At 72.6% G+C, this 55,586-nt stretch carries 54 protein-coding genes (2 of these 54 running past the window's edge); 30 read left to right on the forward strand and 24 right to left on the reverse strand.

Features of this window, described 5'->3' with window-relative positions; all coding sequences use genetic code 11:
* Positions 1-325: the beginning of a GNAT family N-acetyltransferase gene (locus AB0F56_RS19730; RefSeq protein ID WP_362011149.1), read on the reverse strand. It extends 689 nt beyond the left edge of the window; the window shows 325 of its 1,014 coding nt (coding positions 1-325); it begins with the start codon at positions 323-325; its stop codon lies beyond the left edge, outside the window.
* Between the two features lie 112 nt (positions 326-437).
* Here AB0F56_RS19730 and fdxA point away from each other — a divergent pair, with 112 nt between their 5' ends.
* A complete protein-coding gene (gene fdxA, locus AB0F56_RS19735) occupies positions 438-758 on the forward strand; it encodes a ferredoxin (RefSeq protein WP_003985062.1) in 321 nt (106 codons plus the stop codon).
* A 109-nt stretch (positions 759-867) separates the two neighbouring features.
* Entirely contained in the window at positions 868-1,980 is a 1,113-nt protein-coding gene (locus AB0F56_RS19740) for a bifunctional succinyldiaminopimelate transaminase/glutamate-prephenate aminotransferase (protein WP_362011152.1), read from the forward strand.
* A 67-nt stretch (positions 1,981-2,047) separates the two neighbouring features.
* On the opposite strand, the gene AB0F56_RS19745 is transcribed toward AB0F56_RS19740, so the two are convergent.
* Both AB0F56_RS19745 and AB0F56_RS19750 read right to left on the reverse strand, forming a co-directional pair.
* Entirely contained in the window at positions 2,048-2,464 is a 417-nt protein-coding gene (locus AB0F56_RS19745) for an ATP-binding protein (RefSeq protein WP_362011154.1), read from the reverse strand.
* 342 nt (positions 2,465-2,806) lie between these two features.
* Positions 2,807-3,772: a hypothetical protein gene (locus AB0F56_RS19750; protein ID WP_362011157.1), complete on the reverse strand. Its 966-nt coding sequence runs from the start codon at positions 3,770-3,772 to the stop codon at positions 2,807-2,809.
* Positions 3,773-3,810: 38 nt separating this feature from the next.
* On the opposite strand from AB0F56_RS19750, the gene dapE reads away from it, so the two are divergent.
* Together dapE and AB0F56_RS19760 are read left to right on the forward strand one after the other, a co-directional pair.
* Positions 3,811-4,893 carry a succinyl-diaminopimelate desuccinylase gene (dapE, locus tag AB0F56_RS19755; protein WP_362011160.1) on the forward strand — a complete coding sequence of 361 codons (1,083 nt, stop codon included), beginning with the start codon at positions 3,811-3,813 and terminating at the stop codon, positions 4,891-4,893.
* 84 nt (positions 4,894-4,977) lie between these two features.
* On the forward strand, positions 4,978-5,727 hold the full coding sequence (locus tag AB0F56_RS19760; protein ID WP_362011163.1) for a TIGR00730 family Rossman fold protein: 750 nt from the start codon (positions 4,978-4,980) through the stop codon (positions 5,725-5,727).
* A 135-nt stretch (positions 5,728-5,862) separates the two neighbouring features.
* Here AB0F56_RS19760 and folP read toward each other — a convergent pair whose 3' ends face one another.
* Entirely contained in the window at positions 5,863-6,723 is an 861-nt protein-coding gene (gene folP, locus AB0F56_RS19765; protein WP_362011166.1) for a dihydropteroate synthase, read from the reverse strand.
* Positions 6,724-6,826: 103 nt separating this feature from the next.
* Between folP and AB0F56_RS19770 the strand changes: the two genes are divergently transcribed.
* Both AB0F56_RS19770 and AB0F56_RS19775 read left to right on the forward strand, forming a co-directional pair.
* A complete protein-coding gene (locus tag AB0F56_RS19770; protein ID WP_362011169.1) occupies positions 6,827-7,180 on the forward strand; it encodes a DivIVA domain-containing protein in 354 nt (117 codons plus the stop codon).
* On the forward strand, positions 7,177-7,761 hold the full coding sequence (locus tag AB0F56_RS19775) for a DNA-3-methyladenine glycosylase I (protein ID WP_362011172.1): 585 nt from the start codon (positions 7,177-7,179) through the stop codon (positions 7,759-7,761). Before AB0F56_RS19770 ends, AB0F56_RS19775 begins: the two co-directional genes overlap by 4 nt.
* 227 nt (positions 7,762-7,988) lie before the next feature.
* On the opposite strand, the gene AB0F56_RS19780 is transcribed toward AB0F56_RS19775, so the two are convergent.
* Positions 7,989-8,792 carry an enoyl-CoA hydratase-related protein gene (locus AB0F56_RS19780; protein WP_362011174.1) on the reverse strand — a complete coding sequence of 268 codons (804 nt, stop codon included), beginning with the start codon at positions 8,790-8,792 and terminating at the stop codon, positions 7,989-7,991.
* Positions 8,793-9,106: 314 nt separating this feature from the next.
* On the opposite strand from AB0F56_RS19780, the gene AB0F56_RS19785 reads away from it, so the two are divergent.
* Positions 9,107-9,274: a DUF3117 domain-containing protein gene (locus AB0F56_RS19785; protein WP_006346801.1), complete on the forward strand. Its 168-nt coding sequence runs from the start codon at positions 9,107-9,109 to the stop codon at positions 9,272-9,274.
* Between the two features lie 162 nt (positions 9,275-9,436).
* Here AB0F56_RS19785 and AB0F56_RS19790 read toward each other — a convergent pair whose 3' ends face one another.
* Complete coding sequence (locus tag AB0F56_RS19790; RefSeq protein WP_362011176.1) at positions 9,437-10,102, reverse strand: O-methyltransferase; 666 nt, start codon at positions 10,100-10,102, stop codon at positions 9,437-9,439.
* A gap of 153 nt (positions 10,103-10,255) precedes the next feature.
* Here AB0F56_RS19790 and sigE point away from each other — a divergent pair, with 153 nt between their 5' ends.
* From sigE to AB0F56_RS19815, 5 genes are all read left to right on the forward strand, one after another.
* The gene (sigE, locus tag AB0F56_RS19795; RefSeq protein WP_352191173.1) at positions 10,256-11,014 is read left to right on the forward strand and encodes an RNA polymerase sigma factor SigE; all 759 of its coding nucleotides are present in this window, start codon (positions 10,256-10,258) and stop codon (positions 11,012-11,014) included.
* Positions 11,015-11,016: 2 nt separating this feature from the next.
* A complete protein-coding gene (locus tag AB0F56_RS19800; protein ID WP_362011460.1) occupies positions 11,017-12,018 on the forward strand; it encodes a zf-HC2 domain-containing protein in 1,002 nt (333 codons plus the stop codon).
* A gap of 78 nt (positions 12,019-12,096) precedes the next feature.
* Positions 12,097-13,857, forward strand: a complete 1,761-nt coding sequence (locus AB0F56_RS19805) for a trypsin-like peptidase domain-containing protein (RefSeq protein WP_362011180.1) — start codon at positions 12,097-12,099, stop codon at positions 13,855-13,857.
* A 90-nt stretch (positions 13,858-13,947) separates the two neighbouring features.
* Positions 13,948-14,400 carry a sec-independent translocase gene (locus AB0F56_RS19810; RefSeq protein ID WP_362011183.1) on the forward strand — a complete coding sequence of 151 codons (453 nt, stop codon included), beginning with the start codon at positions 13,948-13,950 and terminating at the stop codon, positions 14,398-14,400.
* A 124-nt stretch (positions 14,401-14,524) separates the two neighbouring features.
* Positions 14,525-15,151, forward strand: coding sequence for a hypothetical protein (locus tag AB0F56_RS19815; RefSeq protein WP_362011186.1), 627 nt, complete (start codon positions 14,525-14,527; stop codon positions 15,149-15,151).
* A gap of 71 nt (positions 15,152-15,222) precedes the next feature.
* Here the strand turns inward: AB0F56_RS19815 and AB0F56_RS19820 are convergent, their stop codons facing one another.
* The 3 genes from AB0F56_RS19820 to AB0F56_RS19830 all read right to left on the reverse strand — a co-directional run bounded on the left by AB0F56_RS19820 (position 15,223) and on the right by AB0F56_RS19830 (position 18,260).
* Positions 15,223-16,356, reverse strand: coding sequence for an Mrp/NBP35 family ATP-binding protein (locus tag AB0F56_RS19820; protein WP_362011189.1), 1,134 nt, complete (start codon positions 16,354-16,356; stop codon positions 15,223-15,225).
* Between the two features lie 43 nt (positions 16,357-16,399).
* Positions 16,400-16,915, reverse strand: a complete 516-nt coding sequence (locus AB0F56_RS19825; RefSeq protein WP_362011462.1) for a DUF1003 domain-containing protein — start codon at positions 16,913-16,915, stop codon at positions 16,400-16,402.
* A 73-nt stretch (positions 16,916-16,988) separates the two neighbouring features.
* Positions 16,989-18,260 (reverse strand): CBS domain-containing protein, encoded by a 1,272-nt coding sequence (locus AB0F56_RS19830; protein ID WP_362011191.1) that lies wholly within the window; start codon positions 18,258-18,260, stop codon positions 16,989-16,991.
* A 220-nt stretch (positions 18,261-18,480) separates the two neighbouring features.
* Between AB0F56_RS19830 and AB0F56_RS19835 the strand changes: the two genes are divergently transcribed.
* The gene (locus tag AB0F56_RS19835; RefSeq protein WP_362011193.1) at positions 18,481-19,284 is read left to right on the forward strand and encodes a hypothetical protein; all 804 of its coding nucleotides are present in this window, start codon (positions 18,481-18,483) and stop codon (positions 19,282-19,284) included.
* A 7-nt stretch (positions 19,285-19,291) separates the two neighbouring features.
* Here the strand turns inward: AB0F56_RS19835 and AB0F56_RS19840 are convergent, their stop codons facing one another.
* From AB0F56_RS19840 to AB0F56_RS19850, 3 genes are all read right to left on the reverse strand, one after another.
* Complete coding sequence (locus AB0F56_RS19840; protein ID WP_362011195.1) at positions 19,292-20,533, reverse strand: CapA family protein; 1,242 nt, start codon at positions 20,531-20,533, stop codon at positions 19,292-19,294.
* A gap of 116 nt (positions 20,534-20,649) precedes the next feature.
* Entirely contained in the window at positions 20,650-21,159 is a 510-nt protein-coding gene (locus AB0F56_RS19845; protein WP_362011198.1) for a hypothetical protein, read from the reverse strand.
* Positions 21,160-21,199: 40 nt separating this feature from the next.
* The gene (locus AB0F56_RS19850) at positions 21,200-22,339 is read right to left on the reverse strand and encodes a magnesium and cobalt transport protein CorA (RefSeq protein WP_362011200.1); all 1,140 of its coding nucleotides are present in this window, start codon (positions 22,337-22,339) and stop codon (positions 21,200-21,202) included.
* 414 nt (positions 22,340-22,753) lie between these two features.
* Here AB0F56_RS19850 and AB0F56_RS19855 point away from each other — a divergent pair, with 414 nt between their 5' ends.
* The 4 genes from AB0F56_RS19855 (at position 22,754) to AB0F56_RS19870 (ending at position 25,991) form a co-directional block, all read left to right on the forward strand.
* Complete coding sequence (locus tag AB0F56_RS19855; protein WP_362011203.1) at positions 22,754-23,338, forward strand: suppressor of fused domain protein; 585 nt, start codon at positions 22,754-22,756, stop codon at positions 23,336-23,338.
* A gap of 121 nt (positions 23,339-23,459) precedes the next feature.
* The gene (locus AB0F56_RS19860) at positions 23,460-24,098 is read left to right on the forward strand and encodes a DUF6758 family protein (RefSeq protein ID WP_362011206.1); all 639 of its coding nucleotides are present in this window, start codon (positions 23,460-23,462) and stop codon (positions 24,096-24,098) included.
* A 224-nt stretch (positions 24,099-24,322) separates the two neighbouring features.
* Complete coding sequence (locus AB0F56_RS19865; RefSeq protein WP_362011209.1) at positions 24,323-25,183, forward strand: PHP domain-containing protein; 861 nt, start codon at positions 24,323-24,325, stop codon at positions 25,181-25,183.
* Positions 25,184-25,385: 202 nt separating this feature from the next.
* The gene (locus tag AB0F56_RS19870) at positions 25,386-25,991 is read left to right on the forward strand and encodes a MarC family protein (protein WP_362011212.1); all 606 of its coding nucleotides are present in this window, start codon (positions 25,386-25,388) and stop codon (positions 25,989-25,991) included.
* Positions 25,992-26,158: 167 nt separating this feature from the next.
* Here AB0F56_RS19870 and AB0F56_RS19875 read toward each other — a convergent pair whose 3' ends face one another.
* A complete protein-coding gene (locus AB0F56_RS19875; protein ID WP_362011214.1) occupies positions 26,159-26,311 on the reverse strand; it encodes a hypothetical protein in 153 nt (50 codons plus the stop codon).
* Between the two features lie 186 nt (positions 26,312-26,497).
* On the opposite strand from AB0F56_RS19875, the gene AB0F56_RS19880 reads away from it, so the two are divergent.
* On the forward strand, positions 26,498-27,424 hold the full coding sequence (locus tag AB0F56_RS19880; protein ID WP_362011216.1) for an NYN domain-containing protein: 927 nt from the start codon (positions 26,498-26,500) through the stop codon (positions 27,422-27,424).
* Between the two features lie 4 nt (positions 27,425-27,428).
* Here the strand turns inward: AB0F56_RS19880 and AB0F56_RS19885 are convergent, their stop codons facing one another.
* Positions 27,429-28,295, reverse strand: a complete 867-nt coding sequence (locus AB0F56_RS19885; protein WP_362011219.1) for an alpha/beta hydrolase — start codon at positions 28,293-28,295, stop codon at positions 27,429-27,431.
* Positions 28,296-28,397: 102 nt separating this feature from the next.
* Positions 28,398-30,533 carry a DEAD/DEAH box helicase gene (locus AB0F56_RS19890; RefSeq protein ID WP_362011222.1) on the reverse strand — a complete coding sequence of 712 codons (2,136 nt, stop codon included), beginning with the start codon at positions 30,531-30,533 and terminating at the stop codon, positions 28,398-28,400.
* A 488-nt stretch (positions 30,534-31,021) separates the two neighbouring features.
* On the opposite strand from AB0F56_RS19890, the gene AB0F56_RS19895 reads away from it, so the two are divergent.
* Positions 31,022-31,768, forward strand: a complete 747-nt coding sequence (locus AB0F56_RS19895; protein ID WP_362011224.1) for a ferritin-like fold-containing protein — start codon at positions 31,022-31,024, stop codon at positions 31,766-31,768.
* Between the two features lie 62 nt (positions 31,769-31,830).
* Here the strand turns inward: AB0F56_RS19895 and AB0F56_RS19900 are convergent, their stop codons facing one another.
* The 4 genes from AB0F56_RS19900 to AB0F56_RS19915 all read right to left on the reverse strand — a co-directional run bounded on the left by AB0F56_RS19900 (position 31,831) and on the right by AB0F56_RS19915 (position 33,679).
* Positions 31,831-32,100, reverse strand: a complete 270-nt coding sequence (locus AB0F56_RS19900; protein WP_362011227.1) for a hypothetical protein — start codon at positions 32,098-32,100, stop codon at positions 31,831-31,833.
* Between the two features lie 200 nt (positions 32,101-32,300).
* A complete protein-coding gene (locus tag AB0F56_RS19905) occupies positions 32,301-32,528 on the reverse strand; it encodes a DUF3107 domain-containing protein (protein ID WP_260229006.1) in 228 nt (75 codons plus the stop codon).
* A 128-nt stretch (positions 32,529-32,656) separates the two neighbouring features.
* Positions 32,657-33,316, reverse strand: coding sequence for a TetR/AcrR family transcriptional regulator (locus tag AB0F56_RS19910; protein WP_362011229.1), 660 nt, complete (start codon positions 33,314-33,316; stop codon positions 32,657-32,659).
* Positions 33,317-33,463: 147 nt separating this feature from the next.
* Complete coding sequence (locus AB0F56_RS19915; RefSeq protein WP_362011232.1) at positions 33,464-33,679, reverse strand: hypothetical protein; 216 nt, start codon at positions 33,677-33,679, stop codon at positions 33,464-33,466.
* 134 nt (positions 33,680-33,813) lie between these two features.
* On the opposite strand from AB0F56_RS19915, the gene AB0F56_RS19920 reads away from it, so the two are divergent.
* The 7 genes from AB0F56_RS19920 to moeZ all read left to right on the forward strand — a co-directional run bounded on the left by AB0F56_RS19920 (position 33,814) and on the right by moeZ (position 42,829).
* A complete protein-coding gene (locus AB0F56_RS19920; RefSeq protein ID WP_362011233.1) occupies positions 33,814-34,809 on the forward strand; it encodes an alpha/beta hydrolase in 996 nt (331 codons plus the stop codon).
* Positions 34,810-34,817: 8 nt separating this feature from the next.
* Entirely contained in the window at positions 34,818-36,224 is a 1,407-nt protein-coding gene (locus AB0F56_RS19925) for a DUF3152 domain-containing protein (protein WP_362011234.1), read from the forward strand.
* 338 nt (positions 36,225-36,562) lie between these two features.
* Positions 36,563-38,188 carry a DUF3492 domain-containing protein gene (locus AB0F56_RS19930; RefSeq protein ID WP_362011237.1) on the forward strand — a complete coding sequence of 542 codons (1,626 nt, stop codon included), beginning with the start codon at positions 36,563-36,565 and terminating at the stop codon, positions 38,186-38,188.
* Between the two features lie 13 nt (positions 38,189-38,201).
* A complete protein-coding gene (locus tag AB0F56_RS19935) occupies positions 38,202-39,584 on the forward strand; it encodes a hypothetical protein (protein ID WP_362011240.1) in 1,383 nt (460 codons plus the stop codon).
* Positions 39,585-39,884: 300 nt separating this feature from the next.
* Entirely contained in the window at positions 39,885-40,844 is a 960-nt protein-coding gene (locus tag AB0F56_RS19940; protein ID WP_362011242.1) for an NAD-dependent epimerase/dehydratase family protein, read from the forward strand.
* Positions 40,832-41,587, forward strand: coding sequence for a spherulation-specific family 4 protein (locus AB0F56_RS19945; RefSeq protein WP_362011244.1), 756 nt, complete (start codon positions 40,832-40,834; stop codon positions 41,585-41,587). Before AB0F56_RS19940 ends, AB0F56_RS19945 begins: the two co-directional genes overlap by 13 nt.
* Before the next feature lie 63 nt (positions 41,588-41,650).
* A complete protein-coding gene (gene moeZ / locus AB0F56_RS19950) occupies positions 41,651-42,829 on the forward strand; it encodes an adenylyltransferase/sulfurtransferase MoeZ (protein ID WP_362011247.1) in 1,179 nt (392 codons plus the stop codon).
* A 60-nt stretch (positions 42,830-42,889) separates the two neighbouring features.
* Here the strand turns inward: moeZ and AB0F56_RS19955 are convergent, their stop codons facing one another.
* The 5 genes from AB0F56_RS19955 to AB0F56_RS19975 form a co-directional block, all read right to left on the reverse strand.
* Positions 42,890-44,410 (reverse strand): alpha/beta hydrolase, encoded by a 1,521-nt coding sequence (locus AB0F56_RS19955; RefSeq protein WP_362011250.1) that lies wholly within the window; start codon positions 44,408-44,410, stop codon positions 42,890-42,892.
* A gap of 89 nt (positions 44,411-44,499) precedes the next feature.
* Complete coding sequence (locus AB0F56_RS19960) at positions 44,500-46,077, reverse strand: alpha/beta hydrolase (RefSeq protein ID WP_362011253.1); 1,578 nt, start codon at positions 46,075-46,077, stop codon at positions 44,500-44,502.
* Positions 46,078-46,147: 70 nt separating this feature from the next.
* On the reverse strand, positions 46,148-46,537 hold the full coding sequence (locus tag AB0F56_RS19965; protein ID WP_362011255.1) for a VOC family protein: 390 nt from the start codon (positions 46,535-46,537) through the stop codon (positions 46,148-46,150).
* Positions 46,534-46,839: a metalloregulator ArsR/SmtB family transcription factor gene (locus tag AB0F56_RS19970; RefSeq protein WP_362011258.1), complete on the reverse strand. Its 306-nt coding sequence runs from the start codon at positions 46,837-46,839 to the stop codon at positions 46,534-46,536. Before AB0F56_RS19970 ends, AB0F56_RS19965 begins: the two co-directional genes overlap by 4 nt.
* 70 nt (positions 46,840-46,909) lie before the next feature.
* Positions 46,910-49,699 carry a lysylphosphatidylglycerol synthase domain-containing protein gene (locus AB0F56_RS19975; RefSeq protein WP_362011260.1) on the reverse strand — a complete coding sequence of 930 codons (2,790 nt, stop codon included), beginning with the start codon at positions 49,697-49,699 and terminating at the stop codon, positions 46,910-46,912.
* Positions 49,700-49,888: 189 nt separating this feature from the next.
* Here AB0F56_RS19975 and AB0F56_RS19980 point away from each other — a divergent pair, with 189 nt between their 5' ends.
* From AB0F56_RS19980 to AB0F56_RS19995, 4 genes are all read left to right on the forward strand, one after another.
* Positions 49,889-50,320: an MGMT family protein gene (locus AB0F56_RS19980; protein ID WP_362011263.1), complete on the forward strand. Its 432-nt coding sequence runs from the start codon at positions 49,889-49,891 to the stop codon at positions 50,318-50,320.
* A gap of 157 nt (positions 50,321-50,477) precedes the next feature.
* Positions 50,478-53,873: an ATP-dependent DNA helicase gene (locus AB0F56_RS19985; RefSeq protein WP_362011265.1), complete on the forward strand. Its 3,396-nt coding sequence runs from the start codon at positions 50,478-50,480 to the stop codon at positions 53,871-53,873.
* A gap of 91 nt (positions 53,874-53,964) precedes the next feature.
* Complete coding sequence (locus tag AB0F56_RS19990; protein WP_362011268.1) at positions 53,965-54,789, forward strand: hypothetical protein; 825 nt, start codon at positions 53,965-53,967, stop codon at positions 54,787-54,789.
* Positions 54,790-54,840: 51 nt separating this feature from the next.
* On the forward strand, positions 54,841-55,586 hold the beginning of the coding sequence (locus AB0F56_RS19995; protein ID WP_362011270.1) for an ATP-dependent DNA helicase. The gene runs 2,710 nt beyond the window's last position; the window shows 746 of its 3,456 coding nt (coding positions 1-746); the start codon lies at positions 54,841-54,843; its stop codon lies beyond the right edge, outside the window.

The raw sequence follows: 55,586 nt of genomic DNA on the forward strand, positions 1-55,586 counted from the left end.
CGAGCGCCTCGCTCTCCACCGGCGGCCAGCCGCGCGCCATCGCCCGCGCCAGCTCCTCGAAGGAGGCCGCGGGACCGCGCCTGCGGGCCGGGGCGGCGGGGACGACCTTGCCCGCGACCAGGGCGGAATCCAGGATTCGGACGGTCTCACCCGTCCTCCGTGTGATCAAGAGCACACCGCTGTCCCAGGATGTGAGAACTCCGACCGCGTCGGTGAATTTCCCCCCAAGGTCACCCGCCTCCGTCACATACCGAACTGAGACACGTTTTCCCACGTCAGCGTGGGTAATACGCACCTCAAGGCGCCCTCCAGCGGTGAATTCCACAGGTTCTCCGCCCCTCCTGTTCGGATCGTCCCCAAGAACGGAGATACTAGGGGCGGGCATCGACGACGCCGCGCTCCCGCGCAGACCAGCCCTACCGAGGAGGAACGACAGCGTGACCTACGTCATCGCGCAGCCTTGTGTCGACGTCAAGGACAAGGCATGCATCGAGGAGTGCCCCGTCGACTGCATCTACGAGGGCTCCCGGTCCTTGTACATCCACCCGGACGAATGCGTCGACTGTGGTGCTTGTGAGCCGGTGTGCCCGGTCGAGGCCATCTTCTACGAGGACGACACCCCCGAGGAGTGGAAGGACTACTACAAGGCGAACGTCGAGTTCTTCGACGAGCTCGGTTCGCCCGGTGGTGCCTCCAAGCTCGGCCTGATCGAGCGCGACCACCCCTTCATCGCCGCCCTGCCGCCGCAGAACGGCTGATCGAACCGTCCTCGGTCCCGTGCAGCCTCGCCCGCCGGCGCGCTGTACGGGACCGACGCGTTTTCCGTACGTACGAAGTACTACGAAGTACGAGGAAGTGAGCCAACTCGTGAGCGCAGTCTCCGGCGCCGTCTCTTCGCGCCTCCCCGTCTTCCCCTGGGACAAGCTGGAGCCGTACAAGAAGACGGCGGTCGCCCACCCGGACGGCATCGTGGACCTGTCCGTGGGCACCCCGGTCGACCCCGTCCCCGAGCTGATCCGGCGGGCGCTCGTGGCGGCGGCCGACTCGCCCGGCTATCCCACGGTCTGGGGCACCACCGAGCTGCGGGACGCGCTCACCGGCTGGTGCGGGCGGCGCCTCGGCGCGGTCGCCTTCACCCACCACAACGTGCTGCCGGTCGTCGGCTCCAAGGAGCTGGTCGCCTGGCTGCCGACGCAGCTCGGCCTCGGGGCCGGTGACCAGGTCGCGTACCCGCGCCTCGCCTACCCGACGTACGAGGTCGGCGCCCGGCTCTGCGGCGCGGAGCCCGTCGTCTACGACGACCCGACCGCCGACCTGGACCCGGCGCGGGTCAAGCTCCTGTGGCTCAACTCGCCCTCCAACCCGACCGGCAAGGTCCTCGGCAAGGACGAGCTGACCCGGATCGTGGCCTGGGCGCGCGAGCACGGCGTCCTCGTCTTCTCCGACGAGTGCTACCTGGAGCTGGGCTGGGAGGCCGACCCGGTCTCGGTCCTGCACCCGGACGTCTGCGGCGGTACGTACGAGGGCATCGTCGCCGTCCACTCGCTCTCCAAGCGCTCGAACCTGGCCGGCTACCGGGCCGCGTTCATCGCGGGCGACGCGGCCGTCCTCGGCGAGCTGCTCCTGATCCGCAAGCACGGCGGCATGATGACGGCCGCGCCCGTGCAGGCGGCGACGGTCGCCGCGCTCGGCGACGACGCGCACGTGGCCGAGCAGCGCGAGCGGTACGCGGCCCGGCGCGCGGCGCTGCGGACGGCGCTGGAGGCGCACGGCTTCCGCATCGAGCACAGCGAGGCGAGTCTCTACCTGTGGGCGACCCGCGACGAGCCGTGCTGGGAGACGGTGGCGTACCTGGCCGACAAGGGCATCCTGGTCGCGCCCGGCGACTTCTACGGGACGGCGGGGGAGCGGTTCGTCCGGGTCGCCTTCACGGCGACGGACGAGCGGGTCGAGGCGGCGGTCAAGCGGCTGGCGTCCTGACGGACGGCGTGACGCGGAAGGGCCCGGGGAGCACACGCTCCCCGGGCCCTTCCCGTACGTCCGGGGGTCAGCCGCCGAGCGGCAGGCCGCCCAGGGACGGGACGCCGCCGCCGAGGCCGCCGGCGGACGGGGCGGTCTCGCCGACGACCGTGCCCGCGTTGCCCGCGGTGTCGCCCGCGATCTGCTGCGCGGCCGGGGTGGCGGTCTTGGTGGCCGAGCCCACGGTCTTGCCGGCCGCCGGGACGGCCTTGCCCACGGCCTTGCTGCCGGTGTCGCCGACGACACCGGTGGCGGTCTGCGAGGCACCGTCGACCGTGCTGCCGGCCCCGGCGGCGTCGAGCGAGCTGATGCCGGAGAGGGCGCCCGTGGGGGCGATGTTGTGGTCCATGGCGCTCGCGGAGCCGGCCGCACCGACCACGGGGGCTGCTCCGGCCGCGACGAGGAGGGCGGCGCGGGCGATCCGACGGGTCAGGGGGAGGGACATGGTGCTCCTTCGACGGGAGAGGACGTTCTGACGCCGTGCTCAACCGAGGCGGGGGAGGGGGAGGTTTCGGCGTTCGAAGGTAAAGCCCGCGCGATGGATCGCATTATCGGGTGGGGAGGAAAGCGGACGAACGCCCAGAAGATCCAAGTGCTGCGGAACCGTCACTCCCCTTGCGGCACAAGGGGAGTACGGGGTCGGGAGTGACGAGCCCCCGGGCGAGGCCGCCGCATACCCGCCGAATACACGGTCGGGTGACACCCCGCACGGCTGCCCGAGGGGCGAACGGCTACGGCGGCGGCTACGGCGGAGGCTAGGGCGACCGGCTAGGGCGACCGGCTCTGGCTACGGCTCGAGCCGGATGCGGACCTCTTCCGCGGCCGTGCCCTCCGGGGCCCTCGACTTGGCCCACTTCCCCGACGCGTCGCTCGCGCGCCAGACCATGCCGCCGTACGAGACCTCCGCGATCCGGAGGTCGTCCGCGCGGGCCACCGCCCAGTGGGCCAGCTCCCAGCCGTGCCGGGCGCCCGTGTCCGGGGTGCGAACGACGGGGACGGAGAGCACGGCCGTGCCGGGCTTCGCGTCCGTGCCGCCGCCCGCGTTCCGGCCGGCGCCCGTGCCCGTGCTGCCGGCCGCCGTCGTCCTCGGGGCGGCCTTCTTGCCGAAGGCCCGTACCAGTTCCGCCCGTACCTGCGCCGGGTCGCCCGGCAGCCTGGCCTCCGGCGCGCTCGTCGTACAGGTGAGGGCGGCCGCCGAGCGGCCCGTCAGCGCGGCCGCGAGCAGCGCCGCGTCCGGCTCGTGCTTCGCGTACGCCTGCGGGAAGCCGCTCTTCTGGACCTTCTGCGCCGCCACCGTCAGCGGCAGCCGCGAGTACCCCGGAACCTTCGCGAGGCCGTCGTAGAACTTCCCCGAGGAGTACACCGGGTCCATGATCTGCTTCGCCGTCCCCCAGCCCATCGACGGCCGCTGCTGGAACAGGCCGAGGGAGTCCCGGTCGCCGTGCTCGATGTTCCGCAGCGCGGACTCCTGGAGGGCCGTCGCGAGCGCGATCGTGACCGCCCGCTCCGGCATCCGGCGCGTCGTGCCGACCGCCGAGATGGTCGCCGCGTTCGCCGCCTGGTCCGGGGTGAACTCGTATGTGTTCTCGCCACTGCCCACGGTGCACATGGGCGCACCCTTGGAGCCGGTGACATGGTGCACGCCCACATAGCCGATCAGTCCGCACAGCACGGCGAGGCCCGCCGTGTACCTGGCAAGACGGCCGGTTCGGGCGGGTCGGGCAGTGCGGGGGTTACGGCTGCGCTCGGACACGGGGCCCACCGTACTGGAGGCCGGGTTAGGGTCGGCACATGGCTGACAACGCTCCCCTCGACCTCACGCTGGACGGCCCCGCGCTCACCGCCGCGCTCGTCGACTTCCCCTCGGTCAGCGGGACCGAGAAGCCGCTCGCCGACGCGATCGAGCTGGCCCTGCGGACCCTGCCGCACCTCACCGTCGACCGGTACGGCAACAACGTCGTCGCCCGGACCCACCTCGGGCACGAGGAGCGGGTGATCCTCGCCGGCCACATCGACACCGTGCCGATCGCCGACAACGTGCCGTCGCGGCTCGACGAGAACGGCATCCTGTGGGGCTGCGGCACCTCCGACATGAAGTCGGGCGTCGCCGTCCAGCTCAAGATCGCCGCCACCGTCCCCGCGCCCAACCGCGACCTCACCTTCGTCTTCTACGACCAGGAGGAGGTCGCCGCGCACCTCAACGGCCTCGGGAAGGTCGCGGAGGCCCACCCGGACTGGCTGGAGGGCGACTTCGCGGTCCTCCTCGAAGGCTCCAACGCCGAGGTCGAGGGCGGCTGCCAGGGCACCCTGCGCGTCCTCCTGCGCACGGAGGGCGAGCGCGCCCACTCCGCGCGCTCCTGGATGGGCTCCAACGCCATCCACACCGCGGCCCCGATCCTCGCCCGCCTCGCCGCCTACGAGCCGCGCAAGCCGGTCATCGACGGCCTGGAGTACCACGAGGGCCTCAACGCCGTCCGGATCGAGGGCGGCGTCGCCAACAACGTCATCCCCGACGCCTGCACGGTCACCGTCAACTACCGCTACGCCCCCGACCTCACCCCCGCCGAGGCAGAGGCGCACGTGCGCGAGGTCTTCGCCGACTGCGGAGTCGCCGAGTTCGTCGTCGACGACCACAGCGGAGGCGCCCTGCCCGGCCTCTCCCACCCGGCGGCCGAGGCGTTCATGAAGGCGGTCGGCGGCACGGCCCACCCCAAGTTCGGCTGGACCGACGTGGCCCGCTTCAGCTCCCTCGGCGTCCCCGCGGTCAACTACGGCCCCGGCGACCCGATCTACGCGCACAAGGTGGACGAGCACGTCGTAGTGGAACGGATCGTTCACTGCGAGGCACGGCTCCGCGACTGGCTCACTGCCTGACAGCCGAAATTCTGCTTTTTGTCACGTCTGTGGACCTACCCTGACCGAATCAGAAGATCAGTGGATCGGTGGAGGGAGCAGGCCATGGGTATCCCCGAGGGAGCGTCGAAGCCGGAGGAGCAGCGGCTGGGACCGGTGTTGAGGCGCCGGGACCAGGTCCAGCCGGGCACCACGGATCAGCGTCTGCTGGACACCGAGGGCGACTCGGAGTGGGTGCACACCGACCCGTGGCGGGTCATGCGCATCCAGTCCGAGTTCGTCGAGGGCTTCGGCGCCCTCGCCGAACTGCCGAGCGCGATCAGCGTCTTCGGCTCGGCGCGTACGAAGCCGGACTCGCCGGAGTACGAAGCGGGCGTGCGGCTCGGCCGCGCGCTGGTGGACGCCGGCTTCGCCGTCATCACGGGCGGCGGCCCGGGCGCGATGGAGGCGGCGAACAAGGGGGCGCGGGAGGCCAAGGGCATCTCGGTCGGCCTCGGCATCGAGCTCCCCTTCGAGCAGGGGCTCAACCCGCACGTCGACATCGGCGTGAACTTCCGCTACTTCTTCGTCCGCAAGACGATGTTCGTGAAGTACGCCCAGGGCTTCGTCGTCCTCCCTGGCGGCCTCGGCACCCTGGACGAGCTCTTCGAGGCGCTCACCCTGGTCCAGACCCGCAAGGTGACCCGCTTCCCGATCGTCCTCTTCGGTACGGAGTACTGGAAGGGCCTCGTCGACTGGCTCCGCGACTCGGTCGTCGCGGGCGGCAAGGCCTCGGAGCGGGACCTCCTCCTCTTCCACGTGACGGACGACGTGGACGAGGCGGTCGCCTTGGTGACGAAGGAGACGGGCAGGTAGGGCACATCTAGCCCCGCCGGCGTTTGAGGCGCGGGGGTCCGGGGGCAGAGCCCCCGGTTATGGGAAGGGGCGGGGTGGGGAATGAGCCCGCCGCAGGCGCCCGCCCCTCCCGCCCCCGCCCCTTCCGCTTCCGCGCTACGCCAGCCCGCGCCGAGCCACGGCAGGCTCACGATGCCCGGCGATCGTCGCCACCATGTCCAAGACCTGCCGCGTCTCCGCCACCTCATGCACCCGATACACGCGCGCCCCCAACCACGCGGAAACCGCCGTCGTCGCCAGCGTCCCCAGCACCCGCTCCTTGACCGGCCGGTCGAGCGTCTCTCCGACGAAGTCCTTGTTGGACAGGGACACGAGCACGGGCCAGCCCGTCTCCGTCATCTCGCCGAGCCGCCGGGTCGCCTCCAGGCTGTGGCGGGTGTTCTTCCCGAAGTCGTGGCCCGGGTCGATCATGATCCCGTCCCGCCGCACGCCCAGCTCGACGGCCCGCTCGGCCAGTCCCACGGTGACCCGCAGGATGTCGGCCATGACGTCCTCGTACGCGATCCGGTGCGGCCGGGTCCTCGGCTCCGCGCCGCCCGCGTGGGTGCAGACGAGACCGGCGCCGAAGCGGGCGGCGACCTCGGCGAGCCGGGGGTCGACCCCGCCCCACGCGTCGTTGAGGACGTCCGCGCCGGCCTCGCAGACCGCCTCGCCGACGTCCGCGCGCCAGGTGTCGACGCTGATGACGACGTCCGGGTGCCGGCGCCGTACCTCCGCGACGAAACCGACCGTGCGGCGCGCCTCCTCCTCGGCCGTGACCTCCTCGCCGGGGCCCGCCTTGACCCCGCCGATGTCGATGATGGCGGCTCCCTCGGCGACGGCCTGCTCGACGCGGGCGAGGGCGGGCTCGTCGCGGAAGGTGGCGCCCTGGTCGTAGAAGGAATCCGGGGTCCGGTTCACGATCGCCATGATCACCGGCTCGTGCGGCCCGAATTCACGCCGTCCCAAGCGCAGCATCCCTTTTGTCCTCCCTCGCGTCCGTTCGCCTGCGACCCTAACTGTCAGTGGCGCATGGCACGATCGGCACGGGACGATTTCCACTCCGGGGAGAGGCGCGCTGGTGTTCTGGTTTTTGCTGATCGCGATGGTCGTGGTTGTCGCCGCAGTCACCCTCGCGGTGATCGGCGGGGGCGACAGCGAGGTGCTGCCCGAGGTCGCGCCCGAGCAGCTGGTGGACCCGCTGCCGCGGACCCGCCCGGTGCACCGCGAGGACATCGAGGCGCTCCGGCTGCCGGTGACGGCGCGGGGCTACCGCATGGCGGACGTGGACGACGTCCTCGGGCGCCTGGGCGCCGAGCTCGCGGAGCGGGACGCCCGGATCGCGGAGCTGGAGGCGGCGCTCGCGGGCGGGCACGGCGGCCCGGGCCCGTCGGCCGGCCCGAACCTCCGCAAGGACGAGGGGCCGCAGCGGTGACCGGTGAGGCCGTCCCGGGTCCGGACGGGCGGCTCCGCTGCCCCTGGGGCCTGTCGACCGAGGACTACGTGACGTACCACGACGAGGAGTGGGGCCGTCCGGTCCACGGGGACGACGCGCTGTTCGAGCGGCTCTGCCTGGAGGCCTTCCAGTCCGGCCTGTCGTGGATCACGATCCTGCGCCGCCGCGAGGGCTTCCGCCGAGCCTTCGCCGACTTCGAGATCGCCTCGGTCGCCCGCTTCGGCGAGACCGACCGGGAGCGGCTCCTCGTGGACGAGGGCATCATCCGCAACCGCGCGAAGATCGACGCGACCATGGCCAACGCCAAGGTGCTCGCGGAGTGGGCCCCCGGTGAGCTGGACGCCCTGATCTGGTCCCACGCCCCGGACCCGAAGATCCGCCCGGCCCCCCTGACGACGGCCGACGTCCCGGCCGTGACGGACGAGTCGACGGCCCTCTCCAAGGCGCTGAAGAAGCGCGGCCTCCGCTTCATCGGCCCGACGACGGCCTACGCCCTGATGCAGGCCTGCGGCCTGGTCGACGACCACCTCAAGACCTGCGTGGTCCGGGGCGCCCACTAGGGCCTGTCCGGCGGATCATGGCCGGGGCCGTGGCGCCTGGCACGGCACTCCCCCAAGCTCTTCGAGCAGGGGGGACCCCCACGCCGCGTTGCCGAAACGCCCCGATAGCTCCGCTATCGAGACGCTCCGGCGCCTTGCGATGCACCGCACCAGACGCCGCGGCCTATCCGACCCTGATCCGCCGGACAGGCCCTAGGGGCGCCCCGGACCCGCCGGGCAAAGGACGGTCAGCGGCCGACGTACTTCGGCTTCTCCTTGGCCAGGAAGGCCTGGACCGCGATCGTGTGGTCCTCCGAGGCGCCCGCCGCCGTCTGGAGTTCGTCCTCCTTCTCCAGGGCCTCCGTGAGGGAGTGGTCGGCGCCGTACGCCAGGGACTCCTTCAGGGCCGCGTACGCCACCGTCGGGCCCTGGGCCAGGGTGCGGGCGAGCTTCAGGGCCTCCTCGGCCAGGTCGGCGGCCGGGACCAGCTTGTTCGCGATGCCCAGTTCGTACGCCTCCTGCGCGGTGATCGAGCGCGGGAAGAGCAGCAGGTCGGAGGCGCGGCTCGCGCCGATCAGGCGGGGCAGCGTCCAGGACATCCCGGAGTCGGCGGTGAGCGCCACGCCCGCGAAGGAGGTGTTGAAGGAGGCGGTCTCGGCCACCACCCGGTAGTCCGCCGCGAGGGCGAAGCCGAAGCCGGCCCCGGCCGCGACGCCGTTCACGCCCGCCACCACCGGCTTCTTCATGCCGGTCAGCGCCCTGACGATGGGGTTGTAGTGGTCCCGGACCGTGTTCATCGTCGCCTGCGAACCGGTCTCCTTGTCCTGGAGCAGCAGGCCCACGTGCTCCTTCAGGTCCTGGCCCACACAGAACGCCCGCTCGCCCGCCGCCGTCAGCAGGACCGCCCGTACGGCCGTGTCCGCGCCCGCCGCCTCGACGGCGTCCCGCAGGGCGAGCTTCGCCTCGACGTTCATCGCGTTCATGGCCTCGGGCCGATTGAGCGTGATCGTGGCGAGTCCGTCGGTCACTTCGTACAGCACGGTGTCGGCCATCGCGGCTTCCCTTCGCGTCCTTGCGGGTCCCTGACTGGCCCAGCATGGCGGAGATCACCCCCCTCGCACATGTGACCTGCGTCAAAGAGCTACGGGGTGGCGGCGGGGCGATGGCGGCGAAGTATCGCAGGCCGATCGCCGAAATGGACGGTTTTGCGGAAGCGCGTTGCGCAAGCGATGCACTCCGATGTTGGTCATCGGGTCCTGTGATGCGGGATAATGACCTGGAAGCAATGTGTTCGATGCCGGTGACGTGTGCTCCCGATCAGGGGCCGTCGGCTGACGAAGAGCTGGTTTCAGGAAGGGGAACGAGCATGGCGGCCATGAAGCCGCGGACGGGCGACGGCCCGCTCGAGGTGACAAAGGAGGGGCGGGGCATCGTCATGCGCGTTCCGCTCGAAGGCGGCGGTCGGCTTGTCGTCGAGCTGACCCCGGACGAGGCCGAAGCCCTCGGCGACGCCCTGAAGCAGGTAGTCGGCTGACGCGACAAGCACAGGATTGTCCACCCCTGCCCCGGCACGGTACCCACCGCGCCGGGGCAGGGGTGTTTCGGGGGTCGGGTGTGGTCGGTACGGTGCGAACGTGCGGTCCTGGGCCCGCACGTACGGCCCTGAGGGCCTTGGAGGGCCTTGGGGAGGGCGTCGTCAGCCCCGGCGCACCGCGCACAGCAGGCCGTCGCCGACCGGCAGCAGCGAGGGCAGCAGCTCCTGGCTCTCCCGGACCGCCCGCAGCAGCTCCCGTATCCGCAGCACCTCGGGCGGCTGGGCCCCCGAGTCGACCGTACGGCCGTCCGCGAAGACGCCCTCGAAGCAGACCAGACCCCCCGGTCGCAGCAGGCGCAACGATTCAGCGAGGTAGTCCAGGCACTCGAGCCGGTCGCCGTCGCAGAACACGAGGTCGTACCCGCCGTCCGCGAGCCGGGGCAGGACGTCCAGGGCGCGGCCCGGGATGAACCGCGCCCGGTTCCCCGCGAAGCCCGCCGCCCGGAAGGCCGTCTTGGCGAACTGCTGGCGCTCCGGCTCCAGGTCCACGGTCGTCAGGACCCCGTCCGGCCGCATCCCCTGCAACAGATAGATCCCGGACACGCCCGTGCCCGTACCGATTTCGGCCACCGCTTTCGCGTCCGTGGACGCGGCCAGCAGACGCAGGGCGGCGCCGGTGCCCGGTGACACCGAGGGCAGCGCTGCCTCCCGGGCCCGGTCACGGGCCCAGCGCAGCGCTTCGTCCTCGGCGACAAAGGCGTCGGCGAACGCCCAGCTCGTCGGCCGGTTGGCGGTAATGGCCCTCTCCTGTCCCCGTAGTTGGCGCAACGGTGACTGTATCCGCTGGACCCGGGAACCCGCAGATGGGACCGCGCGTTCACAGGGGGAAGAACGCGCACGAGGGGTGGCCGGTCGAAGCGGACGGCCCGGTCCCCAAATTCGCGTAAAGATTCTTATCCGGAGCTAACGGGCGAGGTGGCTATGGTAGGGGCTCCACTGGACACCACCAGAGCCGACAGGGGAGGTGCGGCTGCGCCTGTGGACCGGGGAGGAGTGCTTCGGCGTCTTCTCAGGTCGGCGGGTGAGCCGAAATCCGTGACCGACACCGCTGACCGAATCCACACCGCCGACTCCGCTCCCACCACCGCGACCTTCGCATCGGATGCGGAATCGCAGGCGTGGACTCCGCCCACCTGGGAGGAGATCGTCAGCACGCACAGTGGCCGGGTCTACCGCCTCGCCTACCGGCTGACCGGCAACCAGCACGACGCCGAGGACCTCACGCAGGAGGTCTTCGTCCGCGTCTTCCGCTCGCTGTCGACGTACACGCCGGGCACCTTCGAGGGCTGGCTGCACCGCATCACCACCAACCTCTTCCTCGACATGGTCCGCCGCAAGCAGCGGATCCGGTTCGACGCGCTCGGCGACGACGCGGCCGAGCGGCTGCCCAGCCGCGAGCCCTCCCCGCAGCAGGCGTTCAACGACACGCACTTCGACGCGGACGTGCAGCAGGCCCTCGACACCCTCGCGCCCGAGTTCCGGGCCGCGGTCGTCCTCTGTGACATCGAGGGACTGTCGTACGAGGAGATCGCCGCCACGCTCGGCGTCAAGCTCGGCACGGTCCGCAGCCGCATCCACCGCGGCCGCTCGCACCTGCGCAAGGCCCTCAAGCACCGTTCCCCCGAAGCCCGGGCGGAGCGCGCGCTTGCCACCGTCGGCTGGGAGGGCGGAACGGCGTGAGCATCAGTCCTGCCGGCCCGACCCCCGCGGAGCAGCACCTCGGGGACCGACTCGCCGCGCTGGTCGACGGGGAGCTCGGCCACGACGCCCGCGAGCGGGTCCTCGCGCACCTCGCGACCTGTGCCAAATGCAAGGCGGAGGCCGACGCCCAGCGCCGGCTGAAGAGCGTCTTCGCGTCCACCGCGCCACCACCGCCCTCCGAAGGGCTCCTCGCACGCCTTCAGGGGTTGCCCGGGGGCCCTGGCGGACCGGGGGGTGACGACCGAGGGGGACCCTTCGACGAACTCCTCTCCCTCGGTGGGGGCGGCGGCGCCCTCGGAGGCGGCGGCGTCGGAGGAGGCCTCGGCGGATTGAGGTCGGACGGCTTCGCGACGGCCGCGCCGGTCTCCCCGCACCACTCCGGTTTCCGTATCCACGCGGTCGGCACCCGGCCCGAGAACGACCGCTCGTCCTGGCGCACCCGGCGCTTCGGCATCGCGGCCGCCAGCGCGGTCTCCTTCGCCGCGATCGCGCTCGGCGGCGCCCTGCCGCTGGAGTCGACGGTCAACGTCGGCGCGCGCGGCGAGGGCACGGGCACGAACGTCACCCCGCTCCGGTCCGCCGGCCCGGGCAGCGGCACGGGCTCGGTCACCGGCACGGGCACCGGTTCCGGTACGGGCACGGCGGCGAGCGCGGGCGCGACCTTCGGACGCGGCGGGCGCACGGAGGAGCGGACGTCCATCGGCTCCACGGCGAGCCCGATCGGCGTCGGCTCGACCACCGGCACAGTGGCCGCCGGACCCCTGGTCCCGGGCGAGCCGGCCCACGCCGTCTCCCTGCGGCTCCAGGGCACAACCGCCCAGTCGGTCTTCGAGCTGTCCCCGTTCATACGCCCCACGGGCCCGGCCCTGCGCCTGGCGTTCACGAGCGGGTACAACCCGTTGAGCGCCCCGGCGGCGACCCCGTCCCCGAGCCTGCTCGCGGACGCCAACCCGACGACGACCCCGCTCACCTCCCACCGCTGAGCCCGGACCTGGTTGAATCCTCGGCACGGGCGCCCGCCGTGAGGCGGGCGCGGACAGGTCAGCTGTTGCGGGGAGAGCATGAACGACGGGAAGCCGACCGGCCAGAAGCCGAAGTGGTGGAGTCGGCCGACGAGTACGCCGCCGGCGGCCGAGATACCGGCGCCGCCGGCAGCGGAGGCGCCGGTCGCGGACGAGGGTGACTTCACCCTCGCCGCCCCCGCGACCCCGGACGCGCCACCGGCGCCGGTAGCGCAGCAGGTGCCGGCGGAGGCACCGATCGAGGCTCCGGCGGCGGTGCCGGTAACGGCGTCCGCGGAGCCCGAGGTCCTGCCCGAGCCGCAGGACCAGGTGCCCCCGCAGCCGGAGCCCCGGCCGGAACCTCGGCCCGAGCCGTCGGCGCAGGCCCAGCCGCTGCACGAGCCCGACGAGTACCGGACCCCGCCCTACGGGGAGCCCGGGCCCTGGGCGCCCGCGCCGCCCGTCCAGAGACCGGTCGCGACCCCGGCCCATGGCGTACCCGTACCGCAGCAGTCCGCCCCACCCCAGGCTGTGCAGCCGCAGGCCGCCCCACCACAGGCCGTACCGCAGCAGCCCGTCCCCGTCCCGCAGCCGGTCGCGCCGCAGCCCACGCCGTGGGTGCAGTACGACCCCTGGGGCGCGCCCGGGGCCCCCGGCGCGCCCGCCGCGCCGCTGAGCGTCGGGACGGAGCCGCTCGGCAGGCCCCGCCGCTCCCGCCGCGGCCTCGCGCTCGTCGGGGCGCTGGTCTTCGCCCTGATCACCGGCGTCGTCGGCGGCGCCATCGGCGCGTACGTCGAGCGCAACGGCGGCATCACCACCGTCGAGCTGCCCCAGGCGGACGTCGAGGGCGGCGACCGTGCCCCGGACTCCGTCGCCGGGATCGCCGCCAGCGCCCTGCCGAGCGTGGTCACCCTGCACGTCAGCGGCGCCGGTTCCTCCGGCACCGGTACGGGCTTCGTCCTGGACACCCAGGGCCACATCCTGACCAACAACCACGTGGTCGACGCGGCCGCCTCCTCCGGCGAGATCAGCGTCACCTTCAGCAGCGGCGAGACCGCGAGCGCCAAGCTCGTCGGCAAGGACAGCGGCTACGACCTCGCCGTCGTCAAGGTCACCGGCGTCTCGGGCCTCAAGCCCCTCCCGCTCGGCAACTCGGACAACGTCCGCGTCGGCGACCCGGTCGTCGCCATCGGCGCCCCCTTCGACCTCCAGAACACGGTCACCTCCGGCATCATCAGCGCCAAGGAGCGCCCCATCACGGCCGGCGGCGAGAAGGGCGACGGCAGCGACGTCAGCTATGTCGACGCCCTCCAGACCGACGCCCCGATAAACCCCGGCAATTCGGGCGGCCCGCTGGTCGACTCCAAGGCCCGGGTCATCGGCATCAACAGCGCGATCCGCGCGGCCGGTGACGGTTCGAGCGGGGAGGGCGGCGGCCAGTCCGGCTCCATCGGCCTCGGCTTCGCCATCCCGATCAACCAGGGCAAGCGGGTCGCCGAGGAGCTGATCAACACCGGCAAGGCCACCCACCCCGTCATCGGTGTGAGCCTCGACATGCAGTACAACGGCGACGGCGCCCGGGTCGGCGACAAGGGCAAGGACGGCACCGCCTCGGTCACCCCGGACGGCCCGGCGGCCAAGGCCGGCATCCGGCCCGGCGACGTGATCACCAAGGTCGACGGCCAGCGCGTGCACAGCGGCGAGGAGTTGATCGTGAAGATCCGCGCCCACCGCCCCGGCGATCAGCTGGAGCTGACCCTCAAGCGCGGCGGCAAGGAACAGACCAAGACGTTGACGCTCGGTTCCTCGCAGGGCGACTGAGCGCCATGTGAGCGACACCGGAAGGTACCCGCCCGGCTGTTTCGGCGGGTACCGTGGACCGGGCCCGGACCCGTGTAAGGAGCAGCCAAGGTGTTCAACGACATCGGCATACTCGAGCTCGTGACGCTCGTGGTCCTCGCCGTGCTCATCTTCGGCCCGGACAAGCTGCCGAAGGTCATCCAGGACGCCTCGCGTTTCATCCGCAAGGTGCGCGAGTTCTCCGAGAGTGCCAAGCAGGACATCCGTACCGAGCTGGGCCCGGAGTTCAAGGACTTCGAGTTCGAGGACCTCAACCCCAAGACCTTCCTGCGCAAGCAGCTGGACGGGAACGAGGACCTCAAGGAGCTGAAGGAGCTGCGCAGCAGCTTCGACCTCAAGAAGGAGATGAACGAGGTCGCGGACGCGGTCAACGGCCGCGAGCCGGAGCCGGCCACCGAGCCCGCTTCCGTCCCGGCGACCGTCAACGGCTCCCCCGACCTGCTGAAGAAGCAGGACAAGCCGGACGCCGGCGAGCGACCGCCGTACGACTCCGACGCGACCTGACCGCGCACGAGCCGCGCCTGGCCACACCCGGCCACCTGGGCTGACGCACCGTGGCGTCAGCCGGTGGCTATCCTCCATCTGTTGTCCGCCGCCGCGGACACGACGGATCGAGGAGGCGGCCGAGATGGAGACGACGAGTCGGGTGGAGGGAGTGCCCGCAGCCCGGCGCACGGCCGAAGGCTATCTGCGCGCACCCTTCACCTGGTACGGACTTGACGACGCGTTCACCGGAGCGCGCTGGCTGATGCAGGTCGGGACGGCCGCGGACGGGACCGTCCAGCACGGGTCGATGGGCCACGGGGACGAGCCGTCGATAAAGTCCGACGCGAGCGCGGTCGAGAAGGAGCGCTTCGCCGTCGTCGTGACGGTCGCGGCGACCCCGGAGCGCAGGTCGGGTGACGGTACGGGCGTCCTGGACGCCACCACGGTCTCCTCCGCGGCCTGGCTGGCCGGCTCCGGGCTCCTGGCGTACACCTGGCCCGCCCAGCTGGACCACGTGCTGCGGGACGACTGGCTGGACCAGCAGACGGAGACCGCGTTCGAGCTCGCGGACGACCTGACGGGCCCGGAGTGGTCCACGCTGTCGCTCCCCGTGGACGGGGTGCCGATGCCGTTCCACTACCGCGAGTCCGAGTTCGGCTGGGTCCTGGCCGGGTCCGCGGGGGCGGTGCACATCGGGGCGTACGGGCGGGGCATGAGCGCGTACGGCTTGGGGTTCGCGGGGGTCGAGGACCTCGGCGTGTACGCGTAGCAACGACGGACGCGTACGCCTGGCAACGACGAAGGGGCACCCCGCTCGGGGTGCCCCTTCGTCATGCCGTCCTAGAACTTGTTCCTCGGCGTGATGCCCAGGCTCATGCCCGAGAGGCCCCTCGCGCGGCCGCCGAGCTTGGAGGCGATGGCGCGGAGGGCGGAGCCCGCCGGGGAGTCCGGGTCGGTGATGACGACCGGCTTGCCCTCGTCGCCGCCCTCGCGCAGGCGCACGTCGATCGGGATGGAGCCGAGGACCGGGACCGTCGCGCCCGTGGTCTTCGTCAGCCCCTCCGCGACCCGCTGGCCGCCGCCCGTGCCGAACACGTCGACCATCTCGTCGCAGTGCGGGCACGGCAGACCGGCCATGTTCTCGACGACGCCGACGATCTTCTGGTGCGTCTGGACGGCGATCGAGCCGGCCCGCTCGGCGACCTCGGCCGCCGCCTGCTGCGGGGTCGTGACGACGAGGATCTCGGCGTTCGGCACGAGCTGCGCGACCGAGATCGCGATGTCGCCCGTGCCCGGGGGCAGGTCGAGCAGGAGGACGTCCAGGTCGCCCCAGTACACGTCCGCGAGGAACTGCTGCAGCGCGCGGTGGAGCATCGGGCCGCGCCACACCACCGGCGCGTTGCCCGGGGTGAACATGCCGATGGAGATGACCTTCACGCCGTTCGCCGACGGCGGCATGATCATGTTCTCGACCTGGGTCGGACGGCCGTCCGCGCCCAGCATGCGGGGCACCGAGTGACCGTAGATGTCGGCGTCGACGACACCGACCTTCAGACCGTCGGCGGCCATCGCCGCCGCCAGGTTGACGGTCACGGAGGACTTGCCGACGCCACCCTTGCCGGAGGCGACCGCGTACACCCGGGTCAGCGAGCCGGGCTTGGCGAACGGCACCTCGCGCTCCGCCGTCGTGCCCCGCAGGGCCGAGGCCAGCTCCTTGCGCTGCTCGTCGCTCATCACGTCGAGCGTGACGTCGACGCCGGTGACGCCCTCCACCCCCGCGACCGCGTCCGTGACGCGCTGGGTGATCGTCTCCCGCATCGGGCAGCCGGAGACGGTGAGGTAGACCGTGACGGCGACCCTGCCGTCGGATCCGATCTCCACCGACTTCACCATGCCGAGCTCGGTGATCGGTTTGTTGATCTCGGGGTCGTTCACCGTCGCCAGTGCTTCGCGCACCGCGTCTTCCGTAGCCATATGGAGATGGTACGGCGCCGACCACGGGCACCGGAAAGACCTGTCAGCGGTCGGTTACGTCACGTCCCTGTCCGCCGCCCCGAGGGAATAGATCGCGGCGCTCGTCCATCTCCTTGATCAGGTCCTGGAGCTCCGAGCGGATCCAGTCGCGGGTGGCCACCTCGCCCAGGCCCATCCGCAGCGCCGCGATCTCCCGCGTCAGGTACTCGGTGTCGGCGATGGACCGCTCGTTCTGCTTGCGGTCCTGCTCCAGATTGACCCGGTCGCGGTCGTCCTGCCGGTTCTGCGCGAGGAGGATCAGCGGGGCCGCGTACGAGGCCTGGAGGGACAGGGCGAGCGTCAGGAAGATGAAGGGGTACTCGTCGAACTTCAGCGACGACGGCGCGAAGATGTTCCACAGCACCCAGAGGACGATGGTGATCGTCATCCAGACGATGAACCGCCCGGTGCCGAGGAAGCGCGCGATCCGCTCCGAGAACCGGCCGAAGGCCTCCGGGTCGTACTCCGGCAGCAGCCGCGCCCGCCGCTCGCGCGGCAGGTCGAGCCGGATCCGGGACATGGACCGCTCCCGCTCCCGCTCCCGTTCGTGCTCCCGCTCCCGCTCCCGCTCCCGATCCCTCTCCCGCGCGCGCTCAGACGTCATGCGTCACCCCCTCCCCGTGGAACTCGGTCTCGCGCCAGTCCTCCGGCAGCAGATGGTCGAGCACGTCGTCCACGGTGACCGCGCCGAGCAGCGACCCGCTCTCGTCCACCACCGGCGCCGCGACCATGTTGTACGCGGCGAGGTAGCTGGTGACCGCGGGCAGCGGGGTGTCCGGGGCGAGCGGCGGCAGGTCGCTGTCGGCCAGCGAACTCACCAGCGTGAACGGCGGATCCCGCAGCAGCCGCTGGAAGTGCACCGTGCCCAGGTACTTGCCCGTCGGCGTCTCGTCCGGCGGCCGGCACACGTACACCTGCGCGGCGAGCGCGGGGGAGAGGTCCTGCTGCCGTACGCGGGCCAGCGCGTCCGCGACCGTGGCGTCCGGCCGCAGCACGATCGGCTCGGTCGTCATCAGACCGCCCGCGGTCCGCTCCTCGTAGGCGAGGAGCCGGCGGACGTCGGCGGCGTCGTCGGGCCGCATCAGGGTGAGCAGCCGCTCCTTGTCCTCCTCCGGCAGCTCGGAGAGCAGGTCGGCCGCGTCGTCCGGGTCCATCGCCTCCAGGACGTCCGCCGCCCGCTCCTCCTTCAGCTTGCCGAGGATCTCGACCTGGTCGTCGTCCGGCAGCTCCTCCAGGACGTCGGCGAGCCGGTCGTCGTCAAGGGCGGCGGCGACCTCGGCGCGCCGCTTGGGGGAGAGGTGGTGCAGCACGTTGGCCAGGTCGGCGGGGCGCAGCCGCTCGAAGGTGGCGACCAGGCTCTCCGCTCCCTGGCCCTCCTCCTCAAGGGAGAAGCCGGTGACGGCCGACCACTCGACGGTCAGCGTCTCGCCCTTGCGGCGCAGCGCGCCGGGCTTGCCGCGCCGGACGAAGACCCGGTCGATCTCCCACTCGCGGCGGGCGGGGAGCTGCGTGATCGCGATGTCGAGGACGGTGACCTCCTCGTCGGTCCCGGCCAGCTGGACGCGGCGGTCGAGGAGTTCGCCGAGGACGAGCCGCTCGGTGGGGCGCGACTCGAAGCGCCGCATGTTGACCACGCCGGTCGTGATGACCTGGCCGGACTCGACGCCCGTGATCCGGGTCATCGGCACGAAGATCCGGCGGCGGCTGAGCACCTCCACGACCATGCCGAGCAGCCGGGGCGGGCGCCGGCCCACCCGCAGCATGGCGACGAGGTCGCTGACCCGGCCGACCTGGTCGCCGTTGGGGTCGAAGACGGGGACACCGGCGAGGTGCGAGACGAAGATCCGGGGGGCGCCTGCCACCATGCCACGCGCCTCCTCGGTGCCGCACGATTCGGGTCGATGCTGGTCAATGCTGGGGTATGCCGGATTCAGGCTAGCCCGTGCCCATCCGTGGCGCCCTGGCGAAAGCACCCGTACGGCTGCCTGCGGCGACGCCACCCGGCCCGGGTACGCTGCGTGCTGCCGTCCCCCCACCATCGACGCCACCATCGACGACGTCGACGACAGACGAGAGGCCGCGCCGGTGACCGCACTCCTCACTGCATCGCGCATCCGCAGGGTCGTCCTGCCGCTGGCGCTGTGCGCCGGTCTCGCGGCGGGACTCAGCGCCTGCGCGGACGACCCGGACGAGGGGACCAACGGGGTCGGGAAGCTGGCCCCGGACGCCATCGAGGAGAAGGCGCAGGCGGCGGCCGACAGCGCGAAGGCGGTCCGGCTCGCCGGGACGCTCGTCAGCAAGGGCGGCACGTTCAAGCTGAACATGCGGCTCAAGGACGACGGCGCGACCGGTTCGGTCGCGACGAAGAACAGCACCTTCGAGCTGCTGCGGATCGGTGACGCGCTCTACATGAAGGCCGACGCCGCGTTCTGGACGCACGGCGAGGGCGGCAGCCAGAGCTCCGCCAAGCCTTCCTCGACCTCCGGCTCGTCCGACTCCTCCGACGCCTCGGAGGCCGACAGCGAGGCCGCCGACAAGCTCGACGACAAGTACGTGAAGGTCCCGCAGGACGACCCCTCGTACAAGCAGCTGCGCGGCTTCACCGACATGGACCTGCTCCTGGACGGGCTCATCGGTCTGCACGGCGATGTCGTGAAGGGCGACCGCGACAAGATCGGCGGCATCCGTACGGTCAAGGTCAAGGGCGGCGAGGACGGCGAGGGCGGCACGCTCGACGTCGCCCTCGAAGGCACCCCGTTCCCGCTCCAGTTCGCGCGCGGCGGCGGGGCGGGCGTGGTCGTGCTCTCCGAGTGGGACAAGGACTTCGCGCTGGAGGCCCCGGCGCCGGGGGAGACGCTCGACTACGGCAAGCAGCTCCCGCGCACCTGACCGCCGCTCAGCGCGTGGCGCGGGTCAGCCCCTGGTCCCCCGCGCCCCGGGACATCACGGCCTCGGTGACGCGGGCGTCGACCGCCGGGTAGCGGGTGTCGCACGAGGCGCACACCACCCGGAACGGCGGGCCCATGTCGGAGTACTGCGTGAGGTACTCGGCCTTCGTCACCGTCCACCTCCCCGGGTGCTCCGCGGAGGGCCCGAAGGTGAAGCGCGGGATCGAGGACATGTTGCCGCGCGCCTTGTCGGCGGTGTAGAAGCTGGCGACCTGGTCGCCCATGCCGTAGACCACCCAGACGCCGTTGACCTTCTCGTACGGCTGCGGCACGTGGTTGTGCGTCCCGAGGACGAGGTCGATGTCGGGGAGGCCGTCCGTGGTGGAGGCCGTCAGTGCCCGCGCGAGCTCCTGCTGCGCCTCGTCGGGGGCCTCCTGCCACTCGGTGCCCCAGTGGATGCTCAGGAGGACGACCTGGGCGCCCGCTCGCCGGGCGGCCCGCGCGTCGTCGACGATCCGCTGCCGGTCGGTCAGGTTGACCGCCCAGGGCTTGTCTTCGGGAAGCGGTATGCCGTTCGTCCCGTACGTGTACGAGAGCTGGGCCACCTTCGCTCCGCCGGCCGTGTACCAGGCGGGGGCCTTGGCCTCCTCGGCGTCGCGCGCCGAGCCGACGTGCTTCAGGCCCACCCGGTCGAGCCCGTCGAGGGTCCGCTTCAGGCCCTCGAAGCCGGCGTCGAGGGTGTGGTTCGAGGCGGTCGAGCAGCCTTCGTAACCGGTCTCCTTCAGGGCGTCCGCGAGCTGGTGGGGCGCCTTGAAGGTGGGGTAGCCGGTGTAGGGGCCGCCGGGCTGCCCGTAGGGGATCTCGTGGTGGCACAGCGCGAGGTCGGCGCCGGAGACTATGGGCTCGACGCCCGCGAGTATCTTCCGGAAGTCGTGCCCGCCGCCCTCCGCGTCGGCGGCGGCCCGCTGGATGATCGAGGGGTACGGGATGATGTCGCCGGTCGCGACCAGGGTGAACGGGCGGGCGTCCTGACCGGGGGCGGGCTTCGCCGGCGTGCCGGATGCGTCGGGCTGGAGCGGGGCGACGGGCGCGGTGGGGGCAGGGGCGCCGGTGTCGCGCGAGGAGCTGCGCGGGTCGTCGCCGCTGGCCGACCAGACGGTGGCCGCGCCGACGACGGCCAGACAGACGGCCGCCGCCACGATCGCGGCGGACTTCCCTCGCCTGCGCGGTTCCTCGTGGTCGCTCGTCATGTGGTGCCCCGACTCCTGGAGTTCGCCGCCACCTGAAGAGATGCGGCTGTTCCTCGTCAGGTTCCACGAGGATCAGGGATCGCGCACGACGAGATCGCGCCGGGCCGGCGCCGCGCTCAGCGCCCCCGGCGCCCCAGCAGCAGGCGCGGGAGGGCCGCCGGGATCGGGCGGCGGGTGATCGCGTCGGAGGCCTGCGGCGCTGCCGCGAGGGACCCGGTCGGCAGGTCGGTCGTGGAGTCGAGCGGGGTCAGCCGGAGCACCCGGCACTCGCGCGCCCACCGGTCCGGCATGGCCTCGCCGTCCGTCGCGTTGAGGCGCTTGCCCTTCAGCTCGGCGACCGCCGCGTCCCACTCCTCCGTGCCGGGAGCGAGTTCGGAGACCGCCGCCGTCCAGGCGACGATCCGGCCGCCCTTGTCCTTGCTGCGGACCGTGACCTCGGCCGTCGCGCCCACGACGAGCCCCGGGAGGGGCTGCTCGCCCGGACCGTCGCCGACGACGTGCGCCGCGCCCTCGTGCCAGACGTGCCACAGCGCCCGGGCCGCCGGGGCGTCGCCCCGGACCCAGATGAGGCCGGACTTCTTCGTGGCCTCCTCGACGAGGGCGGGCCCGAGCAGCGTGTCTGTCATGCCCGCAGCCTATCGAGAGCCGGCCGCGCTTCCAGAGCCTCTACAGCCAGCCGTTGCGCTTCAGGGTGCGGTGGATGGCGAAACAGATCGCCGCGATGCCGACGAGCACCATCGGGTACCCGTACTTCCACTCCAGCTCCGGCATGTGCTCGAAGTTCATGCCGTACACACCGCAGACCGCCGTCGGGACGGCGATGATGGCCGCCCAGGAGGTGATCTTGCGCATGTCCTCGTTCTGCGTGACCGTCGCCTGCGCCAGGTTGGCCTGGAGGATCGAGTTGAGGAGCTCGTCGAAGCCGACGACCTGCTCCTGCACGCGCGCGAGGTGGTCGGCGACATCACGGAAGTACTTCTGGATGTCCGGGTCCACGAGCCGCATCGGGCGCTCGCTCAGCAGCTGCATCGGGCGCAGGAGCGGGCTGACCGCCCGCTTGAACTCCAGTACCTCGCGCTTGAGCTGGTAGATCCGCCCGGTGTCCGTGCCGCGCGTGGAGCCCTTCGCCGGCGGCGAGAAGACGTCGATCTCGATCTGGTCGATGTCGAGCTCGACGGCGTCGGCGACCGCGATGTAGCCGTCGACGACGTGGTCGGCGATGGCGTGCAGGACGGCCGAGGGTCCCTTGCTCAGGAGCTCGGGCTCGCCCTGGAGTCGGTGGCGCAGGTTGCGCAGGGAGCCCTGCCCGCCGTGCCGGACGGTGATGACGAAGTCGGGGCCGGTGAAGCACATCACCTCGCCGGTTTCGACGACCTCGCTGGTCGCGGTGAGCTCGGCGTGCTCGACGTAGTGGATCGTCTTGAAGACGGTGAAGAGGGTGTCGTCGTACCGCTCCAGCTTCGGCCGCTGGTGGGCGTGGACGGCGTCCTCGACGGCGAGCGGGTGGAGCCCGAACTCGGCCGCGATACCCGCGAATTCGGCCTCGGTCGGCTCGTGCAGGCCGATCCAGACGAAGCCGCCGCTCTCCCGTACCTGGCGCATCGCGCCGCGCGGCGTCAGGCACGCGCGGTCGTCCACGCGGCGGCCGTCCCGGTAGACGGCGCAGTCGACGACCGCGCTGGAGGCGGAGGGGTCACGGGTCGCGTCGTAGTTGGCGTACTGCGAGGCGCCGGCGACGGTGGGCTTGCGCAGGGAGGTGCGCAGCGAGGGACGGACCGCGGCACGCAGGTCACGGATCATCGACATGGGCATGCTCCTTCACGGAGAAGCCGTCGGCGGGGCGTGGCACAGCCCGGAATGAGGACGTGGAGCTACGTCGTCCACAAAGCGGGCGGCACCGCGGCGTCGCGGTGACGGCGTTCGCTACAGACAGGCAAAGGCGAAGTGCTCTTCCGTCGTGCGAGATGCCGGATGAAGGTGGGCGGACCGGGTGCGGAAAGCCTCAGATCACCGGGAGAAACGCACCGGGCTCAGGTGCGGGGCGGAAGAGCGGTTGGTACTGCCCGATCGACTTCGATTCACAGCAGCCCCACCTCCTCCGGCCGGTCCCCCATGGGGGATGACGAGTGGTCGGGAGTACCGACCACCGGCCAAGACTATCAGCCGACTGAGGGCCAATCCCTTTGCTTGCCCGTTTCATACGCGATCTATGCTCCCCGCATGGGAGAAGTTCTTGCTCTGGTCGAGGCCCGGTTGCGTTCGGCGCTCGGTGAACCGGACGCGCGCGCCGCGGTGACGTTTCTCGGTACGGACCGGATCGAGGTGCTCCGCTTCCTCGACGGCGACATCGTCCGGTACGCGACCCTCGGTATGGCCGCGCACCCGATGACCGATCCGACCGCCGCGCTCGCCGACCCGGTGAAGGGCCCGCGCGCGGAGCTGGTCCTCTCGGTACGGGCCGGGCTCGCCGACACCGACAAGGTGCTGCGCCCGCTCGCGGTCCTCGCCTCGACCCCGCAGGTCGAGGGCGTGGTCGTGGCGGCCGGCGCCTCGCTCGACGTCGGCGAACCCCTCTGGCCCGGGGCCCCGTTCAGCTCGGTCCTCGTGGCGGAGCCGGGCGGCCTGGTGGAGGACCTGGAGCTCGACGACCCGATGGACCCGGTCCGCTTCCTGCCGCTGCTGCCGATGACGTCCAACGAGGCGGCCTGGAAGCGGGTCCACGGGGCGCAGGCGCTGGAGGAGCGCTGGCTCGCCAACGGCACGGACCTGCGCGATCCGCTCCGCCGTTCGGTCACGCTGGATTGACGCCGCTCCGGCGTGTCGCGCCCGTTGTTGATGGTTGTACCTGCCACTCGGGGTGAACTGGTCGGTCCGGACGGGTGATCGTCCTTGACGCGGGCGCGGAGGGGTAGGACCGTTGGGCTCTATGAGGGGCGAACCCAGTTGCCCGAGGTGCGGTGGCCGGGTCCGGGCGCCCGGTCTTTTTGCCGACTCCTGGCAGTGTGCGGTGCACGGCACGGTGCACCCGCTGCAGCCCGTGATCCCGCCCAGCGTCGAGGCCCTCGGTGTCGTCGTGCACCGGGCCCAGGTGCCGGTCTGGATGCCGTGGCCCCTACCCGTCGGCTGGCTCTTCACCGGGGTCGCGTACGCCGGTGACGACCGCAGCGGCGGACGCGCCACCGCCGTCGCCTGCTCGGGCCCGGGGCCGCTCGGCGGCATCGGCGAGCTGCTGCTCGTGGCCGAGGAGCTGGGCGTCGGTCTCGGCGCGCGGTACGCCGGGCTCGACGGCCCGGACCCCGGGACGGGGCTCTCCATCGACAAGCCCGCGCAGACCAAGGTCCTCGCCGCCGGGCGCCCGACGCCCCTGTGGCACGTGAGCGGGACCCCGCAGGACCGGGCGGTCTTCGCGGGGGAGGCGCGCGGGCTCTGGCTCTGGGCGATCGTGTGGCCCGAGCAGTCGGGCCTGCTGATGTACGACGAACTGGTCCTGACCGACCTGCGCGACGCGGGCGCGGAGGTCGAACTCCTGCCGTGCGGGGCGCTCACACCACGTCTGCTGACGTAGCGGGTCCGGGGCCGATCGCGTCTGCCGACGTAGCGGCTCCGAGTCGATTGCTCGGTCGATGGCGCGCCGAACCTGGGATATGGGGGTCGCGGCGTCCTGAGAGCTTGGGTGTGCGGGGCGTGTGACGTCTGACGCCTTTGTTGTACGGGGCGGGTGGGCCTTATTCGCCCGTTATGCTGGAGCGTCCCCTTGTTCGCCCGCCCCGAGCCCTGGAGTACCACGTCGTGCGCATCGACCTGCACACCCACTCCACCGCTTCGGACGGTACGGACACCCCGGCCGAGCTGGTCCGCAACGCGGCCGCCGCCGGCCTGGACGTCGTCGCGCTCACGGACCACGACACCACGCGGGGCCACGCCACCGCCCTCGCCGCGCTGCCCGAGGGGCTGACCCTCGTGACCGGCGCCGAGCTGTCCTGCCGCCTCGACGGCGTCGGTCTGCACATGCTCGCGTACCTCTTCGACGCCGACGAGCCCGAGCTGGCCGCCGAGCGCGAGCTGGTCAGGGACGACCGCGTGCCGCGCGCGCGGGCGATGGTCGGCAAGCTCCAGGAGCTCGGTGTCCCCGTCACCTGGGACCAGGTCGCCCGGATCGCCGGGGACGGCTCGGTCGGCCGCCCGCACGTGGCGGAGGCGCTCGTCGAGCTCGGAGTCGTACCGGACGTGTCCGGCGCGTTCACGCCCGAGTGGCTCGCGGACGGCGGACGGGCGTACGTCCGGAAGCACGAGCTCGACCCGTTCGAGGCGATCCGGCTCGTCAAGGCGGCCGGCGGGGTCACGGTCTTCGCGCACCCGCTCGCGGTCAAGCGGGGCGAGGTCGTCCCGGAGGCCGCGATCGCCCGCCTCGCGGCGGCGGGCCTCGACGGCATCGAGGTCGACCACATGGACCACGACGAGCCGACGCGGGCGCGCCTGCACGGGCTCGCGAAGGAACTCGGGCTGCTCGCCACGGGCTCCAGCGACTACCACGGCAGCCGCAAGACCTGCGTCCTCGGCGAGTACACGACGGACCCCGAGATCTACGGCGAGATCACGCGCCGCGCCACGGGCGCCTTCCCGGTCCCCGGCACGGGCGGACCGGCCTAGCCCGCGCGAGCCCGCGCCCTTCCCGTCGGCCTCCCGGCGGGGAATCACCCCTGAGCCCCTACGGGTCCCGGGCCCGCCCCTCGCGGTCCGACGCCCCCGGGCCTCCCACCTGTCACCCGCCACCGCACTGTCGCCCGGCGGAGCCGTGGCGCGGGCGCACGCCCACCCACACCCTCGTACACCCCTCATCGCAAGGCACACCGTGTTCGACGTCGCCGTATTCGGCTCGCTGTTTCTGACCCTCTTCGTGATCATGGATCCCCCCGGGATCACCCCGATCTTCCTCGCCCTCACCTCCGGCCGGGCAGCCAAGGTGCAGCGGCGGATGGCCTGGCAGGCCGTCGCCGTCGCCTTCGGCGTCATCACCGTCTTCGGCATCCTGGGCCAGCAGATCCTGGCTTATCTGCACGTCTCCGTACCCGCTCTGATGATCGCCGGCGGTCTGCTGCTCCTGCTCATCGCGCTCGACCTGCTCACCGGCAAGACCGACGAGCCCAAGCAGACCAAGGACGTCAACGTCGCCCTCGTGCCGCTCGGCATGCCGCTGCTCGCCGGACCCGGTGCGATCGTCTCCGTCATCCTCGCCGTGCAGCACGCCGACGGCGCCGCCGCGCAGGTCTCCGTCTGGGCCGCGATCGTGGCCATGCACGTCGTGCTCTGGGTGACCATGCGCTACTCGCTGGTGATCATCCGCGTCATCAAGGACGGCGGTGTCGTGCTCGTGACCCGGCTCGCCGGCATGATGCTGTCGGCCATCGCCGTGCAGCAGATCATCAACGGCGTCATGCAGATCGTCCAGGGCGCCTAGGGAGTGTCCGGAAAGTATGGTCGTCCGCCCGAAGGGCGTCGCGAGCCAGGCCAGACTCTCCGGACACGACCTAGCGCCCAGGGGCCCCGCACAGCACTGCGCCCCCGTACGGATTCCGGTCGTCGGAGTCCATGCGGGGGCGCGGTGCGTTCGGAGCGGGTGCCTCGTTACGAGGCCGTGCTGTCTGCCGGGCGGATCCAGATGCGCTGGCCGATCTGAGCGGCCTGCTGCACGATCCGGTTGACGGAGGCGGCGTCCACGACGGTCCGGTCGACGGGCGTGCCGTCGATGTCGTCGAGTCGCAGGATTTCGAAGCGCATGGGCTTCTCCCTTCGTCTGGAGTTGATCCTCCTGCTGGAGAACTGTGGTGCTGGTGCGGTGTTACACAGGGTCCAACGAGATGCATCCTGCAAACATTCCCTACGCTAAGGAAATTTTTCGGATGGCTAACTACTAACGTGGGTGGTGGTGGCGTGAGCCGTCGGCCGGGCGGAGAATGAGGGCCGATGAACGACGCAGAGACACCTCTCACGCCGCCCCAGGACCCCTTCGTCGACCTGGGCGACCGCCTGGAGCGCACCAATGAGCTCCTCCGGCGGATGCTCGCCGAAGTGGCGAAGACCCCGTCGACCCATGCCATCTTCGTCGACGCGGGTTACGTCTATGCTGCGGCCGGGTTGCTGGTCGCGGGCACCGAGGACCGCCGCTCCTTCGACCTCGACGCCGAAGGGCTCATCGAGGCCTTCATCGACAAGGCCCGCACGATCTTCGCCGACAGCCGGCTGCTGCGCGTCTACTGGTACGACGGCGCACGCCGCCGCATCCACACGCCCGAGCAGCAGTCCATCGCCGAACTCCCCGACGTCAAGGTCCGGCTCGGCAACCTCAACGCCAACAACCAGCAGAAGGGCGTCGACTCCCTCATCCGCTCCGACCTGGAGTCCCTCGCCCGCCACCGCGCCATCAGCGACGCCGCGCTCGTCGGCGGCGACGAGGACCTCGTCTCGGCCGTCGAGGCCGCCCAGGGCTACGGGGCCCGCGTCCACCTCTGGGGCATCGAGGCCGCCGACGGGCGCAACCAGGCCGAGCCGCTGCTCTGGGAGGTCGACAGCCGACGCACCTTCGACCTCGACTTCTGGCGCCCCTACGTGACCCGACGGCCCGTCACGACGTACGAGAACGAGGGCGAGCCCCCGCCCTCCCGCGACGAGGTCCGCTTCGTCGGCGCCCAGATCGCCGCGATGTGGATCGCCGAACGCGGCAGCGACGCGCTGGCCGAGCTGCTGCCCGGACACCCGTACCTGCCGGGACCGGTCGACCAGGACCTCCTCATCGACGCCGAGCGGCTCCTCAGCCGCTCCCTGCGCGGCCACGCGGCCCTGCGCAGGGCGCTCCGCGACGGGTTCTGGCAGCACCTCCAGGCGCAGTTCTGAGCGCCTAGCGTTCGCGTGGGCCGTCCCAGAACGCCGCGAGACGGGCCGCAAGCTCCTCCGGGTGCGAGACGTTGGGGGAGTGGCCCGCGCCCGCGACCACCGTGTGGTGCGCGCCCGTCCGGGCCGCCGCCTCCGCCAGGCCGTGCGTCGGCCAGACCATCTCGTCCGCGCCGTACGCGATGTGCACCGGCATCGGAAGCGCGGCAAGGCGTGCCGTACCGTCCGGGTCGCGCAGCAACAGCCGCCCGGCGCCCGCCAGTTGGGCGATCCGGGTGCGCATCCAGCGGCGCCGCAGGAACCGTACGATCTCCGGCGGGTCCGCGACCCCCGGCTCCTCGCCCCGGCTGTCCAGCCAGCGCGTCGCCAGCCAGACCCGCTCCTTCGGCAGCAGCGCCAGCGCGCCCCGCAGGGCCAGGACCCTGACCCGCTGCGGGCGGGCCACCCGGCCGGGTCCCGAGGAGAGCAGGGTCAGCGAGCGGAAGGCGCCCGGCGCGAGTTCGGCGGCGGCGCGCGCCACCAGACCGCCGAAGGAGTGGCCGAGCAGATGCACCGGACCGTCGCCGAGCACGGCCGCCTGCGCCACCACGTCCAGGGCGAGCGCCCGGCGGCGGTAGGCGTGCCGCCCGCGCGGCCCCGGGGTCTCGTGCTGGCCGCGCCCGTCGACGGCGAGGGCGCGGTAGCCGTGCGCCGCGAGCGGACCGAGCAGGGCGAGGAAGTCCTCCTTGCTGCCGGTGTAGCCGGGCAGCAGCAGCACCGTGCCCCGCCGCTCGCCCTCGGGCGCGGTGTCCAGGACGGCGAAGTCGCCGCGTGTCGTGCTCAGCCGGTAGGCACGGGTGCGCGGGGGCAGCGCCAGGGACCGGGGCTTGCTCATAGAGCGACTGTATCCGCTGTTCAGCGACGGCCGGAGGCCGGACAGCACCGTGGCCCGGCCCCTGGGGAGGGGCCGGGCCACGAGGAAGGTACGGACGGCGCGTCAGCTCTCGGGTTGCGCGGCCGCGGCCTTCTTCGTCGTGCGGCGGCGCGGAGCCTTGGGGGCCTCCTCGACGACACCGGCCTCCGCCGGAGCGGCGGCCGCCTTCTTCGTCGTACGGCGACGCGGCGCGGTCTTCGGCTCCGAGGCGTCCGGAGCCTCGGCGGCGGCGACGGCCTTCTTCGTCGTCCGGCGGCGCGGGGCCTTGGGGGCCTCCTCGGCGACGGGCTCGACGACGGCCGGCGTCTCCACCGGCTCGGCGGCGACGGCCTTCTTCGTCGTACGACGACGGGGAGCCTTCTTCGGCTCCTCGACGATCTCGACGATCTCGACGACCGGGGTGGCCTCGACGGTCTCCGCGACCTCAGGGGCCGCGACGGCCTTCTTGGTCGTACGGCGGCGGGGGGCCTTCTTCGGCTCCTCGACGACCGTCTCGGCGACCGGCGCGACCGGCTCCGCGACCGGGGTGACCGGCGCGGCGGCGGCGAGCGCGGCGGCCGCGGTCTCCACGGTCTGGAAGCCCACGGTGTCGGCCTGGGGCAGGATGCGCGCACGGCGGCGACGCGGGGCCTTCGGCGCCTCGGGGGCGGCCTGCGGGGCCCGGTCCACCGGCTTGGCCTGCTTGACCACCGGAGCGGCGGCGACGGCGACCGGAGCGGCCTCCGCGACCGGCGCGGCGGCCACGGCCGTCTCGGCGACGCGCGTGACCGGGGCCTCGGAGGCCCCGCCCGTGCGGGTACGGCGACGGCGGCGCGGGGTGCGCGGCTCCGCCGGCGCGTCCTCCGTCACCGGAGCGGCGACCGCTGCCGGCGCGGCGGCCACGGCCGTCTCGTCCGACGCGGAGCCACCGCGCGTACGCCGACGCTGGCGCGGGGTGCGCGTACGCTCCGGACGCTCCTCGGCCGCCGGGGCGGCCTGCTTGCGGCCGCCACGGCCACCACGGCCGCCGGGCTCGCCCAGGTCCTCGAGCTCCTCCGCGCCCAGACCGGCGCGGGTCCGCTCGGCACGCGGCAGGACGCCCTTGGTGCCCGCCGGGATGTCGAGCTCCTCGTACAGGTGCGGGGAGCTGGAGTAGGTCTCGACCGGGTCGTGGAAGTCCAGGCCGAGCGCCTTGTTGATGAGCTGCCAGCGCGGGATGTCGTCCCAGTCGACCAGGGTGACGGCCGTGCCCTTGTTGCCCGCGCGGCCGGTGCGGCCCACGCGGTGGAGGAACGTCTTCTCGTCCTCGGGCGACTGGTAGTTGATGACGTGCGTGACGCCCTCGACGTCGATACCGCGCGCGGCGACGTCGGTGCAGACGAGCACGTCGACCTTGCCGTTGCGGAACGCGCGCAGAGCCTGCTCGCGGGCGCCCTGGCCCAGGTCGCCGTGGACCGCGCCGGACGCGAAGCCGCGCCGCTGGAGCTGCTCGGCGATGTCGGCCGCCGTGCGCTTCGTACGGCAGAAGATCATCGCGAGCCCGCGGCCGTTGGCCTGCAGGATGCGGGAGACCATCTCCGGCTTGTCCATCGAGTGCGCGCGGAAGACGTGCTGCTTGATGTTGGCGACGGTCACGCCCTCGCCGTCGGGCGAGGTGGCGCGGATGTGCGTCGGCTGCGACATGTAGCGGCGGGCGAGACCGATGACGGCGCCCGGCATGGTGGCCGAGAACAGCATGGTCTGACGCTTGGCCGGAAGCATGTTCATGATCTTCTCGACGTCGGGCAGGAAGCCCAGGTCGAGCATCTCGTCGGCCTCGTCGAGGACGAGGGCCTTGACGTGCGACAGGTCCAGCTTGCGCTGGCCGGCCAGGTCGAGCAGGCGGCCCGGGGTGCCGACGATGACGTCGACGCCCTTCTTGAGCGCCTCGACCTGGGGCTCGTACGCCCGGCCGCCGTAGATGGCGAGCACGCGGACGTTACGGACCTTGCCCGCGGTCAGCAGGTCGTTGGTGACCTGGGTGCACAGCTCGCGCGTGGGGACGACGACCAGGGCCTGCGGGGCGTCGGTCAGCTGCTCGGGCTTGGCCCGGCCCGCCTCGACGTCCGCGGGGACGGTGACGCGCTCCAGGAGCGGCAGACCGAAACCGAGGGTCTTGCCGGTGCCGGTCTTGGCCTGGCCGATGACGTCGGTGCCGGAGAGGGCGACCGGAAGGGTCATCTCCTGGATGGGGAAGGGGGTGACGATGCCGACGGCTTCGAGCGCCTCGGCCGTCTCGGGAAGGATTCCGAGCTCTCGGAAAGTCGTAGTCAGGGTGCTGCCTCTTCTGTGAGACGCGGCGTGAGGCGAACGCTGGGGGTCGTACCGTGCCGATTCGCTTCCGACCGGATCAAGGAAAGGATCACAGTCAGGTGGCGCGGGACCACTGCCGTCGCTCGAGCGTCGTGCCGCTTGAGGGACCCTCCTGCGGGTGCGCGGGGAGGGCTGTCGGGTCGGAGCCAGTCGGGCCACCGACCGGGCATCCTCATTCATGAGTCGGCCCACCGAGTACGTCCGAACGTGCGAAAGCTTGTCCGCATACTCAGCAGGCGCTTTACCACTGTACCCCGGATTCGCGCATGTGTGTTGGGAGAATTGGTGATGAGGGCGCGGTCACAGTGACTGACCAGGGCCTTGAGCGCCCCGGGGAGCGGGCTATTGTGCGCTTCATGGAGACGCCTGACAACGCCACGCCCGCCGAAGAGCCCCTCACCGGGATCGCCGCCCAGGACTGGGCCACCGCTTCCGCCGAGCCGCAGTACCGCGCCGCGGTCGTCGATCTGCTCGGCGCGCTCGCCTATGGAGAGCTGGCGGCGTTCGAGCGGCTCGCCGAGGACGCCAAGCTGGCGCCGACCCTCGCGGACAAGGCGGAGCTGGCGAAGATGGCCTCCGCCGAGTTCCACCACTTCGAGCGGCTGCGCGACCGGCTCGCCGCCGTGGACGCGGAGCCGACCGCCGCGATGGAGCCCTTCGCCAAGGCCCTGGACGACTTCCACCGCCAGACCGCGCCGTCGGACTGGCTGGAGGGCCTGGTCAAGGCCTACGTCGGCGACTCGATCGCCAGCGACTTCTACCGCGAGGTCGCGGCCCGCCTCGACTCGGACACGCGCGCGCTGGTGCTGTCCGTCCTCGACGACACCGGTCACGGGAACTTCGCCGTGGAGAAGGTGCGCGCCGCGATCGACGCCGACCCGCGGGTCGGCGGCCGGCTCGCGCTGTGGGCGCGCCGCCTGATGGGCGAGGCGCTCTCGCAGGCCCAGCGGGTCGTCGCCGAGCGCGACGCCCTCTCCACCATGCTCGTCGGCGGGGTCGACACGATGGCCGCGGGCTTCGACCTCGCGGAGGTCGGCCGCATGTTCTCGCGGATCACCGAGGCCCACACCAAGCGCATGGCCGCGCTGGGCCTGGCGGCGTAGGACTCGCGGAGGCGGGCCCGGGGTTCCGGGCCCGCTCACGGTCGTCGAGGGAGCGGCGCTGTTCACGCCGCCGCTGATCGGCGCAGCCGGCGGGAGGCCGGGCGGATCAGCAGCGAGAGCAGGACGGCCGCGACCGCCACGGCCCCGACGATCGTCGACAGGGCGTGGCCGGGGCCGAGGGCGCCATGGGTCACCAGGGCGCCGAAGACGGCGCCGAGCGTGCCGGTCGTGAGGACGACCGCGCGCGCGGGGAGGCGGTCGGGCAGCCGGTGCACGGCGGCCCAGGCCAGGGCGAATCCGAGCAGTGCGGCGCCGAGAGCTTCCAGGAACACGGGATCACCTCGCGTGCGGTGCGGGGCGGGCATTGCGGTCGTAGCCGTCCTACCCGGGCCGACTCGCACGCAATCCTCCCCGCCCGCCTCACCTGCACCTTCGTTCAATCCCCAGGCGCCGGGGCCGGCCGGCACGCCACCCGGACGGACGAAGGGCCCGGCGGAACGAATCCGCCGGGCCCTTCCCCATGTCACACGACTCAGAGAGCGCCGAAGCCCACCCGGCGCACCGCCGGCTCGCCGATCTCCACGTACGCGATCTTCTCGGCCGGGATCAGGACCTTGCGGCCCTTCTCGTCCGTGAGGCTGAGCAGCTGCGCCTTGCCGGCCAGCGCGTCGGCCACGGCGCTTTCGACCTCTTCGGCGGACTGCCCGCTCTCCAGAACGATCTCCCGGGGTGCGTGCTGCACGCCGATCTTGACCTCCACGGCTATGTCCCTCCGAACGGTCAGCGTTGCGCGTCTCCCGCGCCGTACGCTGCACACATTAGCCCGGCGAGGGGACCCGCACGGCCTCCCGGCGGAACGCCAGGAGCGAACACCGACGGAGCGGCTTTTCAGTGACCCTCGGCGATCGGCTGACCGTCCGTCGGGTGCAGCGGGAAGCCCGCGATGCCGCGCCACGCCAGCGAGGTCAGCAGCGCCACGGCCTTGTCGCGGGGGATGGCGGACTCGCTGGAGAGCCAGTAGCGCGCCACGACCTGCGACACACCGCCCAGGCCCACCGCGAGCAGCATCGACTCGTCCTTGGAGAGGCCGGTGTCCTCCGCGATGACGTCGGAGATCGCCTCGGCGCACTGCAGGCTCACCCGGTCCACCCGCTCGCGCACGGCGGGCTCGTTGGTGAGGTCGGACTCGAAGACGAGCCGGAACGCGCCGCCCTCGTCCTCCACGTACGCGAAGTACGCGTCCATCGTGGCCTCGACGCGGAGCTTGTTGTCGCTGGTCGACGCGAGGGCGGTGCGGACGGCCTGGAGCAGCGCCTCGCAGTGCTGGTCGAGCAGGGCCAGATAGAGCTCCAGCTTCCCCGGGAAGTGCTGGTACAGGACCGGCTTGCTGACGCCCGCGCGCTCGGCGATGTCGTCCATCGCGGCGGAGTGGTACCCCTGCGCGACGAACACCTCCTGGGCCGCCCCGAGGAGCTGGTTCCGTCGGGCGCGGCGCGGCAGGCGCGTGCCCCGAGGGCGTGCTGCCTCTGTCTGCTCGATGGCTGTCACGCCGCCTCCCAAAAATCGATCCTTGCGCGCTGTGGTGTCGCGCCCGCCATCGTACTTTTGGGTAACCCGGCTGTGCGCGGTGCGGACGCAGAATTTCACGGACCGGACGCCCAGGGCGACAGGCGATTCAACGTTAAACCGAACAAATCAGCGGTAGTCGTCTTCGTCGAGGGCGATCACACGCGCCTGTTCGGAGGAGTCCGCCTCGTTCGCCGAGTCCCGTTCGAGATGAGTGTGGGGCTCGTCCTCGCGTTGCTGCAGTTCGGCGCGCTGCTCGGCCGCGTCGGCCTCAGGGATTTCCTCGTCGAGCACGACGTCCTCTTCCTCGGCGAATGTGTCCGGCTCCGTCGGGTCGGCAGTCATGCGGTTCCTTCCGGCATGCGGGGGCTCTCCGATGACCCTCACTACGAGCGTAGGAGCACACCCGGCGCGGCGCACCCGATCCTGTGACGCCACACACACGCGCCGCCGCGTGATCGTCTCGTAATATTGCGGCCATGTCGTCGACCGAGCTTCCGGAGACCCGGACCGCCGCCGCACCGCACACGCCGCGGACCCGCGCCGTACGCGTCGCCGACGGCGAGAAGTTGCGCTCCGTCGCGCTGCCCGGGCTCACGCTCACCGTGCGCGCCCGGCCCGGCGTCAGGCCGGGCCTCCCGCCCGCGCTGTACGTCCACGGCCTCGGCGGCTCCTCGCAGAACTGGACGGCCCTGATGCCGCTGCTCGCGGACCAGGTCGACGGCGAGGCAGTCGACCTGCCGGGCTTCGGCGACTCCCCGCCGCCCGACGACGGCAACTACTCCGTCACGGGACACGCCCGGGCGGTCATCCGTTTTCTCGACGCCCGCGGCCGCGGCCCGGTCCACCTCATCGGCAACTCGCTCGGCGGCGCCGTCTCCACCCGGGTCGCCGCCGTCCGCCCCGACCTGGTCCGCACGCTGACCCTGGTCTCCCCGGCCCTGCCCGAGCTGCGCGTCCAGCGCACCGCCTGGCCGACCGCGCTGTTCGCCCTGCCGGGGGTGTCGTCGCTCTTCGCGCGGCTCTCCCGGGACTGGACGCCGGAGCAGCGGGTCCGGGGCGTGCTCTCGCTCTGTTACGGAGACCCCGGCCGGGTCTCCGAGGAGGGCCTGCGGCACGCCGTGGAGGAGATGGAGCGCCGCCTGGAGCTCCCGTACTTCTGGGACGCCATGGCCCGCTCCTCGCGCGGCATCGTCGACGCCTATACGCTCGGCGGCCAGCACGGCCTCTGGCGGCAGGCGGAACGGGTGCTCGCGCCCACGCTGCTCGTCTACGGAGGGCAGGACAAGCTCGTCTCGTACCGGATGGCGCGCAGGGCCGCCGCGGCGTTCCGCGGCTCGCGACTGCTGACCCTCCCGGACGCCGGCCACGTGGCCATGATGGAGTACCCCGAGACGGTCGCTCAGGCCGTGAAGGAATTGATCCAGGCCGACGCGGCCGACGCGGCCGGTGCAGACGACAGCGGCGGGAGCTGATCCGGGGCGTGGGACGACACAGTCGTAAGGGCTCCGCGCCCACTCCCCCCGCCGAACAGGCGCAGGGGCGGGCGGAGAAACCGGGGCCGGGGCAGGGGCGGGGAACCACCGGGGCGGGATCGGGGCGCCGCAGGCGCGCACCGGGCGCCGAGGGCGCGTATCCCCAGGACCCGTACACCCCGGATCCGTACGCCCAGGATCCGTACGCACGCGGTGCGTACACCCAGCAGCAGACCGGGTACGCGCAGGGCACGGGCGCCGGTCTGTACGGCGGGCAGGCGACCGGCGGGTACGGGCAGCAGCGGCCCGCGCCCGGCGGGCGGCCCGTCTGGGACACGCCGATGCACGGCACCCCCGTCTACACCGCGCCCGCCGAGACGGCCGTACGCGGCGGACACCCCGAGCACTCCGAGACGCCGGCCCACCCCCAGCGCTACGGCGACTGGCAGGGGCGCCGCGGGGACGCGCCGGCCGAGACCGCCGAGGTCCCCCCGCCCTTCATCCCCGGCCAGCGCCGGGAGAGCGTCGCGGACGACGCCGACGTCCCCGAGCCGCTCCCGGAGGAGGCCCCGGCGAAGACCGGCGGCAAGGGCCGCGCGTTCACCGGCATCGCGGCCGCCGCCGTCACCACCGTCCTCGCCGTCGTCGTGGCAGGTCAGGTCGCCGACCGGGACTCCGGTGCGGCCGTCGCCCGCTCGGCCGAGGGGCCCACCGACCGGGCCGTCGACGACGGCGGAGCCTCGCGCTCCGACGACCGGCTCACCCCCTCCGCCGCCGCGCCGTCCGCCGCACCCGCGGCGCCCGCCGCGCCGCCCACGTACGAGCAGTTGATGGCCGGCCAGTTCCCGATCGACCCCAAGCTCAAGGGCTCGGGCGACTTCGAGGCCGTGGCCGGCTTCGACAAGGCGCCGGGCCAGGGGCGCAAGATCCGCTACCGCGTCGACGTCGAGAAGGGGCTCGGGCTCGACGCCAAGCTCTTCGCGCAGGCCGTGCAGAAGACCCTCAACGACCCGCGGAGCTGGGCCGGCAAGGGCGCCATGACCTTCGAGCGGATCTCCAGCGGCGAGCCCGAGTTCGTGGTCACGCTCGCCAGCCCGGGCACCACCGGCACCTGGTGCGCCAAGTCCGGCCTGGACACCACCGTCGACAACGTCTCCTGCGACTCCGCGTCGACCTCCCGGGTCATGATCAACGCCTTCCGCTGGGCGCAGGGGTCGGACACCTTCGGGGACAAGGCGATGCTCGCCTACCGTCAGATGCTCATCAACCACGAGGTCGGCCACCGGCTCGGGCACAGCCATGTCACCTGCCGCACGCCGGGGGCGCTGGCCCCCGTGATGCAGCAGCAGACCAAGTCGCTGGACATCGACGGCATCAAGTGTCGGCCCAATCCGTGGGTGCATCCCGGGAGTTGAGCCCGGGAGTCGATCCCAGGGTCGGCGCATTTCCGCCGTGAACGGCGGCGCGGTCCTTTCGGGTAATTCCGGGTGCGGGAAATCAGGCCCGCGTATTTCGCGTATTCCGCGCGGCGATTCCGCGGACTTCGCCGTGGCCGCAGCCTGACGCTGCGTACGCGAAGCATCCCTTAGCGCGACGAAACGCGACCGGGGTGGGAAAGTTACGTGCATTCACCCCTTCCGGTGGCGCGACGGACAACCGTCCGTCGCGCCACCGGTTCATCCGCTTACGTTCATCCCGCTGCGAGTCGCCGGACCGAGGTGGCCGCCAGGGAAGCGAGATCGGGGGTGTACTCATGCGGATCGGACTGCTTACGGAGGGTGGCTACCCGTACGCCACGGGTGAGTCCAGGCTCTGGTGCGACCGGCTCGTGCGCGGGCTCGCGCCGCACGAGTTCGACGTGTACGCCCTCAGCCGCAGCGCCCGCCAGGAGGAAGCCGGCTGGGTCGACCTGCCCCCGCAGGTCCGGCGCGTCCGCACGGCACCGCTCTGGGCCCCCGAGGACGACGGCCGCACCTACGGGCGGCGCGAACGGCGGCGCTTCGCCGAGCACTTCGGCGCGCTCGTGACCGGGGTCTGTGCCGAGGAGGACGCGACCGGCGCGGCCGACTCCTTCGCCGAGGGGCTCTACGGCCTCGCCGAACTCGCCGGCGAGCACGGCGGTCTCTACGCCGCCCTGCGCTCCGAACGCGCCGTCCGCACCCTGGAGTCCGCCTGCCGCACGCCCGGCGCACGCCGGGGCGTGGCCGCCGCGACCGTCCCCGACTACCTCGACGTCGTCGACCAGTTGGAGCGCGCGCTGCGCCCGCTGTCGCTCGACTGGTACGGCGAGGACGGGCTCGGCGCGGCCGATCTCTGCCACGCCGCCTCCGGCGGCTCCGCGGCGCTGCCCGGCCTGCTGGCCAAACGCTTCTTCGGCACGCCCCTGCTGGTCACCGAGTACGGCGTACAGCTGCGCGCGCACTACCTCGCCACCGGCGAGGCGCCCCGCTCCGCGCCCGTGCGCGCGCTGCTCGCCGCCTTCCAGGGGCGGCTCGCGGGCGAGGTCTACCGGCAGGCCGCGCTCCTCACCCCCGGCAACACGCACGCCCGGCGCTGGCAGGAGAAGTGCGGCGCCGACCGCGCCAAGCTGCGCACGGTCTACCCCGGGATGGCCTCCGAGCGGTTCACCGAGGTCGGTGAGGACGAGGAGAGCGGCGACCCGGCGACGCTCGTCTGGGTCGGCCGCGTGGAGCCCGCCAAGGACCTCATCGCGCTGCTCCACGCCTTCGCCGACGTCCGCAGGGCCCAGCCCGACGTACGGCTCAGGATCATCGCCGCGCCGGTGCGCGAGCCGGGCGCGGACGCGTACGTCGCCCACTGCCGGGCGCTCGCGGCGCAGCTCTTCCCCGACGAGGCGCCGGGGGCGCACGCCGTCGGCGAGAACCCGGTCTCCTTCGAGGAGATCGGCGGCCCCGAGGCGCCGACGCTCGCCGAGGCGTACGCGGCGGGCGCGGTCGTCGTCCTCTCCAGCGTCGTGGAGGGCTTCCCGATCAGCCTGGTCGAGGCGATGTTCTGCGCGCGGGCGACGGTCTCCACGGACGTCGGCGCGGTCGTCGAGGTCATCGGCGGCACCGGACTCGTCGTACCCCCGCGCAATCCGCGGGCGCTCGCGGACGCGTGCCTGGCGCTGTTGCGCGACCCCGAGCGCCGGTACCGGCTCGGCGCGGCGGCGCGGGCGCGCGCGCTCGAACTGTTCACCGTCGAGCAGAACCTCGCCGCCTTCCGCGGCATCTACCTCGAACTTCTCTCCCACGCGCCGGTGCGCCGCCGTGGAGCGGAGGGCGTCCCCTTCGGCCACCCGGCGGAGGCGTACGTCCCCGGCATCTGGGCGGACAAGGCCGTGAGCACCGCCGCCGGAGCGGGAGACCCCGATGCCTGAAGGAGGCACCCCCATGCGCGGCCCCGCCGCCCCGACGAGCCCCGGCCCCTGGGACTCCCACTCGGAGACCATGCTCGAGAAGACGGCCCTGACGGTGGCCGTGACCGTCTCCGTGACGACGGACGGGCAATCGGCCGCGCCGTCCGCGCCGGCGACGGCGCCCTCCGCGCCCGTACCCGCCCCGGCCGTGCCCGTACCCGCGCCCTCCGCGCCCGTACCCGCCCCGGACGTGCCCGTGGCCGATCTCGATCTGCGGGCGACCGACGCCCCCGAGCCGGAGGCGGAGCCCGAGCCGGCGGCCGACCCGGAGCCCGCGCCGCCGCAGCCCCCCGCCGCGGGGCCGATAGTGGGCGGCGGGCGGCGGGGGCCCGCCGACCCCGTCAAGGCGCTCATGCACCGGCACCGGGAGCTGTGCGAGCGGGCCGTCGACCCCCTGGAGATCGCGGCCGGGCTCGAAGCCCACGGCGTCACCGACCGGACCGCCGCCCGGTTCCGGCACCGGGACGTGTTCTCGCTCGCCGAAGAGCTGTACGCGCGCGTGCCGCGTGGCAACGGCACCGGGGCGCCCGCGCGCCCCGCGCACGAGGCGGAGGCGCACGCCGGGTGGGCCGGATGGACCCTGGCCGCCCTGGCACCCGGCGCCGTCGTCGCCCTCGCCGTCACCGGACTCGCCCTCACCGAAGGGCCCGTGCGCCTCGCCGTCGGCGTGGCCGGGGCCCTCGGCCTGGCCGCCGCACTCGCCGTCGCCGTCCGGCGCGGCCCCCTGCGCGCCGCCGGCCGCACCGTCCCCGCCGCCCGCGTCTGGACCCTCTGGCTCCTCGCGTACGCGCTCGGCGGGGACGGCCTCCTCCACGCCACGCTCACCGGAGGCCCCGACGGGCCCTGGCCCGTCACCCCCGGACCCCTCCTCGGGCTCGCGCTCGCCGTCGCCCCCGCCGCCTGGTGCGCCCGGCTCTTCGCCGGCCGGGCCCGCCGCAGGCTCGTCGCCAGCCGCGGCCTGGAGGACTTCGCGGCGGGCACCCGCCCCCTGCTCCTCGCCGCCGTCGCGCTCCATCTGGCCGCCCTCGCGGGCCTGTTGAGCCTGACCGGCTTCGCGTCCGGGGCGCTCGCCCTCGGCGCCCTGCTCCTGCTCGCCCGGCTGCTCGCCGTCCACGGCTTCCCGGAGACCGCCGCCGCCGGACTCGCCGCCGCCTGCGCGGGCGAGGCCCTCGCCCTCGCGAGCGTCCTCGCGGCCCGGGTCCCCGGCTGCGGGTTCCTCGCCGCCCCCGTCCGCGCCCTGACCGACACCTGGGGCCCCGGAGCCGTACCCACCCTCGTCTGCGGCGCCGCGGCGCTCGGCCTCCTCGCCCACGCCACCGCCTCCCTCTCCCGGGCCTCGGCCCACGCCAAGCCTTAGGGGGTGTCTTGCCGATCATGTCGGGCTCGCGTGCCCTGGCACGCACGATCGCCGCGTTGTCGTCGGTCGCCAATGCTCCGCATCGACTCCCTCCTCCGCCTTGCGATCGCACGCACCAGACCCCGCTCGCTGATCCGACCTGATCGGCACGACACCCCCTAGGCACACCCCCCGAACCCGGCGCACCCGCGGAGCCGACGCCGCGGGCGTGCCCACCGCGCAGGACCCATTTCAAGGAGACGAAAGAGACATGACCTCCCTACCCCGAGCCACGGCCGGTCGGCACGAAGGGGCCGCACGATGAGGGTGCTGCTGCTCGGAGCCAACGGATTCCTCGGACGTTTCGTCGCCGACCGGCTGCTCGCCGACCCGGCCGTGCACCTCACCGCCCTCGGGCGGGGCGACGACGCCGACGTACGGTTCGACCTCGCCGGGGGCAGCCCCGGCGCGCTGACCCGCTTCCTGGACGCCGTCCACCCCGGAGTCGTCGTCAACTGCGCGGGCGCCACCCGCGGCGGCGCCCGCGAACTGACCCGGCACAACACCGTCGCCGTCGCCACCGTCTGCGAGGCCCTCCGGCGCAGCGGCTGCGGCGCCCGGCTCGTCCAGGTCGGCTGTGCCTCCGAGTACGGCCCCTCCCAGCCCGGCTCCTCCACCGCCGAGGACGCCGTGCCCCGACCCGGGGGCCCGTACGGGGTCTCCAAGCTCGCCGCGACCGAGCTCGTCCTCGGCTCCGGGCTCGACGCCGTCGTGCTGCGGGTCTTCTCCCCGGTCGGCCCCGGCACCCCCGCCGGCTCCCCGCTCGGCCGGCTCGCCGAGGCCATGCGCCGCGCGATGCAGGCGGGCGACGGCGAGCTCAAACTCAGCGGCCTCGGCGTCCAGCGCGACTTCGTCGACGTACGGGACGTCGCCCGCGCCGTCCACGCCGCCTCGCTCTCCGCCGCCCAGGGCGTCGTCAACATCGGCACCGGACGCGCCGTCAGGCTCCGCGACGCCGCCGCCGTCCTGGCCAGGGTCGCGGGTTACGCCGGGACCCTGCACGAGCTCGACGGGCCGCCGCAGCGGCCGGTCATCGGCGCCCCGCGCACCGAGACCATCGCCGAACAGCTGGCCGCCGCGCCCTACCCGTACCCCGACGGCTGCGGCAGCTGGCAGCAGGCCGACGTGCGCACCGCACGCGACCGGCTCGGCTGGCGGCCCCGGATCAACCTCGAGGAATCCCTCGCCGACATCTGGATGGAGGCGGCATGCCGCATCTGACCGCGACCGAAGCCGCGGAAGCCGTACGGGAGATGGGATTCGGTGTCCCCGGCTACGCGCATCCGCTGCTCGCCCCCGTCGAATGGGCCGAGCTGAGCCGCCCCGGCACCCCGCTGCACTGGGCCGTGCTCAACGTCGCCGAGGGGCCGGGGGACCGGCCCGACCCGCACTGCCTGGAGGCGGCGGGCCGGCTCAAGAACGCGGGCGTGAAGGTGCTCGGGCACCTCGACCTCCGCCACGGTTCGCGCGACTTCGGCGAGATCGTCTCGGACGCCCACCGCTTCCTCGACTGGTACAAGGTCGAGGGCTTCTACCTGGACCGCTGTCCCGGCGACCGGGCCGACCTGCCCGAGGTGCGGCGCGTCGCGGCCACCCTGGAAGCGGTGCTCGACGGCGAGGCGCACCTCGTCCTCGGCCACGGCACCCATCCGTACCCCGGCTACGCCGAGACGGCCGACCAGCTGGTCACCTTCTGCGGGCCGTGGACGGACTACCGCTGGTCGCAGGTGGCCGAGTGGACCGCCGAGTACCCGCCGGAGAAGTTCGTCCACCTCGTCCACGGGGTGCCGCGCAGCCACCTCGAGGAGGCGATGCGGATCGCCCGCTGGCAGGGCGCGGGGACGATCTTCTTCACCGACCGGACCGGCCGGACGGACCACAACGGACGAATCAACGCATTCCAGACCCTGCCCGGCTACTGGGACGAAATCGTCTCGCGTCTTGGACCGGGTGTCTCGGAATGAGGAGGGCCGTGGCAGTGTTACGGGGAGAACAACCGTACTGACATACCGACCAACGGAGCCCCCGTGTCGCTGCCACCCCTGGTCGAGCCGGCTGCCGAGCTCACCGTAGACGAGGTCCGCAGGTACTCCCGCCACCTGATCATCCCGGATGTGGGGATGGACGGGCAGAAGCGGCTGAAGAACGCCAAGGTGCTCTGTGTGGGCGCCGGTGGCCTCGGTTCGCCGGCCCTGATGTACCTGGCCGCGGCCGGTGTGGGCACGCTCGGCATCGTGGAGTTCGACGAGGTCGACGAGTCGAACCTGCAGCGCCAGATCATCCACAGCCAGGCGGACATCGGCCGTTCCAAGGCCGAGTCCGCGAAGGACTCGGTCCTCGGCATCAACCCGTACGTGAACGTGATCCTCCACGAAGAGCGGCTCGAGGCCGAGAACGTGATGGACATCTTCAGCCAGTACGACCTGATCGTCGACGGCACGGACAACTTCGCCACGCGTTACCTCGTCAACGACGCGTGCGTGCTGCTGAACAAGCCGTACGTCTGGGGCTCGATCTACCGCTTCGACGGCCAGGCCTCCGTCTTCTGGTCCGAGTACGGCCCCTGCTACCGCTGCCTCTACCCGGAGCCCCCGCCGCCGGGCATGGTCCCCTCCTGCGCCGAGGGCGGCGTCCTGGGCGTGCTCTGCGCGTCCATCGGCTCCATCCAGGTGACCGAGGCGATCAAGGTCCTCGCCGGTGTCGGCGACCCGCTGGTCGGCCGGCTGATGATCTACGACGCCCTGGAGATGCAGTACCGCCAGGTGAAGGTCCGCAAGGACCCGAACTGCGCGGTCTGCGGCGAGAACCCGACCGTCACCGAGCTCATCGACTACGAGGCCTTCTGCGGCGTCGTGTCCGAGGAGGCCCAGGAGGCGGCGGCCGGCTCGACGATCACTCCCAAGCAGCTCAAGGAGTGGATCGACGACGGCGAGAACATCGACATCATCGACGTCCGCGAGATCAACGAGTACGAGATCGTCTCGATCCCCGGCGCGCGACTGATCCCGAAGGGCGAGTTCCTGATGGGCACCGCCCTCCAGGACCTGCCGCAGGACAGGCGGATCGTCCTGCACTGCAAGACGGGTGTCCGCAGTGCGGAAGTCCTCGCCGTGCTCAAGTCCGCGGGCTTCGCGGACGCGGTGCACGTCGGCGGCGGCGTGATCGGCTGGGTCCACCAGATCGAGCCCGAGAAGCCGGTCTACTAGAAGTACGCGTACGAGAAGGGCCCGGACCTGGGAGCAGGTCCGGGCCCTTCTCGTACGTTCTCAGGAGCAGCGCGTGCCGTACGCCGGGACCTTGTCGTCCAGGAGGTACGCGTCGACCGTCCGCGTCACGCACGCCGACGTGCCGTACGCGCCGTGGCCCTCGCCCTCGTTGCTGACCAGGACACCCACGCCCGCGCCCAGCTCCTTCGCCATCCGCTCGGCGCCCTCGTACGGGGTCGCCGGGTCGCCGGTCGTGCCGACGACCAGGATCGGGCCCGCGCCGGGCGCGCTCGCCTGCGGGTCGGCCCGCAGCCCCTTCACCGGCCACTCGGCGCACCAGCCGGCCGTGTCCCAGGCCAGGAACGCGCCGAAGACGGGCGACGCCTTCTCGAACTCCGGCAGCACGGCCTTGACCTGCGCGACCGTCGGACGCGAACTGGAGTCGGCGCAGGAGATCGCCCGCTGGGAGTGCGACTGGGTGCCGTAGTGGCCCGTCTCGTCGCGGTCGTTGTAGGCGTCCGCGAGGCGCAGCAGGCCGGAACCGTCGCCGCTCTCGGCCTTGGTGAGGGCGGAGGTCAGCAGGGGCCAGCTGCTCTTGGAGTAGAGCGTGATCGCGATGCCGGTGAGCGCCAGGCCGTCGGTCAGCTTCCGGTCGCCGACCTTCAGCGGCTCCCGGTCCAGCCGCTCCAGGAGGCGGACGATCCGGGCGCTGCCCTGGGCGGGCTGCTCGCCGGTGCTCTTGACGTAGTTGTCCAGGGCCCGCTGGAAGCCGATCGCCTGGTTGCGGGCGTGGCCGGTGGCGTCGGCCGTCGGGTCGACGACCGCGTCGAGGACGGTCCTGCCGACGTGGGTGGGGAAGAGGTGGGCGTAGGAGGCGCCGAGTTCGGTGCCGTAGGAGATGCCGAGGTAGTTCAGCTTCTTGTCGCCGAGGACGTGCCGGATGAGGTCCAGGTCGCGGGCGGTGTTCTCGGTGGTGGTGTGCGGGATGACCGTGCCCGAGCGTCGGGCGCACCCGGCGCCGAAGGCGGCGCCGTCGGCGAGGTACGCGGCCTCCTCGGCCGCCGTGTCCGGCGTGACGTCCGTACCGGCCTCGGCGGCGGCCAGTTCCTTGTCGTCGCGGCAGACCACGCCGGAGGAGCGGGAGACGCCGCGCGGGTCGAAGGAGACCAGGTCGTAGCGGCTGTTCAGGTTGGCGTACTCCTGGGCCGCGAGGGGGAGGTAGTCGACGCCGGAGGCGCCGGGGCCGCCGAAGTTGAAGAGCAGCGAGCCGATCCGGCGGTCCTTGTCGCGGGCCTCCTTGCGGATCAGCGCGATGGTGAGCGTCTCGCCGTCGGGCTTGGCGTGGTCGAGCGGGACCTTGACCCCGGCGCAGCGCCAGTCGCCGCCGGGCCGCTCACCGCCCTCGGGGGCGTCGCAGCGCTTCCACTCGGGGCGCTGCCCGGTGAGCGAGGCGGGGAGTGCGGGAGTGTTCGGCCCCTTGGCGTCCGTGGAGGTGGGGCCGCCGGAGGGCGCGGTGTCGGCGGGCGTCTCGGAGCTCGCGCAGCCGGCGACCAGCAGACCGGTGACGGCCAGGGCCGCCATCCGTGTCCCCAGGGGCCGTGTGGGCCGTATGCGCAGTATGGGCCGTGTGGACAAGGCAACCCCCGTGAGCCGGACCGGAAGCCGCCATCCTATGCAGACGGCTCCTTGCAGACGGTGCCCGAGGCCGGGATCCTGCCGTCCAGGAAGTAGCCGTTGACGGCGTTCTGCACGCACGCGTTGCCGCTGTTGTACGCGCCGTGGCCCTCGCCCTCGTACGTGATCTCCACGCCGACGCCGTCGCCGAGGGCCTCCACCATCGCCCGGCTGCCTTCGTACGGCGTCGCCGGGTCGCCCGTCGTGCCGAGCACGAGGATGGGGGCGGAGCCGGGCGCGGAGACGTCGGGGTGCTCCCAGGTGCCGGGGACCGGCCACTGGGAGCAGCTCGACAGCGCCCAGCCCATGTAGGGGCCGAAGACGGCCGAGGTCTTCTCGAACTCCGGCAGCCGCTCCTTGGCCTGGCCGAGGGTGTAGCGCTCCTTGTAGTCCACGCAGTTGATGGCCGCGTTGGCGGCCTGGATGTTGCTGTAACTGCCGTTCTGGTCGCGGCCGTTCATGGAGTCGGAGAGGGCGAGGAGGAGTCCGCCGTCGCCGCCGTCGGCGGCGTCGAGGCCCTGCTCCAGGTACTGCCAGAACTCCTTCGAGTACAGCGACTGCGCGATGCCGTTGATGGCCTGGGTCTGGGTGAGCTTGCGGTCGCCGATGCCGGGGATCGGCTTCTTGTCGAGTTCGGCGAGCAGGTCGAGGACGAAGCCCTCGATCTCGGCGACCGTCGAGCCGGGCAGCGTGCACTCGTCGCCGCGCGCCACACAGTCCTTCGCGAAGTTGTCCAGGGCGAGCTGGAAGCCCCTGGCCTGGCCGAGGGCGCCCTCCTCGGTGCCGGCATCCGGGTCGATGACCGCGTCGAAGAGGGCGCGGCCCACGTTCTTCGGGAACATGTGGGCGTACACGCCGCCGAGTTCGGTGCCGTACGAGATGCCGAAGTAGTGGAGCTTGTCGTCGCCGAGGACCTGGCGCATCAGGTCCATGTCGCGGGCGGCGTTCTCGGTGCCGACGTGCGGGAGCATCTCGCCGGACTCGTCTTCGCAGCCGGTGGCGTACTTCTTCTGCGCGTCGGCCAGGGTCCGTTCCTCGGCGGCGTCGTCCGGGGTGAAGTCCAGGGCGTAGTAGGCGTCCAGCTCCTTGTCGCCGAGGCAGTTGACGTCCTCGCTGCGGCCGACGCCCCGCGGGTCGAAGGAGACCAGGTCGTAGCGGGAGCGGAGCTTCTCGTAGTCCGGGGCGAAGGACGGCAGGCCGGTGACGCCGGAGCCGCCGGGGCCGCCGAAGTTGTAGATCATGGAGCCGATCCGGCGCTCCTGGTCACGGGCCTTGGCGCGGATCAGGGCCAGCTCGATCGTCTCGCCGCCGGGATCGGCGTAGTCGCGCGGCGCGTCCATGAAGGAGCACTCCCAGGGAGTGCCGCCGGGGAGCGGGGAGGGGGCCGCGCCGCCTCCCTCGGCGGGCGACGGTGGCGGGCAGGGCGCCCACTCCAGCTGCTGGGCCGCGAGTCCGGCGAGATCCGTGGGCCGGTCCGACGCCTCGTCGTTGTCGCCGCCGTTCGAGCATCCGGCGGCGAGCAGCACGGTGGTCGCGGTGAAGAGGGCGGCGCGCTGCGCGGCGGAGATCGGCATAGGGCCATGGTCCGCCGGACCCCTGTCCCCCGCGCGGGCGAGTGGGCCAGCCGGGGGAGGGGTCGGGTCGCTACGCGGCGTGGACGAGCTGGATGAGGTTTCCGCAGGTGTCGTCGAAGACCGCCGTCGTGACGTTGCCCATGGCCAGAGGGTCCTGGGTGAACCGCACGCCGCGCGCGGTCAGCCGGTCGAACTCCGCCTGTACGTCGTCGACGGCGAAGGAGGCGAGCGGGATGCCGTCGTTGAACAGCGCCTCGCGGTACGGCTTCACCGCGGGGTGCCCCTGCGAGGGCTCCAGGAGCAGCTCGGTCCCCTCCGGGTGCTCGGGGGAGACCACGGTCAGCCACAGGGCCGCGCCCAGCGGGATCTCGTGCTTGAGCTGGAAGCCGAGGACATCGGTGTAGAAGGCCTGCGCCTTCTTCTGGTCATCGACGTAGATCGGGGTGAGGTGGATCCTCATGGGGTGCTCTCCGGTGTGTCGGGGGGTGTGTCCGGCCTGAGCCACCGGGTCACGATGCGCTCGAGCGGTCCGGTCTGGAGGTCGTGGAACTTGTAGCGGCCCTCGCGCCGCGTCAGCACCAGACCCGCGGATTCCAGTACGGCCAGGTGCTGGCTGATCGCCTGACGGGACAGCCCCACGTCGTGCTTGGTCACCAGCCGCGTGCATATCTCGAAAAGGGTCTGGCCGTCCCGGTCCACCAGCTCGTCGAGGATGAGCCGGCGGGTGGGGTCGGCCAGCGCCTTGAAGACATCATCAGCCATGACCCCCACGATAGGCAAGTAATGACTTGCCTATCAAGTGGAGGTCACCGGACCCTGTCCTGCCTGACCTCTAGAGAGCTCCCCGCTTGGTCAGCCAGTTGAAGCAGATCCAGCCCGGCAGCACCGGCAGCCACAGCGTCAGGAGCCGGTACAGCAGCACCGCCGGGGTCGCGACCTCCAGCGGGAGACCGACCGCCACCAGACCGAAGGTCAGCGCGCCCTCGACCGCGCCCACACCGCCCGGGGTCGGCGCCGCCGAGCCGAGGGCGTTGCCCGCGAGGAAGACGACGGCCACGCTCGCGTAGCTCAGCCCCTGCGCGTCGTGGCCGAACGCGCGGATCGAGGCGTCCAGGCAGAGCACGAACACACCGGTCAGGAGCAGCATGCCGCCGATGCCCGTGAGCAGCTTCAGCGGCCGCTGGAGCACGTCCAGCATGCGCGGCACGACACCCGCGAAGAGCGAACGCAGCCGCGTCGAGACGAACTTCCGCATGAACGGGATCGCCGTCACCACGAGGACCAGGACCGCCACCGTCAACAGGCCGGCGATGACCGTCCGCGACGGGGTGAACGACTGCGACTTCTCCGTACCCGTCAGATAGCCGAAGGCGAGCAGAAGGAGGATGTGCGCGCCGAGCCCGAACAGCTGCGACGCGCCCACGCTCGCCACCGCGAGCCCCGGCCGCACCCCCGAGCGCTGGAGGAACCGGGTGTTCAGCGCGACACCGCCGACCGCCGCCGGGGCGACGATCTTCACGAACGACCCGGCCACCTGGGCGACGACCGTGCGCCAGAACCCGACGCGCTCCGGTACGAAGCCGAGCAGGCTCATCGCGGCGGCGATGTAGCTCAGCGCCGAGAACAGCACGGCGGCGGCCACCCAGCGCCAGTCGGCCGAGCTGATCGTCGACAGCGGTGTCCGGGCGATCTGCGAGAGCAGGAAGTACGCGGCGACGGCGCCGGCGATGAGGCTGATGAGCGTGCGCGGCTTGATCCGCTCAAGGCGGACCGGTTCGACCGGTGCCTGCGGACGGATCAGCAGCACCTGCTGGCGGATCTGCGCCAGCAGATCCTCCTCGCGGGCGTCGTCGAGCGCCTCGTCGATGGCCCGCTTCTCGGCCTGCTTCTCCGCCTTCTCCAGCTTCCGGTCCGACTTGCGGTCGACCTTGGACTCGACCGCGCCGGTACGGGACTCGGTCGCGGCGGCCTCGACGCGGGCCTGCTTGGCCGCCTCCGAGGCCGCGATGACGGCCTCGCGCTCCCGCTTGGACCGCTCGCGGGCCAGTCTCCTGAGCGTCGCGCGCGTGGAGCGGCTCAGCGCGATCGGCTGGAGGAGCGGGAGACAGTCGGCGATGGCGTCCGGGCCGAGCACGTCCACGGCCCCGGCCACCGCGCGCTCGGCGCCCACCCGCAGACCCAGGGTGGTGAGCAGCTGGGCGATGTCCATCCGCAGGATCAGGTCGCCCGCGGCGATCTCGCCGCCCCGCAGATCGGTCAGGATCACCTTGCCGGAACGATCCACCAGAATCGCGTCGCCCGTGAGCCGCCGGTGCGCGATCCGGCGCGACTGGAGCGCACGCACCTGACGCCAGGCGCTGCGCACCAGCTCGTCGGTGATCTCGGCGTCGTCCAGCGAGTCCAGGGTCCGGCCGCCCAGGTGCTCGTACACGAGCATCACGGCGTCCGGACCGAGCTCCGAGGTGGCGATCAGCTTGGGCGCGTTCGCCCCGGCGGCGATCGCCGCGTACGCGAGCAGCGCCTCCTGCTCCAGGGCCTGGCGCAGCGAGACGATCGAGCGGCGGGTGGTGATCGCCCGCAGGGTCAGCCTGCGCCACGCGCGGTAGAAGAAGCCGTGCGCCTGCTGTTCACGGTCCACGACCGTGACGTCCAGTGGGGCGCCTTCCTCCAGCGTGACGATGTACCGGCGGCCGCGGTCCCCGCTGTCGGCGGAGTCCGGCACGCCCGCGCCCTCGGCGCGCAGCGCCGTGACCGGCTTGAAGCCGACCCGGCGCAGACCGGCGAGCAGGGTCTGCCCGGTGGGGCGGACGTTGGGGGAGCCGACCGCGTAGAGCGTTCCGTACGCGACGGTCCAGCCGATCAGGACGGTCAGGATGACCGAGAACGCGGTGGTGTACCCGGCGACCAGCATCGTGAACGCGTCGAGCAGCAGCACCGCCCACAGGCTCACCCGCCAGCGCGGGCGGCGGGCCATGCCGACGGCCGTCATGTACGCGATGACGGGCGCGAGGTAGTTGTGGACCGGGTCGGTGAGACCGCCCCCGGTCGCGGGCTGGGTCAGCGCGTCCTGGATCGTGCCGGGCGCGGCCTTGGCGACCCAGAGGTCGGTGGCGAGCGTGACGCCGTGGGCGAGGACGGCGGCGAGGACGCCGTCGGCGATCCGCAGCCCGTCGCGTTTGATCAGCCGTTCGATGGCGAAGGCGACCGGCACGAGCAGGACGGCGATGCTGGAGACGAGCCCGGCGATCTTGACGAAGACGTCGGGGGCGCCGCCCGCGCCCTTGTTGATGTCCTCCTCGAGACCGGAGGTCGTGCCGTGGGCGAAGGCGGCGATAGCGATGACCAGGGCGATGGCGAGGACGCCGATGAGCAGCCGCATCAGGTCGGACGGCCGGTGCACGCGCGCGGCGAGCAGCGGCTCGTCCTGCGAGACGCGCTCGCTCGGCTCGCCCTCGGGGACGGAGTCGGGGACGAGCTCGGGGGAGGGACCGTGACCGAGGCGTCCGCCGTGGCCGAGACCGTGCGCCCGCGTGCCATGGGCGGGCGGGCCCGGGGTCGGCGTGCCGGGCGCGGGCGTGCCGGGGCGCGCCTCCTCCTCAGGAGGCTGAGCGTCGTGCCCCATCACCATGTCCGTCTCTGCCTGTGTCGTACGTACCGCGTGTGCCGCGTGTTTGTCGTCTCGTACGAATTCTTGTTCTTCTTGTTCGTCTTGTCGCTCTTGATCTCGTATCACCAGTCACCGCCCGGACGATGGTGGCATGAAGCGGGGGCCGACGGAGGCAACAGGGCGTTGTCGGTGGGGTGAGGCAGGATGGGGCGGATGAGCGTGGAGGAGTTTCCGGAGTACGCGGAACGGGTCCTGGAGGTCGCGGAGCTGATCCCGCCGGGCCGCGTGATGACGTACGGAGACGTGGCCGAGTGGCTCGGCGAGGGAGGCCCGCGCCAGGTCGGCCGGGTGATGTCCCTCTACGGCGGGGCGGTGCCGTGGTGGCGTGTGGTGCGCGCGGACGGCGCGCTCCTGCCGGGCCACGAGCTGCGCGCCCTCGGCCACTACCGCGAGGAGGGCACACCGCTGCGGCAGGCCGACCGGTCCGCCGACGGGCATGTGCCGAAGATCGACATGCGGCGGGCGCGGTGGGACGGGCGGCAGGACGGCGGGTCCGGCGAGGGCGGGCCGCAGGACGGCTCCGATGCCTCCGATTCCTCTGACGGCTCGGACGGGCGTGCGGGAACTCACACGTGACAGCTTTGCCCATGGCCGGACGGGCCGGACGGCCCGATGACGGTACGGAGGCCCGTACGGAGTACGGCACGGTCGCCCTCCGTTTCCCGTAACGTCGTCGTTCGCCCCGTACACGTCTCCACCTCTCCACCACTTCGCTCAGGACCGGTCGATCCACGTGAGTTCCTCCTCCACCACCCGGCGCACGCCGTACCAGGGGCGGACCACGGGCGCGTACCGGCTGGTGCGCACCGAGCCGGAGCGGGCGGATCCCCCTGTCCTTGACGCAACGCAGCGCGAAGTGGTTGACCACGCCGGCGGACCACTCCTCGTCCTCGCCGGACCGGGCACGGGAAAGACGACGACGCTGGTGGAGTCGGTCGCCGCCCGGATCGAGAAGGGCGCCGACCCGGAGCGGATCCTGGTCCTCACCTTCAGCCGCAAGGCCGCCGTCGAACTGCGCGACCGGATGGCCGCGCGGCTCGGCGGGAACAGGCCGCCGCAGGCGACCACCTTCCACTCCTACTGCTACGCCCTCATCCGCGCCCACCAGGACGCGGAGCTCTTCGCCGAGCCGCTGCGGCTGCTGTCCGGACCGGAGCAGGACCTCGCCGTACGGGAGCTCCTCGAAGGCCAGATCGACCTGGCGAAGGCGGGGCTCGCACGCGTGCGGTGGCCCGACGAACTGAGGGCCTGCCTCACGACCCGGGGCTTCGCCGACGAGGTACGGGCCGTCCTCGCGCGCTCCCGCGAGCTGGGGCTCGGGCCGAGGGCGCTCGCCGAGTTCGCCCAGCGGGTGGGGCGGCCGGACTGGAAGGCGGCGGCCGGCTTCCTCGCGGAGTACCTCGACGTCCTGGACCTCCAGGGGGTCCTCGACTACACGGAGCTGGTGCACCGGGCGGTGCTGCTCGCCGAGCGGGTGACCCTGCCCGAGTACGACGCGGTCTTCGTGGACGAGTACCAGGACACCGACCCGGCCCAGGTACGGCTGCTGCGGGCGCTGGTGGGGGGCGGCCGGACGGTGGTCGCCTTCGGCGACCCGGACCAGTCGATCTACGCCTTCCGGGGCGCGGACGTCAACGGCATCCTCGACTTCCCCGACGCCTTCGCGGGCCACGGCGGGCGCCCGGCGGAGGTGCGGGTCCTGACGCGTTCCCGCCGCTCGGGCGCGGAGCTGCTCGGCGCGACCCGTGAGCTCACCCGGCGCATGCCGCTGCCCCGGCTGCCCGCCGACAAGGTCCGCGCCCACCGCGACCTGGCGCCGGTGCGCGACGGCGGCCGCCTCGACGTCTTCACGTACCCGACGGCGTCCACGGAGTCCGACAACATCGCCGACCTGCTGCGTCGCGCGCACCTGGAGGACGGGGTCCCCTGGCACGACATGGCGGTCCTCGTCCGCGCGACCTCCACCGTCCCGGGCCTCCGCCGCGCCCTCACCGCCGCCGGGGTCCCGCTGGAGACCGACACCGCGGACACCCCCCTGCGCCACGAACCGGCGGTGGCCCCGCTGCTGCTGGCGTTGCGGGCGGCGGCGCGGGCGACTCCGACGCCGCCGCCGACGGACGGGGTTCCTGAGGCGGAGGCCGGCGCTCCGGAGGCCGAAGCTGCAGAGGCCGGCGCTCCTCAGGCCGAAGCTGCAGAGGCGGACGCTTCGGAGGCTCTCGAAGTCCCCGAGGACGGTCCGCAGGCCCCCGCCCCCGCCTGGCTCGACACCGAGACCGCGCTCTCGCTGCTCGCCTCGCCGCTCGCAGCGATGGACCCCGCCGACCTGCGGCGGCTCGGGCGGGCGCTGCGGGACGAGGAGCGGGCCGGGGGCAACAAGGTGCCGCCGCCCTCCGACCTCCTGCTCGCCCGCGCGCTCGCCGAGCCCGAGCGGCTCGTCGCGCACGACCAGTCGTACGCCCGTGGTGCCAAGCGGCTCGGCGAGCTGCTCCGGCAGGCCCGCGAGCGCCTCGCCGCCGGCGGCACCGCCGAGGAGGCCCTCTGGCTGCTCTGGAGCGGCACCCCCTGGCCCGGCCGGCTGGAGCGCGCCGCGCTCCGGGGTGGCCCGGCCGGCCGCAACGCCGACCGCGACCTCGACGCCGTCTGCGCGCTCTTCGAGACCGCCGCCCGCGCCGAGGACCGCGTCGGTGGCCGCGGCGCGCTGAACTTCCTCGAAGAGCTCGACGCCCAGGACATCGCCGCCGACACCCTCTCCAAGCGCCAGACCCGCCCCGACGCCGTCCGTCTCATGACCGCCCACCGCTCCAAGGGCCTCGAATGGAGCCTCGTCGTCGTGGCCGGGGTCCAGGAGGGCCTCTGGCCCGACCTGCGCCGCCGCGGCTCCCTCCTGGAGGCCGACCGCATCGGCCGCGACGGCATCGCCGAACCCCTCACGCCCGGCGCCCTCCTCGCCGAGGAGCGCCGGCTCTTCTACGTCGCCGCCACCCGCGCCCGCGACCGGCTCGTCGTCACCGCCGTCAAGACCCCCGCCGACGACGGCGACCAGCCCTCCCGCTTCCTCACCGAACTCGGCCCCGAACCCAAGGACGTCACCGGCCGCCCCCGCCGCCCCCTCGCCGTCGCCGCGCTCGTCGCCGAGCTGCGCGCCACGACCGTCGACCCGGCCGCGTCCGACGCCCTCCGGGACGCCGCCGCGCAGCGCCTCGCCCAGCTCGCCGCGCTCACCGACGACGAGGGCCAGCCGCTCGTCCCGGCCGCCCACCCGGACCGCTGGTGGGGCCTGTTCGAGCCCACCCGCAGCCAGGTGCCGCTCCGCGACCGGGACCACCCCGTCGCCCTCTCCGGCTCGGCCCTCGAGCAGCTCGCCAACACCTGCGCCCTCCAGTGGTTCCTGGGCCGCGAGGTGAAGGCCGCCGCGCCCGCGACCGCCGCCCAGGGCTTCGGCAACGTCGTCCACGTCCTCGCCGACGAGGTCGCCTCCGGCCGTACCCCCGCCGACCTCGACGTCCTCATGGCCCGGCTCGACTCGGTCTGGGACGCGCTCGCCTTCGACGCGCCCTGGAAGTCCGCCCAGGAGAAGCAGCACGCGCGCGTGGCGCTGGAACGCTTCCTGCGCTGGCACGTCATGGACCGTGGCGGCCGTACCCCCGCCGCTACCGAGCACGACTTCGACGTGACCCTCGAAGCGGGCGCGTACGAGGTGCGGATCCGCGGTTCCATGGACCGCGTCGAGACCGACGAGCACGGCCGCGCGTACGTCGTCGACTTCAAGACCGGCAAGTCCGCGCCCACCAAGGACGAGGTCGCCCACCACCCCCAGCTCGCCGTCTACCAGCTCGCGGTACGCGAAGGAGCCCTGGACGAGGTCTTCGACGGCCGCCGCCCCGACCCCGGCGGCGCCGAACTCGTCCAGCTGCGCCAGCCCGCCCCCAAGAAGGAGGGCGGGGAGACCCTGCCGAAGGTCCAGGCACAGGAGCCCCTCGCGGGCGAGTGGGTCGGGGACCTGCTGGCCACCGCGGCCGGCCGGGTCCTCGACGAGCGCTTCACCCCGAGCACCGGCCAGCACTGCACCCACTGCACCTTCCGCTCCGCGTGCAGCGCCCAGCCTGAGGGCCGCCACATCGTGGAGTGACGGTTCCGATACGGGCTCGCCCGAAGTCGCGGCCGCCCGCCCCCGGGGTCACCCTGGTGGGTGAACGGGGGAATCCGCGAGGAGGCTCGCCATGGCGCCGTCCACCCCCCACCGCAGGGCCCGTAGGGCCGCGGCGGCCGTCTGCGCGGCCGCGACCGTCGCGGCGGCCGGGCTGACCGCTCCCGCCGCCTTGGCACAGCCGGGAACCGCCGCTCCCCAGGTGGCGGTCGCCGCCCCCACCCCCGACCCCTTCGCGAACCTCACCCCCGACGCCATCGCCGACCGGGCCGTCGACGCCACCCAGTCCGCGAGCTCGCTGCGGATGACCGGGCGGGTCGTGTCCGAGGGACAGGCCCTCGACCTCGACATCGCCCTCGACGACAAGAACAACTGCACCGGCGTGATGAAGGTCGACGGCGGCGCCGCCGAGCTGCGTCAGGCCGACCGGATCACGTACCTGAAGGGCGACGAGAAGTTCTGGCGCGCCTCCATGACCTCCCAGGGCGTGCCCCCGCCCCAGATCGACGCCACGATCGAACTCGTCAAGGGACGCTGGCTGAAGATCACGCCCGGGCAGGCCGGCAGCAGCGACCTGAGCGGGGTCTGCGACCTCGACGCGCTCCTCGAGGACCTCGGCGACGACAAGGGCGATCGCCAGGGCCTGACCCGGGGACCGGACGCCGAGGTCGACGGGACGCCCGTCGCGACGCTCGTGAAGAAGAAGCCCGGCGGCGAGACGACCACAGTGTCCGTCGCGCAGGAGGGCAAGCCCTACATCCTCAAGATGGTCAAGACCGGCGGCGAGGAGCCGGGCTCCGTCGAGCTCTCCGACTTCGACAAGCCGGTCAGGGTCGTCGTACCGCCGGCGGACGAGACGGTGGACCTGACGAAGCTGGACCCGGGCACCCAGGCCTGAGGACGTCGCGCACGTACGGCGCTGTCAGTGGTGCCGGTTAGCCTCTCTGAGGTGACCGCACGCATCACCGACCCCGAGCAGCTCAAGGAGCTTCTCGGCATCCCGTTCACCCCGGAGCAGACGGCCTGCATCATCGCGCCGCCCGCCCCGCAGGTCATCGTGGCCGGAGCCGGTTCCGGCAAGACGACGGTGATGGCAGCCCGGGTGGTCTGGCTGGTCGGCACGGGCCTGGTCGCGCCCGAACAGGTCCTCGGCCTGACCTTCACCAACAAGGCCGCCGGCGAACTCGCCGAACGCGTCCGCACCGCCCTCGTGCGAGCCGGGGTGACGGACCCCGACACGATCGACCCGGCCCACCCGTCACCCGGCCACCACCCCTCAACGACGGCGGTTCCCGCCGACCCCTACTACTCGCCGGGCGAGCCCCGCATCTCCACGTACCACGCCTTCGCCGGCCAGCTCCTGACCGACCACGGTCTGCGCATCGGCCTGGAGCCCACCTCCCGCCTCCTCGCCGACGCCACCCGCTACCAGCTCGCCGCGCGCGTGCTGCGCGAGGCGCCCGGACCGTACCCTGCGCTCACCAAGTCCTTCCCGACCCTCGTCAGCGACCTGCTCGCCCTCGACGCCGAGCTGGCCGAACACCTCGTGGGGCCCGAGGAGCTGAGGGCGTACGACTCCGAGCTCCTCGACACGCTCTCCCGCGCCAAGCTCACCAACGCCGACCTGCGCAAGGTCCCCGAGGCGGCCGCCGCCCGCCGCGAACTGCTCGACCTCGTCGTCCGCTACCGCGCCGC

Source organism: Streptomyces sp. NPDC026092 (assembly GCF_040638605.1).
Taxonomy (GTDB): domain Bacteria; phylum Actinomycetota; class Actinomycetes; order Streptomycetales; family Streptomycetaceae; genus Streptomyces.

Bases quoted from the DNA above. Each gene is read 5' to 3' on its own strand.
- AB0F56_RS19785 (WP_006346801.1), top strand. From the start codon at position 9,107: ATGGCGGCCATGAAGCCGCGGACGGGCGACGGCCCGCTCGAGGTGACA.
- AB0F56_RS19840 (WP_362011195.1), bottom strand. From the start codon at position 20,533: ATGACGAGCGACCACGAGGAACCGCGCAGGCGAGGGAAGTCCGCCGCG.
- AB0F56_RS19830 (WP_362011191.1), bottom strand. From the start codon at position 18,260: ATGGTGGCAGGCGCCCCCCGGATCTTCGTCTCGCACCTCGCCGGTGTC.
- AB0F56_RS19915 (WP_362011232.1), bottom strand. From the start codon at position 33,679: ATGACTGCCGACCCGACGGAGCCGGACACATTCGCCGAGGAAGAGGAC.
- AB0F56_RS19805 (WP_362011180.1), top strand. From the start codon at position 12,097: ATGAACGACGGGAAGCCGACCGGCCAGAAGCCGAAGTGGTGGAGTCGG.
- AB0F56_RS19890 (WP_362011222.1), bottom strand. From the start codon at position 30,533: ATGACCCTTCCGGTCGCCCTCTCCGGCACCGACGTCATCGGCCAGGCC.
- AB0F56_RS19860 (WP_362011206.1), top strand. From the start codon at position 23,460: ATGAGGGGCGAACCCAGTTGCCCGAGGTGCGGTGGCCGGGTCCGGGCG.
- AB0F56_RS19875 (WP_362011214.1), bottom strand. From the start codon at position 26,311: ATGCGCTTCGAAATCCTGCGACTCGACGACATCGACGGCACGCCCGTC.
- AB0F56_RS19965 (WP_362011255.1), bottom strand. From the start codon at position 46,537: ATGAGGATCCACCTCACCCCGATCTACGTCGATGACCAGAAGAAGGCG.
- AB0F56_RS19745 (WP_362011154.1), bottom strand. From the start codon at position 2,464: ATGTCCCTCCCCCTGACCCGTCGGATCGCCCGCGCCGCCCTCCTCGTC.
- folP (WP_362011166.1), bottom strand. From the start codon at position 6,723: ATGCTGCGCTTGGGACGGCGTGAATTCGGGCCGCACGAGCCGGTGATC.
- AB0F56_RS19975 (WP_362011260.1), bottom strand. From the start codon at position 49,699: ATGGGGCACGACGCTCAGCCTCCTGAGGAGGAGGCGCGCCCCGGCACG.
- AB0F56_RS19935 (WP_362011240.1), top strand. From the start codon at position 38,202: ATGCGCGGCCCCGCCGCCCCGACGAGCCCCGGCCCCTGGGACTCCCAC.
- AB0F56_RS19850 (WP_362011200.1), bottom strand. From the start codon at position 22,339: ATGTCGATGATCCGTGACCTGCGTGCCGCGGTCCGTCCCTCGCTGCGC.
- AB0F56_RS19855 (WP_362011203.1), top strand. From the start codon at position 22,754: ATGGGAGAAGTTCTTGCTCTGGTCGAGGCCCGGTTGCGTTCGGCGCTC.
- AB0F56_RS19980 (WP_362011263.1), top strand. From the start codon at position 49,889: ATGGGGCGGATGAGCGTGGAGGAGTTTCCGGAGTACGCGGAACGGGTC.
- AB0F56_RS19825 (WP_362011462.1), bottom strand. From the start codon at position 16,915: ATGTCCCGGATCCGGCTCGACCTGCCGCGCGAGCGGCGGGCGCGGCTG.
- AB0F56_RS19880 (WP_362011216.1), top strand. From the start codon at position 26,498: ATGAACGACGCAGAGACACCTCTCACGCCGCCCCAGGACCCCTTCGTC.
- AB0F56_RS19760 (WP_362011163.1), top strand. From the start codon at position 4,978: ATGGGTATCCCCGAGGGAGCGTCGAAGCCGGAGGAGCAGCGGCTGGGA.
- AB0F56_RS19815 (WP_362011186.1), top strand. From the start codon at position 14,525: ATGGAGACGACGAGTCGGGTGGAGGGAGTGCCCGCAGCCCGGCGCACG.
- AB0F56_RS19780 (WP_362011174.1), bottom strand. From the start codon at position 8,792: ATGGCCGACACCGTGCTGTACGAAGTGACCGACGGACTCGCCACGATC.
- AB0F56_RS19970 (WP_362011258.1), bottom strand. From the start codon at position 46,839: ATGGCTGATGATGTCTTCAAGGCGCTGGCCGACCCCACCCGCCGGCTC.
- AB0F56_RS19955 (WP_362011250.1), bottom strand. From the start codon at position 44,410: ATGGCGGCCCTGGCCGTCACCGGTCTGCTGGTCGCCGGCTGCGCGAGC.
- AB0F56_RS19845 (WP_362011198.1), bottom strand. From the start codon at position 21,159: ATGACAGACACGCTGCTCGGGCCCGCCCTCGTCGAGGAGGCCACGAAG.
- AB0F56_RS19945 (WP_362011244.1), top strand. From the start codon at position 40,832: ATGCCGCATCTGACCGCGACCGAAGCCGCGGAAGCCGTACGGGAGATG.
- AB0F56_RS19895 (WP_362011224.1), top strand. From the start codon at position 31,022: ATGGAGACGCCTGACAACGCCACGCCCGCCGAAGAGCCCCTCACCGGG.
- AB0F56_RS19820 (WP_362011189.1), bottom strand. From the start codon at position 16,356: ATGGCTACGGAAGACGCGGTGCGCGAAGCACTGGCGACGGTGAACGAC.
- AB0F56_RS19885 (WP_362011219.1), bottom strand. From the start codon at position 28,295: ATGAGCAAGCCCCGGTCCCTGGCGCTGCCCCCGCGCACCCGTGCCTAC.
- sigE (WP_352191173.1), top strand. From the start codon at position 10,256: ATGGTAGGGGCTCCACTGGACACCACCAGAGCCGACAGGGGAGGTGCG.
- AB0F56_RS19930 (WP_362011237.1), top strand. From the start codon at position 36,563: ATGCGGATCGGACTGCTTACGGAGGGTGGCTACCCGTACGCCACGGGT.
- dapE (WP_362011160.1), top strand. From the start codon at position 3,811: ATGGCTGACAACGCTCCCCTCGACCTCACGCTGGACGGCCCCGCGCTC.
- AB0F56_RS19990 (WP_362011268.1), top strand. From the start codon at position 53,965: ATGGCGCCGTCCACCCCCCACCGCAGGGCCCGTAGGGCCGCGGCGGCC.
- AB0F56_RS19920 (WP_362011233.1), top strand. From the start codon at position 33,814: ATGTCGTCGACCGAGCTTCCGGAGACCCGGACCGCCGCCGCACCGCAC.
- AB0F56_RS19940 (WP_362011242.1), top strand. From the start codon at position 39,885: ATGAGGGTGCTGCTGCTCGGAGCCAACGGATTCCTCGGACGTTTCGTC.
- AB0F56_RS19960 (WP_362011253.1), bottom strand. From the start codon at position 46,077: ATGCCGATCTCCGCCGCGCAGCGCGCCGCCCTCTTCACCGCGACCACC.